The sequence below is a fragment of the Rhodococcus sp. UFZ-B548 genome (assembly GCF_903819475.1).
GTDB lineage: Bacteria > Actinomycetota > Actinomycetes > Mycobacteriales > Mycobacteriaceae > Rhodococcus_F > Rhodococcus_F erythropolis.
The window spans coordinates 115,344-165,461 of sequence record NZ_CAIJDS010000008.1; the positions used below are offsets into that span (position 1 = coordinate 115,344).

Genomic DNA, 50,118 nt, shown 5'->3' on the forward strand with positions numbered 1-50,118 from the left:
GCCCGCGAGATGCCGTACTTTTCGGCAATCATCTGGGCGCCCATACCCTGGTTGAAACGAATACCGTTGTAGCGCTCCCAGACAAGCGGCCCGTGCGGCTCACCGAAACGTGCGTCGGCACGTGCGGAGCCCATCGGTACGGCGCTCATCATCTCGACGCCGCCCGCGATTGCGACATCGTACTGGCCGGAGATCACGCCGGCGGCCGCCTGGTGAACTGCCTGTTGGGACGATCCGCACTGGCGATCGACGGTTACCCCTGGCACATGTTCGGGCCAACCGGCCGCCAGGACCGAAGACCGGGCGATGCACCCGGACTGCATCCCGAGCGTGCCGACGCAACCCCAGATCACGTCGTCCACGAGCGCCGGATCGAGATCGACTCGATCGGCCAAGGCCTCGAGAACATGTGCAGACAGCGAGACTGCATGCATTCGGGAAAGTGCACCGTTTCGTTTACCGACTGCGGTTCGGACGGCGTCGACGACGACTGCGTCACGCATGGGAACTCCTTCGATCGTTCGTGTGACTGGGAAGATCTGGATCCGGTCTCTACAGACCCATGTCCTTGGCGATGATCGTCTTCATGACTTCACTTGTACCGCCGTAGATACGGCTCACCCGAGTGTCTGCGTACAAACGCGCGATCGGGTACTCGAGCATGTAGCCGTATCCGCCGTGTAATTGCAGGCACTTGTCGATGACGCGCGCGGCGACCTCGGTACCGAACAGCTTGATGCGCGCTGCGTCGGCGGCGGTGAGTTCGCCTGAATCGTCGAGTTCGATGCCTCGATCGGCGAGTGCCTGCGCGGCCTCGACCTCGGCAGAGCACTCCGCGAGAACGAACTTGGTGTTCTGGAACGCCGCGACGGGCTTGCCGAACACTTGGCGTTCCTGGACGTAGGCCTTCGCGAATTCGATTGCAGCCCGGGCAGATGCCACACCACGACTGCCGATCGAGAGGCGCTCTCGCGGCAGGTTCTGCCCCAGGTACGAGAAGCCCTTGTCCTGCTCTCCGAGGAGATCGGCAACCGGAACCTTGACGTCGGTGAACGAAAGTTCGCTGGTGTCACTGGCGCGCAGGCCGAGCTTCTCGAGTTTGCGACCGTATTCGAAGCCGGGTGCGTCGGTGGGAACCACCATCAGGCTCAGTCCGAAGCGGCGATCGTCCTCTGCGGGCGCGGACGTGCGTGCAACCACCACGCACAGTTCGGAATTCACCGCACCGGTGATGAAGGTCTTCGCTCCGTTGAGGATGTAGTGAGTGCCGTCGTCGGAGAGCTTGGCAGTGGTGCGGATGCCGGCCAGATCGGATCCGGTACCGGGCTCGGTCATGGCGATGCACAGCGTCTTCTCACCCGTGGCGATCGAGGGGAGCCAACGCTGCTTCTGCTCTTCGTTCGCCAGACGCAGGAGGTACGGCAGGACGATTCCGGTACTGACCGTGTAGTGGCCGAAGCTGACTGCAGCGCGCGAGGTTTCCTCGTCCATCACGGCCTGGAACTTGTAGCTGATCGTGCCGGTTCCGCCGTATTCCTCGGGGATGTCGAAACCCATGACACCGAGATCGCCGAGTTTGTGGAACAACTCGCGTGGGACGCGGTTGTCGCGTTCCCAGTCTGCGTAGAACGGAGTGACTTCCTTCGCGATGAACGTGCGGATCGTCTCGCGGAAATCCTCGTGCTCCTGGGTGAAGAGGTTGCGCTTCATCTCGTCCTGCTTTCTCGTGGAGGGTTAGTTGACCGCGACGACTGCGGAACCGCGCAGTGTCACGGTGCCGTCGGGCAGCGTCATGGTGAGGTCGAGGTGACCGAGGCCGTCTTCGACCTTGACGACCGTCCCGGTGCACCGTGGCGTCGAGTTCACCGGGGTGATCGCTGAGAACCTGACCGAGAAGGAACGGATGCGCTCCTGCTCGTAGTGATCGGTGAGTAGTCGTCCGAGGTACGCCATGGACAACATGCCGTGGGCGAAGACGTCTGGGATACCAACTGCTGCACAGGCATCCATGTCGATGTGGACGGGATTGTGGTCTCCCGAAGCGCCGGCGTACAGAGCGAGTGCGGTGCGTGTGATCTTCGGGACCGTCAGGTCCAGGATGTCTCCGGTATTCAACTCAGCTCACCTTTTCGTAGAGGGTGACGACTCCGGCACCGCCGAGGCCGAGGTTGTGCTGCAGCGCGAGGGTTGCACCGTCCACCTGACGTGGACCGGCGTCGCCACGAAGCTGCCATACCAACTCTGCGCATTGGGCGAGGCCGGTGGCGCCGAGTGGGTGGCCCTTGGACAGAAGGCCGCCGGACGGGTTGACCACCACTCGTCCGCCGTAGGTGTTGTCGCCGCTGAGGATGAACTGCTCGGCGCCGCCCTCTTCCACGAGTCCGAGAGCTTCGTAGCAGAGCACCTCGTTCACCGTGAAGCAGTCGTGAAGTTCGACGACCTTGATATCGCGGGGGTCGACGCCCGAGGCCTCGTAAACGTTACGAGCGGCCGAGGCGGTGACGTCGTAGCCGACGGCCTTGATCATGCTTCCTTCGTCGAAGGTGCTGGGTAGATCGGAAGTCATCGACTGCGCCTTGATCGCGACGTCTGTACGAAGTCCGTTGGCGCGGGCGAACTCTTCGGTGCAGATGATCGCTGCCGCGGCGCCACACGTGGGTGGGCAGGCCTGATACCGCGTGACGGGTCCGAAGAGCGTCGGCGCTGCCAGCACTTCTTCTTCGGTGAGTTGTGTGCGGAACACCGCGTACGGGTTGTCGGCCGAGTGCTTGCGTGCCTTCACCTGAATCTTGGCGAACGTTTCGGCCTTCATACCGAACTTCTCCATGTATTCCATACCCGCCACACCGAAGTACTGCGCAGCCCGCGGAACTGATGCGTCGATCCCGGCGGCGGCCTCTAGTACCTCGTCGAAGCGACCGAGGGGGCGTGGGCGGTCCGTCCAGGCACCCTTGAGGGCGCCGGGTTGCATCTGTTCGAAGCCGAGCGCCAGAGCACATTCCACCGCGCCGCTCTCGACTGCCTGGCGGGCCAGCCAGAGCGCAGTCGAACCGGTGGCGCAGTTGTTGTTGACATTGATCACCGGGATGCCGGTCTCGCCGAGGTTGTACAGCGCGCGCTGGCCACTGGTGGAATCGCCGTACACATACCCGACGTAGGCCTGCTGAACCTTCGAGTACTCGAGGCCTGCGTCCTCGAGTGCCGCGGTGGCCGCGCCTGCTCCCATGACGTCGTAGTCGTCGCTCTTACCTGGCTTGGTGAAAGGGATCATGCCGACCCCGGCTACAAATGCTTTACGGCTCATCGTTTCTCCGAATGATCGAGGGGAGCGGTGTCAGACTCGTCCGCCGTCGACAACCAGGCACTGGCTGTTGACGTAGTCGGATTCCGGTGTGCAGAGCAGGTATACGGCACCCGCGGCTTCCACCGGAGTCGCACCTCGACCGAAGGGGATGGTGGTTGCCATGGCTGCCATGCGGTCGGGATTGACTCCGACACGAATGTCGCGACCGTCGATCGTGATCTTGGTGTCGGAATCGGCTGTCACCTCGGTCATTCGGGTGACGACGAAGCCGAATGCAACCGCGTTGACATTGACCTTGTAGCGGCCCCACTCCTTGGCCAGCGTTTTGGTGAGACCGACGATGCCGGCTTTCGCGCTGCCGTAATTGGATTGTCCTGCATTGCCGAAGACACCCGAAGTGGAGGAGATGTTGACGACCTTGCGGTGGTAGTCGGTGGGATTGGCCTTGATGTACGGCTGGGCGGCACGCAGGATCCGGAACGGCGCCTTGAGGTTGACGTCGAGGATGGTGTCCCACTGCTCGTCGGTCATTTTCTGGATCACGCTGTCCCAGGTGTATCCCGCGTTGTTGACGATGACGTCGAGTCCGCCGAATGATTCGACGGCAGTGTTCACGAAGCGTTCGGCGAACCCGTCCTCGGCAACGGAGCCGACGCACGAGACAGCCTGTCCACCTGTGGCTTTGATATCGCGCTCGGTCTGAGCGGCAGGTTCGGGATCGAGGTCGTTGACCACTACCGAGGCGCCTTCGGAAGCGAGCTTGAGAGCGATTTCACGGCCGATCCCGCGTCCCGAGCCAGAGACGATGGCAACTTTGCCGTCGAGTGTTCCCATGATGCGATCCTTTTCGTTTTCAGCTTGCGGCAGTGACTACGCCGATTTCGGCGAGCACTTCGTCGGTGTGTCGGCCGATGACGGGTGCGGGACGCGGGTCGTCGGCCGGTGTATCGGAGTAACGCGGAGCGGGATTCGGTTGGATGTGACCGTCGCCGAGTTTTCCGAATGTCGCTCGGAAGGCATTGTGCGGGTGTACCGCTGCTTCGTCGAAGTTCAATACCGGGGAGACGCAGGCGCCCTGCATGTCGAATGCAGCGTCCCATTCGTCGCGGGTACGGGTCGCGAAGAGATGGGCAAGCCGGTCCGCCATTGCCGTCCATGCTTCTCTGTTGTGCTGCTGTGCGAACAGTGGATCTTCGGTCAGTCCGAGCACTCTCATGGTTGCGGCATAGAACTGTGGCTCCACGCAACCCACCGCCATGAATCCACCGTCGGCGCAACGATAGTTCCGGTAGAAGGGAGCGCCGCCGTCGAACATGTTGGATGCGCGCTCGTCCACCCAGCGATCTCGCGCGAGTAGTCCGTGGATCAATGCCAGCTGCACGGCGGTGCCGTCGGTCATCGCCGCGTCGACCACTTGTCCGCGGCCGTCGATTCGTGCGCGCAACATTGCGGTTGTGATGCCGAGTGCCAGCAGCATTCCGCCACCGCCCATGTCTCCGACCAGATTCAGCGGAACCGGAGGGACCTCCCCGGGGGCTCCCATGGCCCCGAGTGCGCCGGTCAGGGCAATGTAGTTGAGATCGTGGCCCGGTTCCTGTGCCAACGGCCCATTCTGGCCCCACCCGGTCATCCGGCCGTACACGAGCTTCGGGTTCCTGGCGAGGCAGGTGTCCGGGCCGAGCCCCAAACGCTCGGTGACTCCCGGCCGGAAGCCCTCGATTACCGCGTCGGCGGTGTCGATGATCTTCAAGACGGTGTCGACGTCGTGAGGATCCTTGAGATCAAGAGCTACCGAACGCCGGTTGCGATGCAGCACAGGATGTCCGGACTGCTTTCCGGCCTCGGTGCTTCGGTCGATCCGAATCACGTCAGCGCCTTGATCGGCAAGTAGCATGCCGCAGAACGGGCCTGGCCCGATACCGCCGAGTTCGACGATACGAAGGCCGGCGAGCGGACCGCTGGGACTGGCGTCAGTCATCATGGAAATAGACATCTTTCGCTGGTAGGGAGACTAACGCGAGCCGGCATCGACGGTCAGACACTGCCCACTGACGTAGTCGGTGTCCTGCGTGCAGAGCACGTACACGGCGCCGGCAGCCTCTGCGGGAGTACCCGGGCGACCGAGTGGGTTGGACGTCTTGACTCGTTCCATGACGGCCGCGCTGACACCGGCCTTGATCTTGCGGCCGCCGATCTCGACAAACGAATCGTCGCCGGCAACTGCTTCGGTCATGCGGGTGAGGATGAACCCGTAGGCAACCGCATTGACATTGACCTTGTAGCGTCCCCATTCCTTGGCGAGAGTCTTTGTCAGTCCGACGATTCCGGCCTTAGCGGCTGCGTAGTTGGACTGTCCGGGGTTTCCGTAGAGGCCGGCCACCGAGGAGACGTTGACGACCTTGCGGTGGTAGTCGGTGGGGTTGGCCTTGATGTACGGCTGGGCGGCCCGAAGAATACGGAAAGGTGCCTTGAGGTGGACGTCGAGAATGGTGTCCCACTGCTCGTCGGTCATCTTCTGGATGACGGTGTCCCAGGTGAATCCCGCGTTGTTGACGATGATGTCGAGTCCGTCGAACGCATCGATCGCGGTGCCGACGAAACACTCGGCGAAATCGGCGTCCGTCACGGATCCGACGCAGGCGATTGCGTGTCCGCCTGCAGCCTTGATGTCTTCGACCGTTTCGTGGGCCGGTTCGGGATCGAGGTCGTTGACCACTACGGATGCGCCTTCGGAAGCGAGGCGGAGTGCGATGTCGCGACCGATTCCGCGGCCGGAACCGGAGACGATGGCGACCTTGCCGTCGAGAGTGCCCATGTTCGATGTCCTTGCAGTCTAGGTGGAATGAGTGTCGTCAAGCTCGAGGATCACGGATGACCGTGGTGGAGCGGAGGGTCGCAATCGGTTGCCCCTCGCGTGTCACCTCGGTGGTGCGGACCAGAAACTGCAGTGCACCAGCCTTTTTCGCGTAGCAATCCGTGACCGAAGTGGAGAAATGGAGAGTGTCACCTGCATACGCGGTCTTCAGGTAGGTGAACTCCTGCTCGCCGTGCAGGATCGTCCGGATGTCGATTCCGAGATCCGCGTAGAAGGTGGAGGGATTCGGTCGCTCCATGTCGAGGCAGAACAAGAACGTCGGTGGGACAGGGATGTCGCGGTGTCCGGCCTGTTCGGCGGCGCTCCGGTCGGTGTAGATCGGGTCGTCCTGTCCGGTGGCGCGGGCAAAGAAGGCGAGTCGCCCGCGCTCGACCTCCACCGAGTGCTCGGGAATTCGGGTGCCGATGACCCCGGCGTCGAGGCTGGTCATGACAAACTCCTCGGAATCTGGGCGAAAGTGTCCGCCATCTGATGAATGAGTTTCGAATCGCGGTTAGCGCATATTCACTTTGACCCAGATATGTGCAGTTGTCAAGGAGTCTGAGAACCTAATCCGAGTGATGGGTGATTCCCGAGCCTGGTGGAGAGGACAGACTAGTCCGACGTGGCGGCCAGGGCACGCAGATCGCGTTTGAGTACCTTGCCGGCACCGTTGACCGGCAACGCATCGACGAACTGGAAGGAGCGAGGAACCTTGTACCCGGCGATGAGTGTCTTCACATGCGCGCGCAATGCGTCGACGTCGACGTTCGAATCCGCTCGAAGGACGACCACGGCATGTACGCGTTCGCCCCACTGGGAATCGGGTAGGCCGATGACAGAGCACGCTGCCACGGATTCATGTCGAGCCAAGGCGTTTTCGACCTCGGTGGAGTAGACGTTCTCGCCTCCGGTGACGATCATGTCCTTGATGCGATCGACGATGAACAGGTAACCGCGCTCGTCGAGGTATCCCGCATCGCCCGTGTGCATCCAGCCGTCGCGTAGTACCTCGGCGGTCTCGATCGGTTTGTTCCAGTATCCGAGCATGATGTGGCTGCCGAACGTGACGATTTCGCCTACCTCACCCGGAGGCAGTTCCGTGCCTGCCGGATCGACGATCCGGACCTCGCAGTGCGGGAGAATGCGACCGGCGCTACGGAGCAACTCGCCGCCTTCCAGATGATCAGCGGGGCTGAGAACACTGATGTGGGCGGTCTCCGTCATCCCGTAGCCCTGCGCGAAGGCGCTGTTGGGGAACATCTGCATGACTTGCCCCAGAAGCGTCGGAGAAATGGGGGAGGCGCCGTACCTCAGGACTCGAACACTGGTCAGATCGTAGGAAGCCGTGTCCTCGTGCGAGATCAACATCTGAAGCATCGTCGGGACCAGGCCGACGGTCGTCGGCCGATGGCGGTCAACTGCTTCGAGGAATATGCCCGGACTGAATCTCGACAGGAAGACCTGAGTGCCACCCATCAGCGACTGGGCCAGCCACCCGACGATCCCAGCGATGTGGAACAGAGGGTTGACCGCTAGGTTCACTCCACCACTGACAGCGACATTTCCTGCGGCGAGTGTGCCCAAGGCAGAGGTGATCAGCGATCGATGGCTGACCATCACACCTTTCGGTACGCCCGTCGTACCACCTGTGTACAGGAGGAGTGCCAGGGTGTCGCCGCCGACGCGTAGATCGGCGACAGGTACCGATTCCGAGATCACCCGTTCGTAGTCGAGCATTCCCTCGGTGGCCTGTCCTTCGCCGCAGTAGATCACAGTCGCCAGACTTGGGCACGATTCGCGGAGGGCGCTCGCGGCGGGAGCGAAGTTGTCGTCGACCAGCAGGAAGGTCGAGCCGGAATCCTCGAGTGCGTAAGTGATTTCCGCTGGGCTCCAACGGGTGTTGACGGGACTCGCCACCGCTCCCGACCACCAACAGGCGACGAGCGCCTCGTGGTACCAGTCCGAATTCAATGCCAGAATCGCGACGCGATCGCCGGGTTGCAGGCCCATCGCCTGCAACCCGCCCGCCAGCTTCGTGATTCGTTCGACCGATTGTCGGCAGCTTCGGACTCGATCTCCGAACACTGTCATCGGGGTTTCCGGGGCTGCTCGCATGGATCGGTGAACGAATTGAGTCAGTTGCATGTGCTTCCTCCAAGGAGTCCGGGGCGCGTGGCCTGATTCAGATCAGTTCCAGGATCATGGCATTGGCCTGACCGCCAGCCTCGCACATCGACTGCAATCCGTACCGAATGCCGTTGTCGCGCATGTGGTGTACGAGGGTCGTCGTCAGACGTGCGCCCGAACCGCCGAGAGGATGACCGAGTGCCATCGCGCCGCCGAGAGGGTTGAGCTTGGCATAGTCGGCGCCGGTCGCCTGCAGCCAAGCCAGAGTGACCGAAGCGAAAGCCTCGTTGATCTCGAATGCCCCGATGTCGGACAGTGACAGCCCCGAACGCTCGAGGACCTTGGCGGTGGCCGGAATGGGACCGGTAGCCATGGTGATCGGGTCGACGCCTGCCAATGCCACGGTGTGGACCCGGGCGATGGGCTTCCACCCTCTGCGAGCCGCCAATTCGCTGCTGGTGACCAGAAGCGCAGCGGCGCCGTCGGAGATCTGTGACGAGTTGGCAGCGGTGATACGTCCGTCGTCCTTGAACGGGGTAGGGAGCGCAGCCAATCGCTCGAGAGTCGATCCGCGCCGGACCCCCTCGTCGGTGTCGACCATGGACACGGTGCCGTCTTCGGCCGTGGTCTTCACCGGGCTGATCTGACTCTCGAATGCGCCCGAGTCGATTGCCGCGCCAGCTCGCTCGTGGGAATCGAGAGCGTGCTGATCCAGCTGCGTTCGGGTCAGCCCGAAGTTCTCGGCGATCATTTCTGCGCCCACACCCTGGTTGAATTCCACTCCGTTGTATCGCTTGCGGACCAGCGGGCCGAACGGCTTGCCGAATTGGGTGGCGCTGCGTGCCGAGCCGATGGGGACGCGGCTCATGCTCTCGACGCCTCCGGCGACGGCGATGTCGTAGTGGCCACTGATGATTCCGGCCGCGGCGAAATGCAAGGACTGCTGCGAGGATCCGCAAGCCCGGTCCACGGTCACACCGGTGACCGATTCGGGCCAACCTGCGGCGAGTACGGCGTATCGGCCGACGCCGCCGGCTTGTTCACCAACCTGGCTGACGCAACCCCACAAGACGTCGTCGACTGTGCTCGGATCCAGGTCGTTGCGTTCGGTGAGGGCGCGAAGGACATGTGCGGACAGGTCGACGGGGTGAATCCCGGACAGCCCTCCGTTCCGCTTTCCGATCGGTGTGCGAACTGCGTCGACGATGACGGCGTCGTTCATGGCGTGCTCCTTCGTTGCCGACTTCGAGGTCGGCGTCTTTGCGGTTGGACAGATAAGTGAATTACCAATAACTTTTGTTTGGATGGCGATCCATTTCGATCATTGACTCTGCATCTAGTTATGGCAAATTCACATTATTCATTGAACTGCTTGCTAGGAAGCTGTTTTAGTGATTGAATCCTGCGCAGCAGGCTATGTGACGCCCATCACCGAATCGGGCATGTCGGGCGCCAACGGCGAAGTCGTGGCGAATCTTCCCTTACCAGTTCAAGGAGATTTAGTGGTACTCGAACAGCAGGTGAACCGGCCTCGGGCCAAGCTCGGAGAAGCAGGCGAATCCAGGACAGTGGCCTGGGGGATGACCAGCGTGCTGGTCGCCATGTATGTCATCAACTTCGCCGACAAAGCAGTTCTCGGCATCATCGCTCAGCCCTTGGCCAAGGAGTTGGGACTCTCCGCTTCGGATATCGGTCTGACCGGTAGTGCCTTTTTTCTGATGCTCTCGCTCGGTGGCTTGTTCTCGGGCGCTCTCGACAAGTGGCTCGGACTGCGCTGGGCGCTCGTCCTGCTGGTCGTCCTGTGGTCCATGGCGATGTTGCCGCTCATTCTCTCGGCCAGCTTCGTGACCCTGCTGGTGAGTCGGATGATTCTCGGCTTCGCCGAAGGACCCAACTCGCCCCTGCTGTTCTCCGCCGCATACTCCTGGCATGCGCCGGCGCGGCGCGGACTGCCGGGAGCCGTCCTGACCTGCTCGGCGTCGATCGCGAAGATTGCGATCGCACCCATCCTCGCGTACGTGGCCGTCACCTGGGGTTGGCGTTCTGCGCTGGTCGCATTGGCGATCGCGGGTCTGTTGTGGGCTGTGCTGTGGCTGGCAATGTGGAAGGAAGGTCCGTACGGCCGCAGTGACAACTCGGGTAAGGCCGATAGCGTCGACTCGGGCCCTGAAGACTCGGATCCGGCATCGGCATCGGCAACGGCAACGGCGCCCACGACCGACGCTGAGCCGGCTGTGCCCTGGCTGCACATCTTCCGTACCCGCACCTTCATCGGCGGAGTTCTGCTTATTGCAGCCGCCTATGCACTCGCAGCAGTGGTCCTCACCTGGTTGCCGTCGTATTTCGAACTGGGCCTTGGCTATTCACGGCTTCAGGCCGGTTCCATGTTCTCCATCCCCAGCCTCATCGGCCTTGTGATCATGTTGAGCAGCACGTGGCTCAGTGACAGGCTCATCACCAAAGGCGTCAGCATGCGGGCTGCTCGGGTGGTCTTTCCTGCGGTCGGCATGCTGATCGGCGGCACGATGTTGGTCTTCCTGCCGTTCGTCAATACGCCTGTCATGGCTGTGTTCATGGTGTCCTTGGGCTATGCGATATGCACTCCGGTGCTGCCGCTTCTCAATGCCTGTGTGAGCGAATTGTGCCCGCCGAAGCAAATTTCCGGGGTACTCGGGGTGTTCCTGTCGCTCATGGCGTTCGGTGGTTTCATCGCGCCGTACATGATGGGACGCATCGTCGATGCGGCCGGCGACGGTGGTGACGGCTACGCGACCGCCTTCCAGATCCTCGGTGGGGTTGCACTCGTCGTGGCCGTTGTCGGCGTCGTCATCATCGACCCTGCCCGTGACAAGAACTTGGTGCGCCCCAACGCTCCCGTTGTTGCTGCCCGATAGGCCGATCTCGATGACCTTCGTACTCGATCATCATGTTTCGCCTGACTTCGAGAGCCTACTCACTTTGGAAGAGTTGAGCAGCAACGATTTTCGCGGCTACTGCCATGCCGGGCATCCGATGAGGGCGTTCGGCGGGCAGGTGGCGGCTCAGGCTCTGACCGCCGCCGGCTGTACCGTTCCACCGGAAAATCTTGCGCATTCGCTGCACGGTTATTTCCTCAGCGCGGGCGATCCCACCAAACCGATCGTCTACGAGGTGGAACGACTCCGAGACGGGCGGTCGTATCGCTCCCGTCGAGTCACTGCGAGACAAGATGGCGAACCGATCTTCACGTTGTCGGCCTCCTTCAAACTGCCCGAAGGCGGCGCGGATCGGCAGTTCGCGATGCCCGAAGTGCCGCCACCCGAGGAACTTCCGGATCCGTACGAGCACTGGGCGCAAGAGCGGCCTGAGGAGTACCAGGCCGCGACAACAGTGCGAGTGATGTCCCTGCGCTTCGTTCCGCAGGATCGGGTATCGGACCACCGTGCAGTACCGGGACTTTCAGAGCAGACGGTGTGGCTCAAACCCGCTCGAGCCTTGCCCGACAATCCGTTGCTTCACGTCTGCGCCCTCACGTACGGCTCCGACATGACATTGGCGTCGACAGCGTCACTGGACATCCAACCGCATCGTTCGATGCTCAAGGGTCAATCCAGGGCGATCGTGACTTCCCTCGATCACGCTGTGTGGTTCCATCGACCCTTCCGCGCTGACGACTGGATGCTCTTCTCGCAGAGCAGCCCATCGTCCTGCGACGGCCGCGGACTGTCGAGTGGGCACTTCTGGAGTAGGGAAGGAGATTTGGTAGCCACTGTTGTCCAAGAGTCGCTGGTTCGCCGACTCGACTAGAAGATTCATTCCATCCATTCCGAACAGCTGGAGGTTCTACTCATGACGCTCGCCTGGCCGACCGATATGCCTCGGTGCCTCGACTATCCGACGACGGGAATCGACGCAGTTCTCGCGGGAGCTGCGCGCGCCTACCCTGATCGAATCGCGTTGCAAGACGGCGACCTTGCACTCACCTTCGCCGAGTTGCATGATCGTGCACAACGATCGGCCGGGGGATTGCGTGCACTCGGAGTGCAACCGGGGCACGTCGTGGCGCTCCATATGGTGAACAACCTGTGGTACGTCGTGGCGTACTACGGTGCGTTGTGTGCGGGTGCTGCTGTGGCGCCGGTCAATCCGACTCTCCCGCCCGCCGGTCTCCGCGATCAGTTGGACGATGTGAAGGCCCGGGTGGTCATCTCGCACCCCGAAACCGTCGGCATCGTTCTGGCAGCGGACGCGCAGTGCGTCGACGCAGTGGTGTGCGTATCCGCGACACCCTCGGCGCCGGCGACCGAAACGGTTCTGCCAGAGGGCGTTCGTGCATTCGGCGATCTACTGCAAGCGCAGCCGTTGGTGTCGTACCGCGTCGATCCGGAGCTCGTCGCCCATCTGCAGCTGACCGGTGGTACGACCGGACGCTCCAAAGCTGTTCGCGTACTTAACCGTAACCTGGTTTCGAATGTCATCCAGATGGCGTCCTGGCGATCGGGACTTCTCACCGAACTCGACGAATTCGGTGGGCTTCGCATGCAGTCGACCGTCGATCGCGGTCCTCACGCGCTGGTGCCTGGCGAAGGCGTCAACATCGCAGTGGCGCCCCTCTTCCACGGTCTGGGCTTGGTCGGACAGAACGTCAGTACGCTGCTCGGTTCGACCGTTGTCTTCACCGGCCGCTTCGATCCGGACCGGATGTTGGCAGACATCGAGCGCCTCGGCGTCACGCACATCACCGGTTCGCCTGCGATGTACTACGCATTGTTGGCGAGCAGCAGGATCGGAGCGCACGACTTGTCCTCCGTGCGTGCGATCAACTCCGGCGCAGCCCCGTTCGACACGACATCGCTGCGGAGCCTTCAAACGATCTTCGGCAACGCCTGGGTCACGGAGGGATACGGCCTGAGCGAAGCGACGATGGGCCTGACCGGTGCGCCTTTGAACAGTGATGTCGCGACGCCGCCGGACAGTGTCGGTGTCGCAATCTTCGACACCGAACTCGAGATCCGAGACGAGAATTCGGCAGTCCTCGGGCCCGGCGAGGTGGGTGAGGTCTGGGCCCGCGGGCCCCAGATCACCGACGGATACCAGAGCCAGCCGGAGCTGACCGCGGTTCAGTTTCGCGATGGTTGGCTCGCGACCGGCGACATGGGGCGGCTGGACGATGCGAGGCACCTGTTTCTGGTCGGGCGATCGAAGGACATGATCATCTACAAGGGCTACAACGTGTATCCGCAGCCGCTCGAAGAGATTCTGTGTTCGCATGCTGCCGTTGCGCAGGCAGCCGTCGTCGGCGAAACGGTGCCGGTGGTCGGCGAGCGTGTGACGGCCTTCGTTCAATTGAACCGCGACTTCGCGTCCGAATCTGCATCGGACCTGCAATTGCTGGAACGGGAATTGACGGACTACGTGGCCGCGAAGGTGGCTCCGTATCAGAAGGTTCGTTCGATCAGGTTCGTCGACCGCCTGCCTGTCACCGCAACGGGAAAAATACAGAAGAACATATTGCGGAACAGTCTTACCGTCGACACAGCCTAGGACGTTCGTCCAGTTGTCTCTTCCGATTCCGTCCTGCAGCGGCGTGATTTCTGCGAGAGTGTCGAACATGCGTGGAATTCTGGTAGCCGGTGTGAGTGCATTCGCGGCGGTCGTCTCGGTCGTCTCGGCTTCCACCGTCGGTGCCGAGACGACTGCGGACCGAGCTCGCTCGTTCTCCGAGACCACGTCCGTCGGCGTCCACAACTCCTACGAGAAGGCGACGTTTCCGTACTTCGCCGACGCTTTGGACTCCGGGGCCTCGCTGCTCGAATTGGATCTGTGGACCAACGGCGGTGGTCCGGACTGGCGTGTCTCGCACATGAATCCGGTGGCGAGCGACAGCAACTGCGTCGGCGCGCAGGACGCATCCGGGTTGCGAAGTGGTCAGCGAGATCAGGGACTGCGCGGATGCCTGGCAGATATGCGGGCGTGGCACGAAGCCGACCCCGAGCATCCTCCGGTGATGATCAAGTTGGAACTCAAGGACGGTTTCACCACCGGCTACGGACGCGGACCTGCCGATCTCGACGCCTTGATCCTCGGGACTCTCGGCGACGCGGTCTTCACTCCATCCGATCTGATGGGTGAGTCCTACTCGACCCCGGATGCCGCCGTCACCGACCGTGGATGGCCGACCATGTCCGAGATGAGCGGCAAATTTCTGTTCGAGCTGATTCCGGGAACGATCGAGGAGGGAAACCCGCTCGACACGGAGTGGACCGACCGGCAGTACGCGACGCACTTGCGAGATCTGTCCGCTGCCGGACTCGTCCAACTCGGCGCCGCCTTTCCCGCTGTTCACCGGGCGTCACCGGGAGACCCACGAATCGACCGTTACGCCGACCCGGGCGTCCGCCCGTGGTTCGTGATCTTCGACGGCGACGCCCTCGATTACACCTCGGGCGTTGTGGATCCGCAGTGGTACCACGATCGTGGCTACCTGCTCGTCATGACCGACGCGCACAAGGTCGCTCCACAGATCGACGGTGCGCATGCCACCGAGGTGGAGGCGAGCGAGCGTCTCGACCGGTTGGCGGGTGATCACGCAAGTTACATCACCGCGGACTGGTCGAGGTTGCCGAACGTACTGTCCACCGTGGTGCCGCGTCGGTGATCTAGAGGGCGGCAATTCTCAGGAACAGGGTGCAGGATGGGTTCATGCGCACTGTCACGTGGAATCCCGAAGTCTACGGCCGCTATTCGGGTGAGCGGTCACGCCCGTTCGTGGACCTGGTGTCACGGGTGGCGACCGAAGACCCGACGCGGGTAGCCGACCTCGGCTGCGGATCAGGTAGCTTGACCGCGATGCTGGGGGAACGATGGCCGGACGCCTCGGTATCCGGATTCGACTCGTCTCCCGAAATGGTGGCGCAGGCCCCGACAGACCTACCGGGAAACGTCACCGTCGAGTTGGGGGACATCATGTCCTTCGATGCCACGGGTTACGACGTGGTCGTCAGTAACGCTGCATTGCAGTGGGTTCCGAGCCACCGCGAGCTGATCGACCAGTGGGCGGACACCCTGGCATCCGGGTCGTGGCTGGCGTGGCAGGTTCCAGGAAACTTCGATGCACCGTCACATGCGCTCATGCGAAGCCTCGCGGAGTCCGCGGAATGGAGCGAGCGACTGGGTGGCGTCCTACGCGGCCCGGAAGGCGTCGACAGTCCGGTTGCGTACGCGCAGCGTCTGCAGGAGCACGGATTCGACGTCGACGCCTGGGAGACGACGTACGTACACGTGCTGGCCGGTGCCGATCCGGTGCTCGGATGGGTTCGGGGGACTGGACTTCGGCCGGTGCTGGACGTTCTCGGCGAGGCCGACGCTCCGGAGTTCGAGCGCCAGTATTCGGATCTGCTGCGGGAGGCGTATCCCGCAACAGCCGCCGGAACGCTGTTTCCGTTCCGGCGGGTGTTCTGCGTGGGACGCAAGCGGTAACTACTCGGCTGTGCTGCGGTCCGCCGATCACTCAGCGGTGACAAAACCTTCCGAGACCAGCCAGTCGCGAGCCACGTCCGCCGGCTCCTTGCCGTCGACGTCGACCTGCCGGTTGAGCTCGGTCATCACCTCGTTGGTCAGTTTCTCCGAGATCGGCGCCATGACTTCGGCAACCTCCGGATGTGCTTCCGCGAAGTCCTTTTTCATGACCAACGCCGGATTGTATTTCGGGAAGAACTGCAGATCGTCTTCGAGCAGAACGAGATCGAGTGCGATGATGCGACCGTCGGTGGTGAACACCTCGCCGAACTTGCACTGATCGCTGTCGGCTGTCGCCTGGTAGATGATGCCGGTCTGCAGGATCTGGCGCTGGGCACGCGAGGCGTCGAAACCGTATTTCGCTGCCAGGCCGGGGTATCCGTCCTGGCGGACGTTGAACTCGGTCTCGACGCACGTCACCGCGGCGCCGGGATCGGATTCGACCAACTTCGCGTAGTCGGAAACCGTCTTGACGCCGGTCTTCTCAGCGGTCTCCTTGCTCATCGCCAATGCATACGTATTGTTCATCGGCGCCGGATCGGTCCACACCATGTCGTTCGCAGCAAGGTCCGCATCACGGACGGCCTCGAACTGCGCCTGCGAATCGGGAAGCGGAGTCTCGTTGCCGAGGTAGTTGATCCAGCCGGTCCCGGTGTACTCGTACGCAAGGTCGATCTGCCCGTTCAACTGTGCGTCACGGGTGCTGTTCGAGCCCTGGATGTTCGTGAGATCTCGAACATCTGCGCCCGCAGCGGCCATCGCGAATTCGATGACGTATCCGAGCACGATCTGCTCGGTGAAGTCCTTGGAGCCGACGGTCATCTTCACACCCTCGAGCTCAGGAACCGGCTCGATGCTGCCGGGGCCGACAGCCAGGGGCAGTGCGCCACCGGACTCGAGGCCACACGAAGCGACAAGTGTGAGGCCGATCGTGGCAACCGCGACTTTCCAGCCCCACGTTCTGGTGATCGAAGTCTTGGTCATCGTAATCCCTTGGGCCCGAGATAAGTTTCGGCGAGCGCGCCGAGCCAGTCGATCAGCAAGGCCAACGACACCGCCAGTACGGCACCGACCACGAGGGTGACGTTGTCGCGGAGCTTGTATCCGGTGTCGATCAGAATGCCGAGTCCGCCGGCACTGACCAGGAAGCACAGCGTCGCGGTGCCGACTGCCAGAACGAGCGAAGTGCGCAGTCCTGCAAGGATGTACGGGACGGCCATCGGGAATTCGAGTTGACGCAGGACCGTGAGCGAAGACATTCCCTGCCCGCGCCCGGCATCGATCAAGGTCTTGTCCACTTGCTGGTAGCCGAGGATGGTGTTGCGCAGCACCGGGAGCAGCGAATAGAACGCGATGGGAAACACGCCTATCCAGAAGCCCGTCGTTCTTGTTGCGAGATAGAACAGCACGAGCAGGCCGATGGCAGGCGCTGCGGCTCCGATGTTGGCTATTCCCACGAAGAACGGTGCCAATCGGGTGAATTTCGGCCTGGTCAGCAGGGTTCCGAGTGGAACCGCGATGGCGACGACGATGATGACCACGGCGGCCGTGATCAGTACGTGCTGCCAGGTCAGTGTGACGATGTTGTCGAGATTGATGCTCGCCTTCTGCGTCGCGTTGAGATCTCGGCTGAATGCCCAGATCAACACGCCCGCAACCAGGATCAGGACGATGACCGGTTGCACATACAGTCGCATCCGTTCCGCACGGCGCGTGGCGGCGTTCTCGGCCGCACCCAGATCGGGGGCATCCGGTTCCATCTCAGGCGCGGAGACGCGCTCCTCTGTCGTGGCAGTCATGTTCAACCCTCGACGTTCTCGGTGTCTGGCTCTTCGTCGTGGTCGTGCGCATGCTCCTCGCGCATCTCGGAGAGATGGCTGACCAGTGTGTCGATGGTGATGAGACCGACATACTCGCCACGCCGTCCGGTGACGACGGTGGACGCATTGCTTTCGGCGAGAAGAGCCTCCAAGGCATCCTGCAGGGTGGACTGGATGGACACGGCTTCGCCGATCTCGTTACCGACACCTCGAAGCGTCGACGCATGGGCGAGGTGGCCGGGCGAGACCCAGCGAAGCGGCCGTCCACGCTGATCGAGAATCAAGGCCCACTTCCACTTACGCGCTGCGAGTGCGGTTCTCAAATCATCGACCGAATCGGTTTCGCGGGCGGTGAGGCACTGCTTGAGTTTGATCTGGCGCACGCGTGTCAGGGTCAGCTGCTTGAGCGAGGCGTCCGCCCCGACAAATCCCGCGACCATGTCGTTTGCGGGATTGGCGAGAATCGCCTCCGGAGTGTCGTACTGCATGATGCTGGACTGATTGCCCAGCACGGCAATACGGTCACCGAGTTTGACTGCCTCGTTGAAATCGTGGGTGACGAAGACGATGGTCTTACCCAACTCCGACTGCAGACGCATCAGTTCGTCCTGCAGCAGGCCGCGGGTGATCGGGTCGACGGCACCGAAAGGCTCGTCCATCAACAAGACAGGGGGATCGGCAGCCAGCGCCCGCGCCACGCCCACACGCTGTTGCTGGCCACCGGACAACTGGCGAGGGTAGCGGTCGCGATAGGTATCGGGATCGAGGCCGACGAGGTCGAGCATCTCGTCGGTGCGAGCTGCGATACGTTTCTTGTCCCAACCGATGAGGCCGGGCACCGTCGCGACGTTCTTCGCAATGGTGAAGTGCGGGAACAATCCTGCCTGCTGGATCGAGTAGCCGATGCCGCGGCGAAGCTTGTCCGGGTCGATGGACAGCGCGTCCTTGCCGTCGATGGTGATCTTGCCCGAGGTGGGTTCGATCAGACGGTTGATCATGCGCATCGTCGTCGTCTTGCCGCAACCCGAAGGTCCGACGAAGACGACGATCTCACCGGCCGGAACAGTCAGTGAAACATTGTCCACCGCTGCAGCTTTCTGGCCCGGGTAACGCTTGGTCACGGATTCGAGAACAATCTCGACCCCGGATACCTTCTGATCTGCAGATACGTCAGACGGAATGGTTTCAGTCATTGCAGCCCCTTCGAAGTAGTGAGACGACCGATGACGACGTAGATTCCGTCGAGAATCAGAGCGAGAATGACGATCAGTACGGTGCCGACCAGCGCTTGAGGAACAGCGTTCGGGCTACCGACACGCGAGAGTCCGGAGAAGATCAGGTTTCCCAGACCAGGACCCTTGGCGTACGCCGCGATGGCGAGGATGCCCATGAGCATCTGTGTGCTGACCCGCATGCCGGTGAGGATCGACGGCCACGCGATCGGCAGCTCGATTCGACTCAGAACATGCATGCGATTCATTCCGACACCGCGGGCTGCATCCGTGATCGCCGGGTTGACCGCATCCAGACCGATGATCGTGTTCCGAATGATCGGGAGCAGGGCATACAAGATCAACGCGGTGATCGTGGGAGCGACGCCGAGACCGAGAATCGGAATGAGCAGTCCGAGGAGGGCGAATGAAGGAACCGTCAGGATCGTGCTGGCCAACGCCGTAGCGATGGAGGATCCCGCCGGGCTCCGGTAGACGAGAATGCCGATGATCACGGCGGCAATCGTCGCGATGATCACGGACTGGATAACTGCTGAAACATGTAGGTACGAGTCGGTCATCAATTGTTGTCGTCGTGCAACGACAAAATCCCATAGGGCGCCCATATTTCCGAACCCACTTTCTTCGGACTTCTGCTCGCTCGAACGTCTTCCCTCGACACCGACCGGCGCACAAGGGCTTTCCCCGCAGCCTCCGTAGGCCGAGGGGTTTCCCTCGACTGTCGTCCAAAAACTGAGATACTGCAACTAATTCCGATTGCAGCGTGTCGGATGTTGTTCTGGACGTGAGATTTTGCGGGACGCGGGCAGGTACCCACTGCGTGCGGAGTTGAAACGTGCTGGAGACAGCAAACGCTCGAGACAGCAATGCGGGAGGGCTCCGGAGAACCCTCCCGCATTGTGGGAACTGTACGAATCGGCCTCAGGCCCAGCTGAGCGCATCCTCATTGGACAGCCGCGGCAGACGGTCGAACCACGGGTTCTCGCCGGGATGGCCGATGTTGACCACCAGGGTGGTCTTGAAGCGTCCGTCCGCGAAGAACTCGCCGTCGATGCCGTCGGCGTCGAAGCCGGCCATCGGGCCGGCGACCAGGCCCTGCGCCCGAATCGCGAGGATCACGTAACCAGCCTGCAGTGCGGCGTTGAACTTGCTGCTCGATGTGGCGGCAGCGTCGTCGGACTCGAAGTAGTCCTTCATCTCCGGACGGATGGGGAACAGTGCCGGAATGTGCTCGTAGAACTTGGTGTCAACGGCAAGAACCGCGACAGCAGGCGCCGATGCGGTCTTGGCCTTGTTGCCGTCGGACATGTGCTCGACGAGGCGCGCTTTGCCCTCCTCCGTACGCACGAACAGCACGCGCAGTGGATTGGTGTTGGCCGCGGTCGGTGCCCACTTCGCGAGCTCCCAGATCGCAGTCAGTTCGTCGTCGGTGACCGGTTCGTTGGAGAAGGAGTTTGCCGTGCGGGCTGCTGTGAAGAGCAGTTCACGGCCGGCTGCGTCGAGCTGATGTGCGGTAAATGGGGTGGCTGCGTCGAGTGACATCGGTGGTTCCGTTTCCGTTGTAGCTCATCCGAGCGTTACCCGGTAAAGCTAGTTGCTAGTAAAAAGAAAGTACTTGGATACGGTAGCACCAGTCGTAGGGTTCAGCGCTGGGGAGTGACGAGTCAGACCGTCTGGGTGGCGAGAATCCTCACCGCCAGATCCTCGATCGCGCACTGTCGTGATTCGAGTCGGACGCGCGTGAGGTCGTTGATCATGCTGATGGTTGCCAACACCGTCGCCCGTGCATCCGCGGTTTCGTTGCCGAGCAGGTGTACCCACTCGTCGATGTACTCGCGTTGTGCAATGTGCGTCGAGGCCTGCGCTTCTTCGGGCAAGTTCGCTGTTTCTTCGATGAGAATGGCAATCGCGCTGTCAGGTGAGATCACCGAATTGGTGTACGAATGTACGACGCGGGCAATCGCGTCTTCGCGTGAGTCTGCGTTCCTCAAAGCCTGGACCAGGCCGAGCCGGAGTGTTTCGTTCCCGCGGGCCAGAATTGCTTGCAGCACTTCGGCTTTACTTCCGAAATGGGTGTAGATGCTCGAACTCGGAACACCGGCGGCGCTGCCGATGTCGTCCATCGTGACGGATCGGTAGCCGCGTTGATCGAACAGCGTGATTGCGGCGCCCATCAAACTTTCGCGACGCGAAGTGTGGCTGAAGTTCGAAGTCGGCTGCGGCTGTGCCGCCGGCTCCTCGGGAAGGGCCGGAGCGGTACGAACGACATCGAACAACCTGGCCAACAAAGCCTCGAAGCGCTTTCGAGGAAGCGTCGTGCGGTGTCGAGCGGGGCTGAACGCGATACTGGTGAGTGCCCACCCCAGAACGACGGAATCGGGAACCGACAGGTCGGGACGCTCGTGTCGAAGGGCGGCTGCGACCCGGCTCGTGACTTCCCGAACTCCGGCACGCGCCTCCGTTCTGCGCTCAGGGGTCAGGTTACGGGCCTCCTGATCGAAGAGAAGACTACGGAAGTTGTTGTCGAGTCCGTAACGAACCAGTGCCGTGAAGACCACCTTGGAATCGGTTCGATCGACCTCGTCGAGGATCGCGAGGATCGAAGACGAGCCGTCGAGCATTGCCTGCGCGAGGAGTTCCTGCTTGTTCGGGAAGTGGCGGTACAGCGCGCCTGCGGTGATGCCCACCGCAGACGCGATGCCTTCCATGCTGACGTTGTGGTACCCCGAGCGGCCGAACTGTTCACGAGCCTCGGTGATGATCTGCGCCTTGCGGTTGCGTGGGCGCAGCGTCTTCTTCGGGGTCGTTTTCGGCGCGGCCGGCCGGTCCGGCGAGGCCGCAGGTGTGCCGTCCGATGTATCGATCGTCATGGGGCCCTCGAGGTCGGTGGCGTGGTCAGGTGATGGTGCTGGTTGCCAAGTCGGAGAACTGCCTGCGGAGTTCTCTCTTGAGTATCTTGCCAGCCGGGGACACGGGCATTTGCTCGACGATGGTGATACTTCGCGGAGACTTGTAGCCGGCAATCAGCGTCTTCGAGTGTGCGCGGACTTCTTCGCACGTCAGAGACACCCCGGGACGCACGACCAGGACTGCGTGGACTCGTTCGCCGTACTGATCGTCGGGTACGCCGATCACAGCGCAGCTGATCACGTCCGGATGTGTGGCCAGAGCGTTTTCGACCTCCGTCGAATAGACGTTCTCACCACCCGAGATGATCATGTCCTTGAGCCGATCCACGACGAAGAGATACCCGGCTTCGTCCATGTAGCCTCCGTCGCCGGTGTACAGCCAACCGTCGCGCAATGCCGATCGTGTTTCTTCCGGCCGATTCCAGTAGCCGCACATGATGTTGCCGCCGCGGGCGATGATTTCGCCGACCTCACCGCGAGGAAGCTCGTTTCCGTTCTCGTCGACCACCTGAATCTCGACGTGTCCCATCGGCCGACCGGCAGATTTCAGGCGGGTCGCGTCGACGTGATCTTCTGCGCTCAGGCTGGTGAGTCCGGGTCCGGCCTCGGTCATGCCGTACCCCTGCATGAAGGCTGCCTGCGGAAAAGCCTGTTGCGCTTGCCGAAGCAAGGTTTCGGAGATCGGGGAAGCACCGTACTGCACGGCGAGGATGCTGGACAGGTCCCGGTTCGTCCGGTCCGGATGACGAATCAGCATTTGAATCATCTTGGGTACCAACAGCATCGACGTAACTTTGTGCTGCTCGATCAAGCGCAGTGCGGTGGCCGGTTCGAAACTTGGCTGAATCACCAACGTCGCCTCGACAGTGTTACGGCCGATCCAATTTGCCAGCGACGCAAGATGAAACATCGGGGCGGTGATCAGAGCCAGGCCGTCGGTACCAGGCGTTCTGTTACTGGCCACTGCGCCGAGGCTCGACGTCACGAGGTTGGCGTGGGTGAGCATGACCCCCTTGGGGTGACCGCTGGTTCCGCCGGTATAGAAGATTCCGGCCAGGGTGTCACCGCCGAGTCGCAGGTCCGGTGTGGGTTCGCTCGAGGCGATCAGATTCTCGTAGTCGAGAGCACCCGCCGGCGTCGGCAGTTCGCCGGCATGTATCACTACGGCGAGCTGTGGGAACAACACCCGTACCTCGTCGAGTAGCGGCAGAAAGGTGTCGTCGACGACCAGCACTCGTGTATCGGAATCGTCCAGCGCAAAAGCGATCTCGGCAGCGCTCCATCTGGTGTTGAGCGGATTGACAGCGCCTCCCATCCACCAGGTGGCAAAAAAGTACTCGTGATAGCGATCGGAGTTGAGCGACAGTATCGCGACGCGATCGCCTACCTGCACACCGAGGTCACGGAAAGCGCCCGCAAGACGGGTTACTCTCCCGCCGACCTCGGCGCAGGTGCGGATACGGTCCCCACACACGGTCATGGGTTGGTCAGGGCGTTGCTGCATTGATCGTTGCAGAGACTGAGTCAAGTACATGGGGACCGCTCCTTTCGGGAAACGTGAGGTCAGCGACTGCCGCCGTCGCACACCAGGCACTGGCCGCTGACGTAGTCGGTTTCGGGCAGGCAGAGCGCAAATACCGCGCCGGCCGCTTCGTCCGGACGTCCGGCGCGGCCCAGTGGGATGGTCCGCTCGGCTGCCGCCAGGAGCTGCGGGTTGACGCCGACTTTGATCTCGCGACCCTCGACGTCGATGGTCGAGTTACCGTCTGCCGACGCTTCCGTCAGGCGGGTGTTGATCAGACCGTACGCAACGGCATTGACGTTGACCTTGTAACGACCCCACTCACGCGCAAGGGTCTTGCTCAAGCCGATGATCCCGGCCTTGGCGGCTGCGTAGTTGGACTGTCCGGCATTGCCCACCACTCCGGCATTGGAGGAGATGTTGACAACCTTGCGGTGGTAGTCGGTGGGATTGGCCTTGATGTAGGGCTGAGCGGCGCGCAGGATCTGGAACGGTGCCTTCAGATGCAGATCGAGAATCGTGTCCCACTGCTCGTCGGTCATCTTCTGGATGACGTTGTCCCAGGTGAACCCGGCATTGTTGACGATGATGTCGAGGCCGCCGAAGGTATCGATTGCGGTGTTGACGAATCGATCCGCAAAACCTTCTTCGGTGACCGAACCGACGCACGCCACTGCCTTGCCACCGGCCGCGATGATCTCCTCGACCGTCTCCTTGGCCGGGCCCGGATCAAGATCGTTGACTACGACGCTCGCGCCTTCCGCGGCGAACTTCATGGCGATGGCGCGGCCGATACCGCGGCCGGATCCGGTGACGAGTGCTGTCCTGTTGTCGAGCTTGCCCATGTCGGGGTTCCTTTCGGTAGAGAGAGTTTTCAAGCGGCTACGACGGCGTCGCCGCGCAGGGTGACGGTGCCGTCGGAGAGAGTGACGGCAATATCGAGATGGGCCAGGCCGTCCTCGACCTTGGTGACGGTCCCGGTGCACGTCGGCTTGGCGTGCAGCGGTGTGATGGAGGCAAAGCGAACACTGTAGGTGCGGATGCGTTCCTGCAGAACGTAATTGGTCAGCAATCGACCGAGGTAGGCCATCGAGAGCATGCCGTGTGCGAACACGTCGTCCATTCCGCCGGAGCGAGCGACGTCGAGATCGATGTGCATCGGATTGTGGTCACCCGAAGCGCCGGCGTAGAGCGCGAGAGTGGTGCGACTGATCTCGGGCAATTCCAGGGAGGGAAGAACGTCTCCTGTTTTCATTTCTGCGCCTTAGGGTTTCGAACGACCAGGGTGTTGGTGAGGCGGGCGATCAACTCGCCGTCGCGGGTGACCTCGGCGGTCCGGACAAGGAAGTCCAAGGCGCCGTTCTTCTTCGAGTACACGTCCGTGACCTTGCCGTTGTAGGCAAGTGTGTCGCCGGCATAGGCGAGTGCGTGATATTCGAAGGACTGCTCGCCGTGCAGGACGTACCTCATGTCGATTTTCAGCGATCGGACCAGGGCAAACGGGTCCGGTTTTTCCATGTCGAGGCAAAACAGGAATGTCGGCGGTACGACCAGGTCACGATGCCCCGCAGCCTTGGCGGCCTCGACGTCTCCGTAGATCGGGTTGGTCTCACCGATGGCCTGGGCGAAGAAGCGCAGGCGTCCGCGCTCGACCAGTGCCTCGTGGCCCGGGATGATCGTTCCGACGACGGACGGATCGAGCGCCATGTCAGCCCACCTTCTTGAAGATGCTGACCACACACGCACCGCCGAGTCCGAGGTTGTGCTGCAGTCCGATTCGTGCTCCTTCGACCTGCCGCTTGCCGGCCTGACCGCGCAGTTGCCAGACCAGTTCGGCGCACTGGGCAAGACCGGTGGCGCCGAGGGGGTGGCCCTTTGACAGCAGGCCTCCCGACGGGTTGGTGACTACTCGTCCGCCGTAGGTGTTGTCGCCGTCCAGGATGAACTTCTCGGCAGTACCTTCGGGCGTGAGGCCAAGACCTTCGTACGTGATGAGTTCGTTGGCGGAGAAGCAGTCGTGCAGTTCCACGACCTGAACGTCCTCAGGTCCGATGCCTGCGGCTTCGTAAACCTGCGCAGCTGCGGCAGCCGTCATGTCGTAGCCGACGACCTTCATCATGTCGCGGTCCTCGAAAGTGCTTGGTGTATCGGTGGTCAGGGCCTGTGCCTCGATCACTACGTCAGCCGCCAGTCCGTGCTTGCGGGCGAACTCTTCGCTGCAGACGACAGCGGCAGCGGCGCCACAGGTGGGTGGGCAGCACTGGTAACGAGTGAGCGGGCCGAAGATGTGCGGTGACTCCAGCACCTGCTCTTCGGTGAGAAGATCACGGAAGACCGCGTTGGGATTGTTGGCCGCGTGCTTACGGGCCTTGACCGAGATCTTTGCGAAGGTCTCGGGCTTGGTGCCGTACTTCTCCATGTGCGAAAGTCCTGCGCCACCGAACATCTGGGCTGCGCGCGGTGCGTCGTGGACGCCTTGGATCTCGGTCATCAGATCGTCGAAACGGAACATCGGGGCTGGGCGGTCGTCCCAGACCCGCTTGAGCGCACCGGGTTTCATCTGCTCGAAGCCGACAGCCAATGCGCATTCGACGGCGCCACTCGCGACGGCTTGGCGTGCGAGGAAAAGGGCCGACGAGCCTGTGGCGCAGTTGTTGTTGACGTTGATGACCGGGATTCCGGTGAGCCCGAGACCGTAGACGGCGGCCTGTCCGGCAGTGGAATCGCCGTAAACGTAGCCGGCATAGGCCTGCTGGACCAGCGAGTAGTCGATACCGGCGTCGTCGAGGGCGGCACGGGCGGCGGTCTCTCCCATGACGTTGTAGTTCTCGCTCTTGCCCGGCTTGGTGAACGGGATCATTCCCACTCCGGCAACATGGACTTTTCTGGTCACGATTGTCTCCTAAATGATCGGATGGAAATTTACTTAACACCACGATTCGAGTTTTGTCTACTGGATCACAGTGCGTCTTTACGTGGGACTTTCGTTGCAATTTTCGATGGTTCGCCGAGGTGTGTGGATGATTTTGCGAGACTATTGCGTCAGCATGCCGATTGATGATTTACTTTCTGGGCGGCAAGGTGGCGTGCGTCACAGAGTAGGTGCCTGACGGTCGAAGCGGCCACGTCAGGTTCGCACCGGACCGGTCTCCGAGTCCCGCATCCAGTACTTCGGTGCTGAGATCAGTTCACCCAGCTTCTGTTTCGCATTGCGCTCACTCCGTGGCGCAGTTGTCGCACTTGCCTGAGAGGATCGATGAGAATGACGTTGAGCAAGCCGGCTCTTCCCACCGCCGCACCACCGCGAGAAGTAGGGGAATCCCGAGTGCGGGCATGGGGGCTCACCGGAGTTCTCGTTCTCCTTGTCGTCGTCAACTGGGCTGACAAGGCAGTCTTCGGCCTGGTTGCACAGCCGCTGGCCAAGGAATTCGGGCTGACCTCTGCACAGATCGGACTGGTCGGCAGTGCATTCTTCCTGGCCTTCACCGTCGGTGGCTTCTTTGCCGGGGTACTGCACAAGTGGATGTCGCTGCGGTGGTTGCTGGTTCTGCTCTCACTGGGGTGGGCAGCGTCGATGATCCCGCTCGTCGTGGTTGCCGGTTTCGGCATGCTTCTGTTCACGCGCATGATGCTCGGATTCTTCGAGGGACCAGCGGGTGCGCTGGTTCACACGGGTGTCTACTCGTGGCATCCTGCGGAAAAGCGTGGTCTGCCAGGAGCTTTCCTGGCTTCCGGTGCCTCTATCGCGAAGATTGCGATCGCGCCGCTGATGGCCTTGGCTGTAGCCAGTTGGGGGTGGCGAGCAACGTTCATCATCCTTGCCGGGGTCGGCGTGGTCTGGTGCGTCCTGTGGTTGTTCACCTGGAAAGAGGGGCCGTACATGCAGCGGCCGGTCAGGAAGTCCGAGCGGGAGACCACAACGGCCACAGACTCGGTGGTTGTCGCCAAGGTGCCGCTGACGAAGATCTTCTTCACGCCGACATTCCTCGGTGCGCTTGCCGCGGTGTTCACCATGTACGCTCTCATCACGGTGGTGCTCACGTGGCTGCCGTCGTACTTCGAAGTGGGACTTGGATACTCGCGGGTTCAGGCGGGAACCATGTTCGGCATTCCCAGCATCGCGGGACTGTTCTTCATGTTCCTGTGCACGTCGATCAGTGACAGGCTGATGGCGCGGGGTGCCAGCTCTCGGATCCTGCGCGGCATCGTTCCCGGAATTGCTCTGCTGATCTGTGGGCTTGCCCTCGTCAGCATGCCGTTCATCAAGACTCCGATCGTTGCGGTGCTCGTGGTATCAGTGGGTTACGGCATCGGGACGGTCATCATTCCGCAGTTCAACGCAGCGATCTCCGAAATCTGCCCACCACAGCAAATGGCCTCGGTACTGGGTGTTTTCATGGCTCTGATGGCCACCGGCGGTCTGATCGCTCCCTACCTCACCGGCGTCATCGTCGACAGCGCCGCAACCCCGGCCGAGGGATACGCCACCGCATTCCAGATCTTCGGAATCGCGACTGTCATCGGTGCCGTCATCGCGCTCTGCGCCGTCAACGCCACCCGCGATCGGGTGCGAATCCTCGGCTGAGCACTACTCACTTTCATTTCACAATATCCAGGAGAAACAATGCAGCGCACAGTATTCAACGAAGAGCACGAGGATTTCCGCAAGGTCATCCGTAGCTTCATCGAAGCCGAGGTAGTGCCCAACTTCTCCGATTGGGAGCGCGAGGGCATGGTGCCCCGCGACTTCTATCGCCAGCTCGGCAAGCTCGGCGTTCTCGGAATGACGGTTCCCGTGCAGTACGGCGGAGCGGGTGAAACAAGCTTCAAGTTCCAGGCTGCCCTGACCGAAGAGACGGCTCGTGCGGCAGTCAGCTTTGGCGCATTCGGTGTACACACCGGCCTGGTCCTGCCATACATCCTGACCTACGGAACTGAAGAGCAGAAGCAGCGTTGGCTGCCCGATTTCATCAGTGGCGACATGATGACTGCCATCGCGATGACCGAACCGGGCACCGGCTCGGACCTGGCGGGCATCAAGACCACGGCCAAACGGTCCGAGGACGGCACTCACTATGTTCTCAACGGCGCAAAGACATTCATCACCGGCGGCGTTCAGGCTGATCGGGTTCTCGTGATCTGCCGTACGTCACCGCCGACGGCAGAGAACCGTCGCGCCGGGTTGAGCATCCTCGCAGTGGACACGTCGAGCGAAGGCTACGAGGTCGGTCGCAAGCTCGAGAAGATCGGCATGCGCACTTCGGACACGGCAGAGCTTTCCTTCACCGACGTGCGGGTGCCGGCCGAGGATCTACTCGGTGAGGAAGGCGCAGCGTTCGGTTACCTGGCCAACAACCTTCCGCAGGAGCGACTGATGATCGCGGTCACCCAGACCGCCGCGGCCGTCGGAGCTATCGAGTTCGCTTCTGCCTACGTGCGTGACCGCAAGGTGTTCGGCCAGGCGGTGGCGGAGTTCCAGAACACCAAGTTCGTCATCGCCGAGTGCATCGCCAAGGTGGAGGCTGCTCAGTGCATGGTCGACCGGGCTCTGGAATTACACGAGACCGGCGACCTCAGTGTTGCCGACGCCGCCAAGGCAAAGCTGTTCTGCACCGAGACGGCAGCCGAGGTCATCGACAAGTGCTTGCAGCTTCACGGGGGCTACGGCTACATGCTGGAATACCCCATCGCGCGTCTGTACGCGGACACCCGTGTGTCGCGCATCTACGGCGGAACCAACGAAGTGATGAAGACGATCATCGCCAAAGCGGCCGGATTCTGAACGAATCGAGGGAAACCATGGCAGAGCTTCTCTACGACGTCGATGACGGTGTCGCCACGATGACTCTGAACCGACCGGATCGACGCAACGCGATTACGTACACGCTGCTCACCGAGCTGCAGAACGCGCTTACGTCGGCCGCCGGTGACGAGGCCGTGAGAGTCGTCGTGCTCACGGGCGCCGGAGGGAACTTTTCGGTCGGTCGCGATCAGTCCGGTGATCGGTCGAGCCGTGTAGTGCGGGGTGATTCACAGCAAGAGGATCGCACTCGCTTGCTTGATGTTTCACGGGTGATCCCAACTTTGGTGCAGCTTCCCAAGCCTACGGTGGCGGTGATTCGCGGTGGCTGTGCGGGCGCCGGCTTGAGTCTCGCTCTGGCGTGCGATCTTCGCTATGCCGGAGCCGATGCGATGTTCAACACGGCCTTCCTGGGGGCTGGAATGTCCGGTGACATGGGAATGGCGTGGTTGCTGACCCGTGCAGCGGGCACATCGAAGGCGCGGGAATTGATGCTGCTGTCCGAACGAATCAAAGCTGATCGCGCTGCCTCATTCGGAATGATTCACGAGGCTTTCGCCGAAGAATCGCTGGAAGCGAGGACTACGGAAATTGTTCAGCGGCTCTCTGTTTCGGCACCGTTGGCAGTGCGTGGTGCAAAGCTGAACCTCGATTCGGCGATGTCGCGGCCGCTGTCCGAATTCTTGATGGACGAAGCCGACCGGCTGATCACGTGCGCGTATTCCGAAGACGTGGAGGAAGCGCGCTCGGCATTCCTCGAGAAACGAGTACCGCACTTCACGGGCCGCTGAAAAGAACTGGAACACATTGTTATCGGGATCAGGAGAGTGAACGAGAATGTACTTGACTCAGGGTTTACATCGGTCGGTCCAGCGTGAACCCGACGCGATCGCCGTCGTTGACGGGCAGCGCCAGTTGACGTTCGCTCAACTGGAGAGTCGCGTTGCGCGATTGGCCGGTATGTTCACGTCGTACGGGCTCGAACGAGGTGACCGGGTAGGAATACTGGCCACGAACTGTCTCGAGTATATCGAGTACTCCTTCGCCTGTGCCTGGGCGTCGATGGTCGCGTCCCCGGTGAACAACCGCTGGAGTCCCGACGAGATGGCATTTCACATCGAAGATGCCGGAATCACAGTGCTTCTCGTGGACGGACCGCGTCTGCCCGCTGCGCTGGAACTGCGTGATCGGTGCGCTGTACTGGAGACCGTGATCGTATTCGGTGCGGCGGATCTGCCCGGCGATACGGTCGACTACGACTCTGCTTTGGCGCTGCACGGTCCGATTCCCGATACTCACGCAGATCCCGATGCCTTGGCGTTGCTCATGTACACCGGCGGAACTACAGGCCGCCCCAAAGGTGTCATGCTGAGCGCAGGCCAGATCCTGACATCGGTGCTCGGAGTCCTTGCCGGTAGTGGTGAGCCGAATCTGCCAGGCCGCTCCCTGCACGTGGCGCCCCTGTTCCACCTCGCAGCCTTCGCCGGTTTGGTCCAGGCCTCGGTTACCGGATCCGTGCACGTTTTGATGGGGGACTTCACCGTCGAGAAACTCGTCGAAACCATTGCAGAGAAGGAAGTTACACAATCTCTGCTCGTGCCGACAATGGTGCAAGCGATGCTCGAATACGCTGATCGGACAGGTCTGCCGATCGACAGTCTCACCTCGATCACCTACGGCGCATCGCCGATGCCCGAACCACTGGTTCGGCGCTTGATCGAACGATCACCTGATCTTCGACTGCGCCAGGGCTACGGAATGACCGAGTTGGCCCCGGCAGCAACACTTCTCCGCGACGACGACCACCGCAATCCTGATCACCCGGAACGACTTCGATCAGTGGGACGTGCTGCGCCACACACCGAGGTGCGGATTGTCGACGCAACCGGCACAGAGCTTCCGCGCGGCGATATCGGTGAGGTCGTCGTGCGGGGCTCGAACGTCATGATGGGTTACTGGAACAACGAGGCGGAGACGGCGCACGCGGTGCGCAGTGGATGGATGTATACCGGTGACCTCGGCTTCATGGACGAGCATGGCTACGTGTTTCTCGTAGACCGACTCAAGGACATGATCATCTCGGGCGGCGAGAACGTCTACAGTGCCGAAGTCGAAGCCGCCCTGTCCCAGCATTCCGGTGTGAGCAGTTGCGCGGTCATCGGAGTACCCGACGACAAATGGGGAGAACGCGTCCATGCAGTGGTGGTGCGCACACCTGAAAATAATTCGAGCGGTGATGAACTCCGAGATTTTGTCGGCGAGCGTATAGCTCGGTACAAGGCGCCGCGGTCGGTCGATTTTGTCGACGCACTCCCGCTGTCGCCGGTAGGGAAGATCCTCAAGCGCACTCTGCGTGAGACCTACCGGTGACACAGCCATCTTCCCAACATGCTTCCAGGAGTAGAACCGTGATCGACCCACAGATTCGCGACCTCGATTTCGACGCCTACCGGCAGGTGATCCGCGACTTCACCGACAATGAGCTCATTCCTCGTGAGAACGAAATGGTCGCTGCTGGTGAGGTTCCCGCCGACCTCGTGACAAGGATGGCCGAGGTCGGACTATTCGGCATCACGCTTCCGAGGAGCGTCGGCGGATTGGGGTGGACCGTCGAACAGCAGGTGCTGCTGACTTTCGAGTTCACCCGGTCATCGGCGGTGTACCGTTCCCGATTCTCGACCAGTATCGGACTGGCTTCGCAGATCCTCCTCGAATACGGCACCGACGCTCAGCGTGAACAGTATCTACCGGCGATGGCGGCGGGGGAGTGCGTCATGGCGTTTGCTCTCACCGAGGAGCAGGCGGGTAGTGACGCCTCCGCCGTGCGCGCCACCGCTACCAACACCCCGGACGGCTACGTCATCAACGGTGAGAAGCGCTTCATCACCAACGGAGCGTGGGCTGATGTTCTGGTGGTGTTCGCCCGCACCGCGGACGGCGAGATTTCATCCTTCCTCGTAGATCGGGAATCGCCGGGGGTAGAGACCCGGGTGCCTGAATTGATGAACGGTCATGCCGAAGGCCCAGTCGCCGAGATCAGCCTGCGTGACGTTGTGGTCAGCGCCGACCGGTTGATCGGCGGTGCAACAGGTTTGGGGATGATTCACGCGATGCGCGGAATCAACCAGGCTCGCACCCACGTTGCCGCGACCGCAGTCGGTCAGGCGACTCGGATGCTCGCGGAGGCAATGAAATACGCGGGTTCTCGTGAGCAGTTCGACCAACCTTTGGCCGAGTTCGGTGCCGTGCAGGCGATGCTCGGACGCAGCTATGCGGAACTCGAGGCAGGACGAGCGATGATCCTCGACTGCGCCCGTGAGTTCGACCGCGGAACGCCGCCGCGTCATCGGATTGCCGCGGCAAAGCTGTACTGCACCGAGATGGCGTCGGTGGTCGGGGACCGGGCGGTGCAGGTGCTCGGCGGGGTCGGCATCGTCGGCAATCACCCGGTACCGCGTATGTGGCGGGATGTGCGTGCCTTGCGAATCTACGAGGGCGCCTCCCAGATTCACGAACGCAACCTCGCCCGGGCGCTGCCGTCATTGCTCGGCTGAAACCCGTACTTACACAAATATTTCGAGACGAGAGAAAACCGAGGGACAATCATGGGTACCACCACAGGCCGCGGACCGCTCGCCGGACTTCGCGTCGTAGAGCTTGCCGGAATCGGTCCAGGTCCCCACGCAGCGACGTTGCTCGCTGATCTCGGCGCTGACGTCGTCCGTGTTCAGCGCGCCGGTCGGATCCCCGGTCCCGGTCAGCCACGGGATCAGACCCAGCGTGGGCGTCGTATCTGCGAGGTGGACCTCAAGGACCCTGCCGGCGTCGACATCGTTCTGGGATTGATCGAGCGTGCGGACGTGCTCATCGAGGGTTTCCGTCCCGGGGTCACCGAGCGGCTCGGTCTCGGCCCGGATGTTGCGCTGGAACGGAATCCGGCCCTGGTGTACGGCCGGATGACAGGATGGGGTCAGGAGGGGCCGCTTTCGCAGGCTGCCGGACACGACATCAACTACATCTCGCTGACCGGCGTCCTGCACGCGATAGGTCGTGCCGGTGAGCGTCCGGTTCCGCCGCTCAACATGGTGGGAGACTTCGGTGGTGGCTCGATGTTTCTGTTGTTCGGAATACTTGCAGCGCTCTTCGAGCGACAGAAGTCCGGGCAGGGTCAGGTTGTCGATGCCGCCATGGTCGACGGGACGCTGGCGCTGTCACACATGATGTGGAGTTTCCGCGGTCTCGGACGCTGGTCTGACGAACGCGGTGTGAACATGCTCGACACCGGCGCCCCGTACTACGACACTTACGAGACATCCGACGGCAGATACATGGCAGTCGGTGCCGTCGAACCACAGTTCTATGCACTACTTCTGGCCGGTTTGGGACTTGATCCCGCGACGTTGCCGAGCCAGAACGACAAGAGTGCATGGCCGCACACGAAGAAAGTGTTTGCCGATGTGTTCGCGTCCAAGACACGCGACGAGTGGGCGGCGATCTTCGACGGCACCGATGCATGCACGACACCGGTTCTGACGTTTGCGGAAGCCTCATCCAATCCCCATGTTGCCCAGCGTGGTTCGCTCGTGGAACTGGACGGGGTCACTCAGCATCGTCCGGCGCCGCGATTTTCCCGCTCCGATCCGGGTCTGCCGTCGGCCCCTGCCGCTGAAGCCGTTGACGCAGGGACGTTGTGGACGTGACGCTCACCGAATCTCGAGAACTCGAGTCCTTCGATCTACACACGTTGCTGAGCCTGGACGACGTCGGACCCGACAGATTCCATGGGTACTGCCACGCTGGCTCTCCCGGGCGCATCTTCGGCGGGCATCTCGCGGCACAGGGCTTGACCGCCGCTGGTCGGACAGTGCCTGCGACTGCGGTGGTGCATTCCCTTCACGGATACTTCCTCAGCTCAGGCGATCCGCGGCAGCCCATCACCTACGAAGTCGGTCGTCTTCGTGACGGACGTACGTACTGGTCCCGTCAGGTCACTGCCCTGCAACTGGGCACGCCGATCTTCACACTGTCCGTGTCCTTCAAACTTCCGGAGGACAGCACCGATCGACAGGGGGAGATGCCCGTCGTACCTGCTCCGGAGGACCTTCCCGATCCATACGAGCGCTGGGCGAGTGCGCGCGCCGACGAGTTCCGCGACAACAAGACACATCGTGCGATGGACATGAGATTCGTTGCCGACGAGGGTGAGCGCGAGCGGGGGTCGGTCGCACAGTCGGTGTGGTTCAAACCGAATCACGCTTTTCCTGACGAACCGTTGTTCCACGCTGGTGTGCTCACCTACGCGTCGGACTTGTCCTTGGCATCGACGGCCTCACTCGACATCCAGCCCCACCGGTCGTTGATGGTCGGACCTTCGCGAGTGCTGATGGCGTCACTCGATCACGCGATCTGGTTTCACCGACCTTTCCGGGCCGACGAATGGATGCTCTTCGCCCAGGAAAGCAACTCCGCCACTGACGGTCGGGGATTCTCGACGGGCCACTTCTGGACACGCGACGGCGTCTTGGCTGCAACCGTCGCCCAGGAGTCGCTCTTGCGGCGAGTTGACGGGCCACAGTCGCCTCGGGCCTAGGATGAAGCAATGTCTGGGAAGAGCGAAGCCGAGCACCAACCACGCGTCTGTGACGCGGCGTTGGCTCGCGCTTTCAGCTTTCTCGGCAAACGCTGGAACGGGGTGATCCTGGCGACGCTCCTCGGTGGTCCGGCGGGATTTGCGGAACTCAAGCGTGCAGTGGGCAAGATCAGCGACTCCGTGCTCTCGGACCGATTGACCGAACTGACTGGTGCGGGCCTGGTCACGCGGACCGTCGACGCCGGCCCGCCCATCGCTGTGGAGTACGAACTCACGGCGTCGGGGCAGGCGCTGCTCCCCGCTCTCAGTGAACTGACAACGTGGGCAGCCGAAAACCTGCCACCCGAGAGTTGCCCGAACTGACCTATTGCGTGTGAACAGTCTTGTGAGATTCGTACCAGGTCTCACCCGCCGGTTCTCCCGCCAAGTTCCAACTCCACGAGACTGTCGGAGTGATGCGTGAATAGATTCCGGGACCGACCATTCCTACCCTTTCGATCGGCCGCTCAGCGACTCCGTAGATCCTGATCCCGCGCGCGACAAACGGCTCGAATGACGGCATGTCGTCGATGACGAGGGCTACTTCGAGTTGTCCTGACCCGATATTGCGGAACTTCTTGGTTTTCAGGACACTCGGGCCGCCCCCGCCGATCCAGAAGTGGGCCCCGTCGTATTCGAAGGCCAATGGCACGACGTCTGGTTGCCCGTGCGGTGAGAGCGTCGCTACGCGCGCCAGTGGCTGCGACTGCATGTATGCGATTTCTTCTTCCGTGAATGCCATCTGTTCTCCTTCGGGGACGAAACACGTACGCAACGTAGATGCAACGTAATCAAAACTAGTGTTCTGGATCACACAGTGTTCGTGTGGTCGAGAGGCCTTTGGTCACGAATCTGTGGGCAGAACGGGTCCTGGTTCGCTACCGGTGGTGGATGAGGACAAGGTTCCGCGGGTTGAGCACACAGCTCGCGGAACCGCCCCACCACACGCCCCGACGAGGGCACCGGCCGACAGGAGTTCAGGTGTCCGTAGTTGCGGAAGTCTCGGCGATCGATTTCGCGGAGACCGAATTCGATTGGGCGCAGCGATCGACGCTGATTCGTGAAGTCGACCCACTCGTTCCGGGGCCACCATCCTTGGCGATGTGTCTGAGCGAGCCGACGCGCGGACTGGTCGACATCGCTTCACTGCTTCTCGCGGCTCCTTGGTTGCTTCGATCGCCGCGTGGGGACGGGCATCCGGTCCTCGTTCTCCCCGGATTGCTGACTTCGGACGTGTCGACTCTCGCCTTGAGGACGTACCTGAGCTTTCTCGGATACCGGGTTCACGGTTGGAATCTGGGTCTGAACACCGGTCCGACGGCGACGGTGGTCGACGGATTGCCTGCCGCATTGGCCGAGGTAGCTGATCGATACGAGCAGAAGGTGTCGGTGATCGGCTGGAGTTTGGGCGGTATCTACGCTCGAAAGCTGGCGAGGGATCTGCCGGATTCCGTACGTCAGGTAGTGACACTCGGAAGTCCTTTCGCTCTCACCAGTCTGGAGCAGACGAGAGTCGGATCTCTCTACGCTCGTTTGTCCGGTAATCACGCGATACTGCCTCCGGTCGACGGCATCGAATCCGAACAGGGATCGCCTATTTCCGTTCCTGCCACGTCGGTCTACTCCAGGCACGACGGTATCGTTCCATGGCAAGCGTGCTGTGAAACCTCGGCAGGCCTGTCGGAAAGCATTGCGGTGCAAGGCAGTCATATGGGGTTGACCCACAACCCGTCGGCGTTGTGGACGGTTGCCGATCGTCTGGCGCAGGACGTGGACAACTGGCAACCTTTTGCGGCTCCGAAACGGCTTCGACGCATGTTTCCCTGCTGAGGTACGAGGCTGGGGTTCGAGGCTGGGGTGTGGGGGAGAACCCTGAGTCCGACGCGGGGATGGACTCGTACCTGAGGACACACCGCGTCGGAAAAGATGGGTCCATGGCCTGATGCGCACAGGTGGATCGGCAGCGGATAGTGGAGGTCGACGCGGATGAACCGCGAGTTCCGTTGAAAGGAAACAACACATGACCTCCCCGATGAAGACCCGCAAGCTCACCCGCGCCCGCTCGGGAGCAATGTTCGGTGGGGTGTGCGCCGGAATCGCTCGATACTTCGGTTGGAAGTCGTCGACTGTCCGCTTGCTGTTCGTGCTCTCGTGCCTGCTGCCCGGCCCGCAGTTTCTGATCTACATCGTGATGTGGATTTTCATTCCTCGTGAGCAGATCTGACCGAACCGCTCAACGGCGGCGGTCTTTCAGGCATTGCTTGGCCTCGTGCAATTCCTCCGAACTCAGCGGAGGAAGGGGGAGTGCGTCACGGTGCAAGCCCTCCGTGCGTAGACCGTCGAGCATCACCGAGAGGTATCGACGCCACACGGTCGGGTTGACGGGCTGAGCAAATTCGGTGACTGCGCCCACCATGAAGATGAGGCCGAACAGGTCCGTCGGTACGGCGTCGGGGCGCAGCATCCCGGCCTCCTGGGCCCGGTAGAAGATCCTCTCGACCGACGGTTCGATGATGGATCGTTGGCATGCGACTTGCTCGCATCCCTCGTCGGTTCCGTTCAGGACGTCTTTGAGCCCGCGGTTGACCGACATACGGCTGCAGGCGAATTCGGCAAAGGTGACCAGGCCGTCCCACGGATCCGGATTGGCGAGTGACGCGTCCGCGGCCGCCGCCATGTCGGCGAAGTTCTGTTGGAAGACTCCGTCGATCAATTCTTCTTTGCTGGCGAACCGCCGATAGACCGTTCCGACGCCGACACCCGCGCGCCGGGCGACGTCGTCGAGTGTGACGTCGATCCCTTCTTCGGCGAACAATTCACGTGCGGCGTCGATGATCAACTGCCGATTACGTGCAGCATCGGCGCGAAGGGGGCGCTCCATTGCGGTACTCATGTCCCCACTCTACCCGCCAAGTGGAGACAGCCTCTCCGTTTTCGTGTAGCGTTTTTGCTAACCGGAGAAGCCATCTCCGCATAGGTTGGGCGAGGGACTATGTCAGACATTGCTGAACGGACTGAATTCGAGCAGTCCTCAGCGCCTTCAGGGGACAACCACGCAAAGCGGTGGCTGGTTCTCGCGGTTCTGGGAATTGCGCAGCTGATGGTGGTCTTGGATGCCACCATCGTCAACATCGCGCTGCCTGCTGCGCAGCGCTCACTGGAGTTCGGTGATTCGGACCGCCAGTGGATCATCACGGCATACGCATTGGCGTTCGGCAGCTTGCTGCTACTCGGCGGTCGATTGAGCGACTTGTTCGGGCGCAGGCGAACTTTCATCGTCGGCCTGATCGGCTTCGCCGTGGCTTCCGCCATCGGTGGCGCAGCCGTCAATTTCGAAATGCTTGTTGCCGCTCGTGCCGGCCAGGGCGTATTCGGTGCGCTCCTTGCCCCGGCAGCCCTGTCGCTGCTGTCCGTGACATTCACGGATCCAGGTGAGCGTGCCAAGGCTTTCGGTATCTTCGGTGCCGTTGCCGGCGGCGGTGGCGCCATCGGACTGCTGCTCGGCGGAGCGCTCACCGAGTGGGTCGACTGGCGTTGGTGCCTCTTCGTGAATCTCTTCTTCGCGGCGATCGCCCTGGTCGGAGCAGTCCTGTTGCTCGCGCCGCACACCAGTGACTCGCGACCCAAACTCGACATCCCGGGAACGATCCTGGTGTCGATCAGCTTGTTCAGCATCGTCTTCGGATTCTCGAAGGCCGAATCGGACGGGTGGAGTGCAACTCCCACCATCTCGTGGCTCGTTGCCGGCGTCGTGTTCATGGCGGCGTTCATCTACTGGCAGACAAAGTCCGAGCACCCGCTCCTGCCGCTGAGGGTGGTCCTCGACCGAATCCGGGCTGGCTCGTACCTGGCGATCTTCCTTTCCGGCGCAGGCATGTTCGCAGTCTTCCTGTTCCTGACGTACTACATGCAGCTGATCCTCGGGTACAGCCCGATCATGACCGGCCTCGCATTCATGCCGATGGTGTTCGGAATCGTGACAGCGGCAACGCTTTCGACAGCGGTTTTGCTACCGCGCGTCGGTCCGCGAGTGCTGATCGTGAGCGGAATGGTCATCGCGGCGATCGGAATGACGCTGCTGGCCCAGATTTCCGTGGACAGCACCTATGCAGTCCACATTCTGCCGGGGCTCGTCGTCACCGGACTCGGCATGGGCAGCATTTTCGCCCCGTCGATGCAGGGAGCAACTTCAGGCGTGCATCACGAAGATGCCGGCGTCGCATCTGCCACGGTCAACACGATGCAGCAGGTCGGCGGCTCGATCGGCACCGCGCTGCTCAGCACGATTGCAGCCTCGGCTTCCACCAACTACCTGGTGGGACGCGAAATGAATCCGCTGACCCAGGCACAGGCTGCCGTCGAGAGTTACACCACGACGTTCTATTGGGCCGCAGGCATATTCGCGGTCGGTGCGGTCTTGACCGGACTGGTTCTTCGGAGTGGACTGCTTCCGGATTCGCCGGAAGGTGAACCGGTAATCGCCCACTGACAGCAAATTTCGGGGTCGACGCCATTGCGGCGTCGACCCCGAAATCGAGTCAGCAGTTCTTATCGGGCGATGCCTGAAACCGATGAAGGACGTGATCGAGTTGTTCGGAGGAAAGCGCCGGGACGGGCAACTCGCGATGGCCGGTGCGGGACGCGCAGAGTCCGTCGATCATGAACCCGAGTGCGCGGCGGTAAGCCTGAGGGGCCTCGTCGCCGCCGAACTTCTGGGCCATCTTGACGACCTGCATGAGAAGCGGAATGTCGTTAACTTCGAAGTCGCTCCGCAGGGTGCCCTGTTCCTTGGCGCGATTGACAAGTGCCGCGGTGTGCTGAGCGATCCCGGCGCGCGCGCGAGCGAAAGTGTCGGACGCGAAGCGCCCGTCCATCAGGAGATCGCCGAATCCGCGGTTGTCTGCCATGCGCAGGGAGATCACGTCGAGAAAGTAGACAAGACCTTCCCAGGCGTCTGGCATCTCCCGGGCGGTGGCGGCAATCGTTTCGATCTCGGAGCACCGTGTGTCGAACAGGGCCTGGATCAGCTCGTCCTTGCTGGCGAACCGGCGATAGACGGTGCCGACGCCGACGCCGGCGTGCTTGGCGACGTCCGCCAGCGTGGCGTCGAGTCCTTGGGCGGCGAACACCTCGCGAGCGGAGTTGAGGATGCGCTCGAGGTTGGCCTTGGCGTCGGACCGAAGGCGCGGCTGTGAGCAGTCGGCCGAGGTCCCCGCATGAGAAGCGTCGGGGTGTGTTGTCGGCATCCTCACAGTCTACGGCACTAAGCGGAATGATCGATTCCGTTAGTGCTATATTACTAAGCGGAACGTGTGGTTCCGATTGTCCGTATGAGAGAAGCCGATATGAGCACGTCTGACATCTGGGTCGGGAGCAATCCGATCTCGATGGTGGGTACGCGGAGTGCAGGTTTCGCGGCAACGAGGCTTCGCGCTCTTGCCGGCGACGGCGCCTTTGCTCAGCTCGTTCGTTTTGCCCTCGTCGGCGGAGCCAGCAATATCTTGTACTTTGCCGCTTTTCTGGCGCTGCGCGGTGACGGAGCGCTGGTCGCCAACGCCGTTGGTGCAGTCTTGAGCACCATTCTGGCCAACGAGCTGCATCGCCGGCTCACCTTCCATGCCGCGGATCGCGTCAACTGGTTCACCGCGCAGTGGGAAGGCGGTGGACTCGCTCTGGTCGGGTTGATCGCCAGTTCGGCCGCCATCAGTGCGCTCGGCTTCCTTCTCCCCGGAGCCGACGGACTTCTTCAAGCCGGGCTTGTGATCGCAGTGAGTGGAATTGTCGGTGGCCTGCGATTCGTCGCTCTTCGCGGTTGGGTTTTCTGAGCGGTTCTCGAATTCGAATCGGACTCGGCTCGTAGGGAACACTGTGACCTATGAGCCTTTCGATAGCCGACTCCGGCATCCGTCTGGTTGTCCTCTGCATCGTCATGGCTCTTGTCGCCACGCTCGTCTACCGATTCACCTCTCTCGGTAGCGTTCGGGTAGTCCCCGGCGCACTCGCTCGTGGCGCTCTTCAGTTGGCTGCGATTTCGTTGATCCTCGCCGCAGCCTTGGCTCACATCTGGTCAGCGCTCCTCGTGCTCGTCGGCATGTTCGCTGCGGCGTCGTTCACCGCGGCACGACGCTGCGGCGCAGGAACGTCCGGAGCGTGGCTGACCATCGCCTTGGCGTCGGGAATCGGTGTGGTTCTGCCACTGATGCTGCTGTCCGGAGTGGTTCCGCTGGAAGGCATCGCTCTGGTGCCGATCGGCGGAATTGTTCTGGGCGGCGCTATGACTGCAACATCGATGGCAGCCAAACGCGGACTCGACGCCGTCGATGATCGATACGGGGAAGTCGAAGCCGCACTGAGCCTTGGATTTTCCCAGCGCGATGCACGGTGGGAAGTAGCCCGCACCGCAGCCTCCGACGCCCTGCTACCGGGAGTCGACCAGACGCGCACCGTCGGCCTCGTGACATTGCCCGGCGCTTTTGTCGGCGTTTTGCTCGCGACGGGTTCGGCCGTTCAAGCCGGTGCCGTGCAAATTCTTGTGCTGGCAGGGCTGCTGTTGGCGCAAACCTGCTCGGTCGCCGTGGCGTTGGAACTCGTCGCCCGCGGCTTCGTCTTTCGAGGTAAGACTGTCAGGCCTGCGCGAGTTCGTTGATCTTGTCGCTGCGAAGGACGCGGTCGGGAAGATCTGGCGTGTTTGCCGCGAGGGTGATCATTGCCCTGCCGATGTTTTCGCTGGTGGTCACGCTGCTGGGCCAGACCTTGCGCAAGAGTGGGTAGAGAGGCACGGAGATTTGATAGAAGGCCTTGTACCACCACGTCTTCGACGGCGATCCCGGGCGCGGACGGATGAATCCGGGCCGGAGGATGTAGGTCGTGAGAGGGAGGGCGAGTAGCGCATTTTCGGTCGCGCCACGTACTCGCTTCCACATGGTCTTGCTGGTTTCGGTGGAGTCGGCGCTTTCGCCGGACACGTAGACGAACACCATCTGAGGGTTCACACCCGACAGTGTCGTGGCGGCGGCAAGCGTGATGTCATGCGTGATGCGGGTGTAGTCGGCTTCGTTCATGCCGGCAGAGGAGACACCGAGGCAGAAGAAGCAGGCATCCGCGCCGGTCAGATCGGCTTCGATCGCCGAGAAGTCGAGCATGTCGCGGTGAACGATGTCGACGATCTTCGGGGCGGTTGTACCGGACGGATTGCGGCCGACGGTCACGACTTCGTCGATTCGCGGGTCGTCGAGGCATTCCCTCAGGACGCTGCTGCCGACCATTCCTGTTGCCCCGAAAACGACGACCTTCATGATGTTCCCCCCGGCGTTGGTTCCACTTTCTGTGATGCGCACACTACGGAACGGTCTGCAGTTCATCCGACCGGAGTGGCCAACTGAACGCTTGACCTGCAATTATGAGTCCATTTTGACCCGACTCGTGACTAAAGTCCCTACAAACCGGCTGGACGGTTGGCTGAAAATAGTTTTATGAACGAAGGAGTTGATGAAATACACGTTCTGGGATCGGAGTCAGCCGGTCGAATGGTAGAGGCGTCGACGATCATCGTTCTCGGTGCGCTCTGTGCCGTGGTCGCAGGTTCTGGCGTGTTCTTTGTCGTCGGATCGATTGGTGGCTTCGCCAGACTGCTCTACCTGGTTGTTCGTGGTCCGCTCAACTCTTGCTCGGTACCGGCGTCGAATGTCGAGCTGGTGCCTTCGAGAACGTCATGTGGTCGTTGATGCTCCCGAACGTGGAGTGAAGACGGTCAAGGATGTAGTTCTGACGCATGTTCCACGGTGACTTCGATCCCTGCTTCGGGAACTGTTCCACGGCACGCATGACGTACCCCGACGCCAGATCCAGGATCGGCCGCTGGTCCATTTCTTCGGTCGCGTGCGGCACGCACTTCGAATAGTCGCGCTTGTCCATCTCCGTCAGCAGTCGGCACACGTACATCGACGTGAGATCTGCTCGCAGAGTCCACGAGGCGTTGGTGTAGCCGACGCACATCGCGAAGTTCGGTACGTCGCTGATCATCATGCCCTTGTAGACGTAACGATCACCGAGGGTGACGGGTTCGCCGTCCACTTCGATGGACATCCCGCCGCACGCCTCCATCTTCAATCCTGTTGCAGTGACGATGATGTCAGCTTCGAGTTCGCGACCTGACGCGAGAAGGATCCCGGTCTCGGTGAAGGTGTCGATGTGATCGGTCTCGATCGAGGCCTTGCCGGATCGGAGGGCTTTGAACAAATCGCCGTCGGGTACGACGCACAAGCGCTGGTCCCAGGGATCGTAGGAGGGTGTGAAGTGAGGATCGAGGGGGATGTCTTTCGGGAGTTGACGACTGATCGCGAGGTTCAGCATCCTCTTTGCACGCGCCGGACTGCGTCGGCACAGTTGGTAGAAACTCAGGTTCACTACGACGCTCTTCCATCGAGCGATGCTGTGCGCGAGTTGATTCGGCAGTACCGCGCGAATGGTGTCCGATAATTTGTCGCTGGACGGCAGCGCCAGAATGTACGTCGGTGATCGCTGGAGCATCGTGACGTGGCTTGCGTCCCGTGACATCGTGGGGACCAAAGTGACTGCGGTGGCGCCGCTTCCGATCACAACGACCTTCTTGTCGGAGTAATCGAGTTCTTCGGGCCAGAACTGAGGATGCACTACCTCACCGGCAAACGATTCACGTCCGGGGAAGTTGGGGGTGTATCCGCCCTCGTAGCTGTAGTACCCGCTGCAGAGATAGAGGAAGTTACAGGTCAATGTTTCGTCTTCGTCGCCGGTCGTGACCGTGACTGTCCAGGTCGAGTCCGCCGACGACCATGATGCGGCCGTCACCTTCCGGTTGTACCGAATCTTCTTGTCGATCCCGTTCTCTCGCGCGGTGTCGCGCACGTACCGCAGGATCGAATCACCGTCGGCGATTGCTTTGGCATCTGTCCACGGGCGAAACGGGTAGCCGAGCGTGAACATGTCGGAATCCGATCGGATGCCGGGATACTTGAAGAGGTCCCAGGTTCCGCCGCTGTTCGCTCGGGCCTCGAGGATTGCGTACGACTTTCCTGGGAGCTCGGTCTGGAGTCGATAAGCAGCACCGATGCCGGACAAGCCGGCGCCGACGATCAGGACATCGAGGTGTTCGGTGCTCATCAGTTCGGACTCCGTATCGACTATGTGGGGCCACCGGCAGAGTTAGTGCTCGATCACCACACTACTGAACGATGCTCAGTAAGGCGAGGAGGACCATGTGATCGTTGGTGGTCGGATTGCCGCGCACAGTGGTTTACCTGCGGTGTCGGTGAGCCCGAGGTCTCCGTGGAGCACGCCGGAAGCGTCGGCCTGCTCGACGATGTGCTGGGGGATCGCGTCGAGCATCAGCTTTGCGCGCCGAAACATCTCGAACGTCTGGTCATCGAATACCGTCACCCAGGACAGGTAGATGAAGCGTCCGCGAGGTGGACCCTGGATGTGTGAACCGAGAATGTCCCAGGCACCGGACTTTCGCTCCAGACTCGCTGTCAGTTCCCATCGCACTGTCTCGGTATCTCCTGGTACGAGGTCGAGGATTTCGTGTGGCTGGCCTCGGCGCTGAACGCCGACGTGGATGTTGCTGCGCCCTTCGAAGGTTGCGGTTTCGGAACACTCACGTCCGGGCAGGCTGTGACCGGTGATGATGATCTGCATATCGACATCATGCTCTGCACAGGTCGGGAGGGGTTGGCGTGGTGAGTCGTTCGGGTAGAACCTTTGTTGCGGCCGTGGTGGCGAGCATTCTGTTGTCGAGTCTCGGCTGGGGGCCAGGTGCTGCCGCGGCGACGACGGACGAACCGGAAGTCGCGGGCGCGCTGGAGTCCTATGGCGAACTCTCGGCCGCAGTGTTTCCGGTCGGCGCCGGTGAGACGCAGCGGGTCGTGTATCGAACTCTGCGTACCGCTGACAGATGGGGGGAGTCGTCAGGGTCCGTGTTTCTGCCGGAAGGTGCCCCACCGGCGGGCGGTTGGCCCGTCATCTCCTATGCCCACGGAACTTTGGGCAGTGCGGATCAGTGTGCACCCTCGTCGACCGGATTCGGTCCGGGCGAGATCGAACCGATCGAACGCTGGTTGGAGCAGGGATACGCGGTAGTCGCTACCGACTACTCGGGACTTGGTACCGACGGGGTGCTGGCCTATCTCGACGGACATGCCGCCGGCGCGAATGCGGTCGACATCGTGCGGGCTGCGCACGAGTTGTACGGCAGTGTGCTGAGTCCGCGGTGGATGGTCGCGGGTTTGTCCGAAGGCGGTCATGCGGCGTACTTCGCGGGACACGAGGCCACCACTCGTGCACCGGAATTGGATTTCCGCGGCTCGGTCGTTGTTGCCGGCCCCACCCATATGGAAGGTTTGTTTCCGTTGGGCGGACCGCTGTTTCCCGACATCGGCATCACCGGGTTGGTGGGATACGCGCTGTACGTTCTGGCCGGGATCGACGATCAACGACCCGAAGAGAACATTCGGGAGGTTCTCTCGCCGCAGGGGATCGAGTGGATGGAAAAGGCTCGGACATTGTGCGCCGGAGATCTCGGCCGCCACATTCGCGCCGAACGAATCCAGTTGAGCTCGTTGTTTTCTCGGTCGGTGTGGACGCCACGCTTCCACGATCTGTTTCGCGAGATGATGCAGGTGCCGGTCGACGGCTACGACCGGTCACTGCGTGTGGTGCAGAGCGTGTCGGACACAACGGTTCCTGTCGCCCTTACCTGGGCGCAACTGGTCGACATGCGTTCGCGAGGAACGCAGTTCGAGTATCAAGAACTCAGCGGAATCAGCCACGGCCAAACGACGGTCGCTTCGATGGACCAGACCATGGAATTCATCGATCGATTGATGAGGTGATGTTCGGCGGTGTTGTTGTTGCGGTGTTGTTGTTGCAGTTTGTTGTTTCAGGGTGGTTGTTCAGCGCATACGTCGCGGCCCGTAATCGTGGCCACCGTTGGCGAACCACACGATTGCCGCAATCGCGTACAGGATGCAGACCAGGAGTAGTAGCCCGCCTGCGATCCACAGCGAGATCTGACCGAGTCGTTTCACTCGATCGGACGCGTACCGCGACCCGGCCACATCGCCGTCGGCCCACAGCGGATACACGTTGAAGGCGTGCGTGAAAGCGGAGAAGGAGAGCGGCCAGAAGAACAGCAGCGAGACCACTGCCCAACCCGCATTGACGGGCGGTCGAATCGGGTGCTGAGGAACGGATTGCTGGACGGTGGGTTGATCCGGGTTGGTCATTGGGGCTCCTGACATGAGGTGGCCCCTTCGACGCTACTGCGATGGAGCTGAAGAATCACTGAGCGTGCGCGATCAGCCGTAATGCCAGTCGCGATCCATCCGTCGGAAGTACGGAAAGAGTGTGGCCTCCTCGAAATCGAGGTGCGACTGCATATGATCCGCCAATTCGGAGATTGCGGCGTATGCCCGATTGACCGTGGAGGATTCGGTGCTCAGTGCGAGTGACGCACGCTTGGCTTCCGACACGATCTCCCCGACAAGCTTGTGTTCTGCCTGCAGTCGTTCGACCGCAGGGGCCAACTCGGGAAAGTTCCTGGTCATTACCGGGAACATACGTTGATCTTCGATGGTGTGGTGCAGAGTCAGCGTGTTGCAGTAGAAGTCGCAGTTGACCCGTAGTTGCCAGACGAAATCCGCGATCGTCAGATTGTCGATCATTTCGGGTATCCGAGTCAGATCGGCGGTTTCGTCCGACAACTGTTGCAGGGCGTTCTCGAGTACCTCGATATCGGCTCGTAGAGGTTCGTGAACCTGACGTAGCTGTTCGATCATCCTCAGACCGGCAACTGTTGCCGTGTTGTGCGAATGAGGGGCGTTCACGTCAGCGCAACTCGATCCCGCTCCGCGAGCATCCTCGCTACCGGCAGGACGTCCTTTGCTGCCATCTCGATACGCTCGAATACCTCGGGGTTGAGGATAGTCGTTCCGTCGAAATCACCTGAGCTGAGATAGATCCCGACCGGAGCGGTCAGCGCTTGGAAGAAAGCGAACAGTGGACGCAGGGCATGGTCCAACACGAGAGCGTGGCGGTCGCTGCCACCTGTCGCAGCAAGAATCACCGGAGTGTTGGCAAGCGCGTACTGGTCCACGAGATCGAAGAAATGCTTGAACATTCCCGTGTACGAGCCGCGGAACACCGGTGACGCCGCGATGACGATATCGGCGGACTCGACTGCCGCCAGCGCTTCGGCGGTCACTGAGTCGACGTGATCGCGATCCAGAGCAGATGCAAGACCTGGAATCAGATCCACGATCTCGAAAACTCGTGTGTCGATCTGCTCGAAGTCTCCCAAGGTTTCGACGATCAGGTCGACGAGGGCACGAGTCTTGGAGGGTTTTTGAAGGTTGCCGACAACGGCAACAATTTTGAGCGGTGTGCTCATCGAAACTCCTATTTTTGGGACGACTTCAGTGATTCGATTTCCTTACGCACAACGGGGGCTACTTCGGTGCCGAGGATCTCGATCGCACGCAGCATGTCCTTCTGTGGCACGTTGCCGAACCCCATCTGGATCATGATGCGGTCATGATGGAACAGTTCGTACTGCGCCATCGTCTTGTCGATGATTTCCTGCGGGCCGCCGAGGAAGAACGCACCCGCGGTGGTTGCCTGCGCTTCGTATGCCCTGCGCGGCATGGGAACTCCGTTTCCCCGCTGATGATGATTCTGCATCCACCCGGCCTGGAAGTACGGGTACGACGTGTCGAGTGCTGTTTGCTTCGAGGTATCGACAAATCCTGGCGAAGCAATCGAGACAGCCAGCTTCTTCGGATCGTGTCCGAACTCCGCTGCAGCCCTGCGGTACAGATCGACGAACGGTTCGAACTGTTGGTAGCTTCCGCCGATGATGGCAAGCGAGAGGGGCAGGCCCAGTTTCGCGGCACGGACGACAGAGGCCGGAGTACCTCCGACTGCGATCCACACCGGAATCTGACGGTCCGGGCGGGGCGTCACGTCACCGTCGATCAGTGGTGCGCGAAGTTGTCCTTCCCAGTTGATCGGGTTCTCGTCGCGCAGTTTCAGTAGTAGATCGAGCTTTTCGGCGAAGAGCTCGTTGTACTGGGACAGGTCGTACCCGAAAAGCGGAAATGACTCCGTGTACGAACCTCGGCCGGCAATGATCTCGGCACGGCCTTCGGAAAGCAGGTCAACTGTCGCGAACTGTTGGAACACACGGACGGGATCGTCGGAACTGAGTACAGTTACGGCGCTGGACAGCTTGATGTTGTCGGTAGCCTGAGCCATTGCCGCGAGCACAACTGCAGGGGCTGAGACTGCGAAGTCGGTGCGATGGTGCTCGCCGACGCCGAAGACATCGAGTCCAACCTGATCGGCAACGGTTGCCTGCTCGACCAAATGGCGAAGGTGGACACCGGGATTCATCATCGCGCCGGTAGTGGGATCTGGGGTGAGTTCACCGAAATGGTAGACGCCCAATTCGAAAGCCATGTTGTTTCTCGCTATCTGTTCGTGGGGGTGATGGAAAGTTGTTCTGCGTGCGCATCGCATGCGCCGCCTTGATTCGTGTGATGTGCGGCAAGTCGGGAGAAGAAGCGTTCGAGTACCGGAAGCTCCTCGGTTTCAATGAGATCGGAGAAGTATTCGGCGATCCCTCGCGTGTGTATGGCGGACGCTTTTCGAAGCGTCTTCTTGCCCGCAGGCGTCATCGATACCGTCACGACGCGTCGATCGTTGTCCGGGCGAACGCGCTCTGCCAGTCCTGCCTCGACCAATCGATCGACGACGCGCGTCACGCCACTGGTGGTGACCAGGACCAGTTCGGCCAGATCGCCCATTCGGATCGTGTTTCCCGGCGCTTCGTGCAGTCGGAGCAGAACGTCGTACTGGCCAAGGGTGAGCCCGGTGGTGGTTCGAAGGTCCGCCTCCATCTTGCCGAGGATGACGCTGTGGCTGACCACTAGGTCACGCCAGACGGAACCGCGTCGACGTTCGTCGGTAGTCATCGGTGACAGCCTCCATTTATTTGCGCTCGCAAGTATTGCTTACTCAAATAATACGCCTGGATCGATCGAACTATTCCCCGCTCTCATTTGTGCTGGTAGCAAGGTATTGACTCGAACACGTGTTCGAGTATTGATGGGGGTGGGGATCGGGGGATTCAATGAGTGTTCTGTTGTCGGATGTGGTGTCTGGTTCTGCGGTGGGGTTGCGCGGACGCCTGTGGCAGTTGGCGGCTGCGGAGTTGCGTGCTGCTGCCATCGAGGCGAGTGCGGAGATTCTTCGTCTCGAGGCTGTTCGTGTGGCGGTGGTGGACGAACTCTCGGTGCGTCCTGATGATCAGGTGATTGCGAGCCGCGGGGTCGGTTCGTGGTTGGCGGCGAACACGATGCTGCAGGTTCGGGACGGGAAGAAGATCGCCGCCCTCGGTGCAGCGCTACGGCCTTTTCCGGCGGTGGCGGCCCGGTTCGATGTCGGGGACTGCTCGTTCGATCATGCCGTGTTGATCGTGGCGTTCTGCGAATCACCACCAAAGGGCATGCCGGACGAAGCGCTCCCTCGCTGTATCGATTTGTTGTTGGCTGCTGCGTCGGGCGTGGAGGCCACGACCACGAAGGTACGGAACGTGATCGCGACCTTGGAGCGAGTGTTCGAATCCGATGAGATTCCGCCCGCCGAAGATACCGATCGGAACGAGTTGCGGATCGCGTCGACGTTGAATGGTCGGGTGGTGGTGCGCGGGGATTTCGATGCTCTCACCGGGGAAATGTTGTTGTCGGCGTTGTCGAATCTGACGATGCCCACCCCGGCACCGGATGGAACTCCGGATTCTCGGTCGGCGGCGAAGCGGACGGCGGACGGGTTCACCGAACTGATTCGCCGTTACCTCGATTGCGCGAAGACCGGTACCGATGGTGGTCAGCGTCCGCACGTGAACGTGCACATCAACGCCCGTGATCTTGCGGAGCACCGGGACTGCGCCGCCGCGCCCGCGCCCGATGGTGGTGGAGTGGCTATGTCGGATCTTGATGTCGGGCACATGCCGTGGCTCGGGCCACTGTCCGTGTCGCAGACCAGACTCCTCGGCTGCGACTGCTTCCTGTCCACCGTACTGCTCGACGACCACGGCGCTCCGCTCGATGCGAAACCCGGAAAGCGATTAGTGTCCGCCGAACAGCGAGTGGCGTTGATCGCCCGGGACAAGGGTTGCGCGTTCCCGGGGTGTGCGTGTGTTCCCGCGTGGACGGATGCGCACCATATTCGGCACTGGGCCAACGGTGGCCCGACGGTGATGAACAACCTTGTCCTGCTGTGCCGTTCGCATCATCGATTGATGCACCGAAAAACCGGATTCGTCGGGAAATGGGAAATCCGCATCGGCGTCGACAACAAACCCTGGTTCATCCCACCACCCTCGATCGAC

The 50,118-nt window shown here is 61.5% G+C and carries 52 protein-coding genes (1 of these 52 cut by a window edge); 20 read left to right on the forward strand and 32 right to left on the reverse strand.

Annotated features, from left to right (window positions below):
- The 10 genes from H7C86_RS10395 to H7C86_RS10440 all read right to left on the reverse strand — a co-directional run.
- Positions 1 to 503: the 5' end (the start) of a thiolase family protein gene (locus tag H7C86_RS10395; RefSeq protein ID WP_020909010.1), read on the reverse strand. 664 nt of this gene lie to the left of the window's left edge; the window shows 503 of its 1,167 coding nt (coding positions 1-503); its start codon is at positions 501 to 503; its stop codon lies beyond the left edge, outside the window.
- Positions 504 to 552: 49 nt separating this feature from the next.
- On the reverse strand, positions 553 to 1,710 hold the full coding sequence (locus tag H7C86_RS10400) for an acyl-CoA dehydrogenase family protein (protein ID WP_020909009.1): 1,158 nt from the start codon (positions 1,708 to 1,710) through the stop codon (positions 553 to 555).
- A gap of 24 nt (positions 1,711 to 1,734) precedes the next feature.
- Positions 1,735 to 2,115: a MaoC/PaaZ C-terminal domain-containing protein gene (locus H7C86_RS10405; protein ID WP_042952859.1), complete on the reverse strand. Its 381-nt coding sequence runs from the start codon at positions 2,113 to 2,115 to the stop codon at positions 1,735 to 1,737.
- A 1-nt stretch (position 2,116) separates the two neighbouring features.
- Positions 2,117 to 3,304, reverse strand: a complete 1,188-nt coding sequence (locus H7C86_RS10410; RefSeq protein WP_019745174.1) for a lipid-transfer protein — start codon at positions 3,302 to 3,304, stop codon at positions 2,117 to 2,119.
- Between the two features lie 30 nt (positions 3,305 to 3,334).
- A complete protein-coding gene (locus H7C86_RS10415; RefSeq protein ID WP_020970686.1) occupies positions 3,335 to 4,138 on the reverse strand; it encodes an SDR family NAD(P)-dependent oxidoreductase in 804 nt (267 codons plus the stop codon).
- A gap of 19 nt (positions 4,139 to 4,157) precedes the next feature.
- Complete coding sequence (locus H7C86_RS10420; protein WP_259349083.1) at positions 4,158 to 5,297, reverse strand: CaiB/BaiF CoA-transferase family protein; 1,140 nt, start codon at positions 5,295 to 5,297, stop codon at positions 4,158 to 4,160.
- A gap of 18 nt (positions 5,298 to 5,315) precedes the next feature.
- Complete coding sequence (locus tag H7C86_RS10425) at positions 5,316 to 6,119, reverse strand: SDR family NAD(P)-dependent oxidoreductase (RefSeq protein WP_182261521.1); 804 nt, start codon at positions 6,117 to 6,119, stop codon at positions 5,316 to 5,318.
- A gap of 37 nt (positions 6,120 to 6,156) precedes the next feature.
- Positions 6,157 to 6,609: a MaoC family dehydratase N-terminal domain-containing protein gene (locus H7C86_RS10430; protein ID WP_019745170.1), complete on the reverse strand. Its 453-nt coding sequence runs from the start codon at positions 6,607 to 6,609 to the stop codon at positions 6,157 to 6,159.
- Positions 6,610 to 6,773: 164 nt separating this feature from the next.
- Complete coding sequence (locus H7C86_RS10435; RefSeq protein ID WP_019745169.1) at positions 6,774 to 8,306, reverse strand: long-chain fatty acid--CoA ligase; 1,533 nt, start codon at positions 8,304 to 8,306, stop codon at positions 6,774 to 6,776.
- 37 nt (positions 8,307 to 8,343) lie between these two features.
- On the reverse strand, positions 8,344 to 9,510 hold the full coding sequence (locus tag H7C86_RS10440; protein WP_019745168.1) for a thiolase family protein: 1,167 nt from the start codon (positions 9,508 to 9,510) through the stop codon (positions 8,344 to 8,346).
- 298 nt (positions 9,511 to 9,808) lie between these two features.
- On the opposite strand from H7C86_RS10440, the gene H7C86_RS10445 reads away from it, so the two are divergent.
- The 5 genes from H7C86_RS10445 to H7C86_RS10465 all read left to right on the forward strand — a co-directional run bounded on the left by H7C86_RS10445 (position 9,809) and on the right by H7C86_RS10465 (position 15,746).
- Entirely contained in the window at positions 9,809 to 11,182 is a 1,374-nt protein-coding gene (locus H7C86_RS10445) for an MFS transporter (RefSeq protein WP_371326913.1), read from the forward strand.
- Positions 11,183 to 11,192: 10 nt separating this feature from the next.
- Positions 11,193 to 12,074, forward strand: coding sequence for an acyl-CoA thioesterase II (locus H7C86_RS10450; protein ID WP_019745165.1), 882 nt, complete (start codon positions 11,193 to 11,195; stop codon positions 12,072 to 12,074).
- A gap of 42 nt (positions 12,075 to 12,116) precedes the next feature.
- Positions 12,117 to 13,811, forward strand: a complete 1,695-nt coding sequence (locus H7C86_RS10455) for a class I adenylate-forming enzyme family protein (RefSeq protein WP_182261522.1) — start codon at positions 12,117 to 12,119, stop codon at positions 13,809 to 13,811.
- Between the two features lie 67 nt (positions 13,812 to 13,878).
- Positions 13,879 to 14,925: a phosphatidylinositol-specific phospholipase C domain-containing protein gene (locus H7C86_RS10460; protein WP_259349084.1), complete on the forward strand. Its 1,047-nt coding sequence runs from the start codon at positions 13,879 to 13,881 to the stop codon at positions 14,923 to 14,925.
- Positions 14,926 to 14,969: 44 nt separating this feature from the next.
- Complete coding sequence (locus H7C86_RS10465; protein WP_020908998.1) at positions 14,970 to 15,746, forward strand: trans-aconitate 2-methyltransferase; 777 nt, start codon at positions 14,970 to 14,972, stop codon at positions 15,744 to 15,746.
- A 27-nt stretch (positions 15,747 to 15,773) separates the two neighbouring features.
- On the opposite strand, the gene H7C86_RS10470 is transcribed toward H7C86_RS10465, so the two are convergent.
- The 11 genes from H7C86_RS10470 to H7C86_RS10520 form a co-directional block, all read right to left on the reverse strand.
- Positions 15,774 to 16,769, reverse strand: coding sequence for a glycine betaine ABC transporter substrate-binding protein (locus tag H7C86_RS10470; RefSeq protein WP_019745161.1), 996 nt, complete (start codon positions 16,767 to 16,769; stop codon positions 15,774 to 15,776).
- Positions 16,766 to 17,584: an ABC transporter permease gene (locus H7C86_RS10475; protein ID WP_003939758.1), complete on the reverse strand. Its 819-nt coding sequence runs from the start codon at positions 17,582 to 17,584 to the stop codon at positions 16,766 to 16,768. The genes H7C86_RS10470 and H7C86_RS10475 overlap by 4 nt, the downstream gene beginning before the upstream one ends.
- A 2-nt stretch (positions 17,585 to 17,586) precedes the next feature.
- Positions 17,587 to 18,798, reverse strand: a complete 1,212-nt coding sequence (locus H7C86_RS10480) for an ATP-binding cassette domain-containing protein (protein ID WP_020908997.1) — start codon at positions 18,796 to 18,798, stop codon at positions 17,587 to 17,589.
- Entirely contained in the window at positions 18,795 to 19,442 is a 648-nt protein-coding gene (locus tag H7C86_RS10485) for an ABC transporter permease (protein WP_019745160.1), read from the reverse strand. Before H7C86_RS10485 ends, H7C86_RS10480 begins: the two co-directional genes overlap by 4 nt.
- Positions 19,443 to 19,758: 316 nt before the next feature.
- On the reverse strand, positions 19,759 to 20,379 hold the full coding sequence (locus H7C86_RS10490; RefSeq protein WP_046379221.1) for a malonic semialdehyde reductase: 621 nt from the start codon (positions 20,377 to 20,379) through the stop codon (positions 19,759 to 19,761).
- Positions 20,380 to 20,501: 122 nt separating this feature from the next.
- Positions 20,502 to 21,707, reverse strand: a complete 1,206-nt coding sequence (locus H7C86_RS10495; RefSeq protein WP_029256170.1) for a TetR/AcrR family transcriptional regulator — start codon at positions 21,705 to 21,707, stop codon at positions 20,502 to 20,504.
- 25 nt (positions 21,708 to 21,732) lie between these two features.
- The gene (locus H7C86_RS10500) at positions 21,733 to 23,280 is read right to left on the reverse strand and encodes a long-chain-fatty-acid--CoA ligase (protein WP_182261523.1); all 1,548 of its coding nucleotides are present in this window, start codon (positions 23,278 to 23,280) and stop codon (positions 21,733 to 21,735) included.
- Between the two features lie 29 nt (positions 23,281 to 23,309).
- The gene (locus tag H7C86_RS10505; RefSeq protein WP_020908993.1) at positions 23,310 to 24,113 is read right to left on the reverse strand and encodes an SDR family NAD(P)-dependent oxidoreductase; all 804 of its coding nucleotides are present in this window, start codon (positions 24,111 to 24,113) and stop codon (positions 23,310 to 23,312) included.
- A gap of 29 nt (positions 24,114 to 24,142) precedes the next feature.
- On the reverse strand, positions 24,143 to 24,523 hold the full coding sequence (locus tag H7C86_RS10510) for a MaoC/PaaZ C-terminal domain-containing protein (RefSeq protein ID WP_070795733.1): 381 nt from the start codon (positions 24,521 to 24,523) through the stop codon (positions 24,143 to 24,145).
- Positions 24,520 to 24,975, reverse strand: a complete 456-nt coding sequence (locus H7C86_RS10515; protein ID WP_020970674.1) for a MaoC family dehydratase N-terminal domain-containing protein — start codon at positions 24,973 to 24,975, stop codon at positions 24,520 to 24,522. Before H7C86_RS10515 ends, H7C86_RS10510 begins: the two co-directional genes overlap by 4 nt.
- Before the next feature lies 1 nt (position 24,976).
- Entirely contained in the window at positions 24,977 to 26,161 is a 1,185-nt protein-coding gene (locus tag H7C86_RS10520) for a lipid-transfer protein (RefSeq protein WP_020908990.1), read from the reverse strand.
- Positions 26,162 to 26,593: 432 nt separating this feature from the next.
- Between H7C86_RS10520 and H7C86_RS10525 the strand changes: the two genes are divergently transcribed.
- The 8 genes from H7C86_RS10525 to H7C86_RS10560 are packed head-to-tail and all read left to right on the forward strand — an operon-like array spanning position 26,594 to position 35,021.
- Entirely contained in the window at positions 26,594 to 27,853 is a 1,260-nt protein-coding gene (locus H7C86_RS10525; protein ID WP_081098313.1) for an MFS transporter, read from the forward strand.
- A gap of 39 nt (positions 27,854 to 27,892) precedes the next feature.
- Positions 27,893 to 29,050 carry an acyl-CoA dehydrogenase family protein gene (locus H7C86_RS10530; protein ID WP_020908988.1) on the forward strand — a complete coding sequence of 386 codons (1,158 nt, stop codon included), beginning with the start codon at positions 27,893 to 27,895 and terminating at the stop codon, positions 29,048 to 29,050.
- 17 nt (positions 29,051 to 29,067) lie between these two features.
- Positions 29,068 to 29,859, forward strand: a complete 792-nt coding sequence (locus tag H7C86_RS10535; RefSeq protein WP_133727042.1) for an enoyl-CoA hydratase/isomerase family protein — start codon at positions 29,068 to 29,070, stop codon at positions 29,857 to 29,859.
- A gap of 46 nt (positions 29,860 to 29,905) precedes the next feature.
- Positions 29,906 to 31,438 carry a long-chain fatty acid--CoA ligase gene (locus H7C86_RS10540; RefSeq protein WP_182261524.1) on the forward strand — a complete coding sequence of 511 codons (1,533 nt, stop codon included), beginning with the start codon at positions 29,906 to 29,908 and terminating at the stop codon, positions 31,436 to 31,438.
- A 38-nt stretch (positions 31,439 to 31,476) separates the two neighbouring features.
- The gene (locus tag H7C86_RS10545; RefSeq protein ID WP_020970668.1) at positions 31,477 to 32,622 is read left to right on the forward strand and encodes an acyl-CoA dehydrogenase family protein; all 1,146 of its coding nucleotides are present in this window, start codon (positions 31,477 to 31,479) and stop codon (positions 32,620 to 32,622) included.
- 51 nt (positions 32,623 to 32,673) lie between these two features.
- A complete protein-coding gene (locus H7C86_RS10550) occupies positions 32,674 to 33,768 on the forward strand; it encodes a CaiB/BaiF CoA-transferase family protein (RefSeq protein ID WP_060938062.1) in 1,095 nt (364 codons plus the stop codon).
- Positions 33,765 to 34,658, forward strand: coding sequence for an acyl-CoA thioesterase II (locus H7C86_RS10555; protein WP_182261525.1), 894 nt, complete (start codon positions 33,765 to 33,767; stop codon positions 34,656 to 34,658). The genes H7C86_RS10550 and H7C86_RS10555 overlap by 4 nt, the downstream gene beginning before the upstream one ends.
- Positions 34,659 to 34,667: 9 nt before the next feature.
- A complete protein-coding gene (locus H7C86_RS10560; RefSeq protein ID WP_182261526.1) occupies positions 34,668 to 35,021 on the forward strand; it encodes a helix-turn-helix domain-containing protein in 354 nt (117 codons plus the stop codon).
- Between the two features lies 1 nt (position 35,022).
- On the opposite strand, the gene H7C86_RS10565 is transcribed toward H7C86_RS10560, so the two are convergent.
- Positions 35,023 to 35,439: a PPOX class F420-dependent oxidoreductase gene (locus H7C86_RS10565; RefSeq protein ID WP_182261527.1), complete on the reverse strand. Its 417-nt coding sequence runs from the start codon at positions 35,437 to 35,439 to the stop codon at positions 35,023 to 35,025.
- Between the two features lie 239 nt (positions 35,440 to 35,678).
- Here H7C86_RS10565 and H7C86_RS10570 point away from each other — a divergent pair, with 239 nt between their 5' ends.
- Together H7C86_RS10570 and H7C86_RS10575 are read left to right on the forward strand one after the other, a co-directional pair.
- Positions 35,679 to 36,527, forward strand: a complete 849-nt coding sequence (locus tag H7C86_RS10570; protein WP_041815226.1) for an alpha/beta fold hydrolase — start codon at positions 35,679 to 35,681, stop codon at positions 36,525 to 36,527.
- Positions 36,528 to 36,717: 190 nt separating this feature from the next.
- Positions 36,718 to 36,921 carry a PspC domain-containing protein gene (locus tag H7C86_RS10575; protein ID WP_019745155.1) on the forward strand — a complete coding sequence of 68 codons (204 nt, stop codon included), beginning with the start codon at positions 36,718 to 36,720 and terminating at the stop codon, positions 36,919 to 36,921.
- Between the two features lie 9 nt (positions 36,922 to 36,930).
- Here H7C86_RS10575 and H7C86_RS10580 read toward each other — a convergent pair whose 3' ends face one another.
- A complete protein-coding gene (locus H7C86_RS10580; RefSeq protein ID WP_019745154.1) occupies positions 36,931 to 37,590 on the reverse strand; it encodes a TetR/AcrR family transcriptional regulator in 660 nt (219 codons plus the stop codon).
- Between the two features lie 99 nt (positions 37,591 to 37,689).
- Between H7C86_RS10580 and H7C86_RS10585 the strand changes: the two genes are divergently transcribed.
- On the forward strand, positions 37,690 to 39,186 hold the full coding sequence (locus H7C86_RS10585) for an MFS transporter (RefSeq protein WP_003940566.1): 1,497 nt from the start codon (positions 37,690 to 37,692) through the stop codon (positions 39,184 to 39,186).
- Positions 39,187 to 39,235: 49 nt separating this feature from the next.
- Here the strand turns inward: H7C86_RS10585 and H7C86_RS10590 are convergent, their stop codons facing one another.
- Positions 39,236 to 39,943, reverse strand: a complete 708-nt coding sequence (locus H7C86_RS10590; RefSeq protein ID WP_020970663.1) for a TetR/AcrR family transcriptional regulator — start codon at positions 39,941 to 39,943, stop codon at positions 39,236 to 39,238.
- Between the two features lie 141 nt (positions 39,944 to 40,084).
- On the opposite strand from H7C86_RS10590, the gene H7C86_RS10595 reads away from it, so the two are divergent.
- Positions 40,085 to 40,522, forward strand: a complete 438-nt coding sequence (locus H7C86_RS10595) for a GtrA family protein (RefSeq protein ID WP_020908979.1) — start codon at positions 40,085 to 40,087, stop codon at positions 40,520 to 40,522.
- A 50-nt stretch (positions 40,523 to 40,572) separates the two neighbouring features.
- Positions 40,573 to 41,343: an ABC transporter permease gene (locus tag H7C86_RS10600; protein ID WP_182261528.1), complete on the forward strand. Its 771-nt coding sequence runs from the start codon at positions 40,573 to 40,575 to the stop codon at positions 41,341 to 41,343.
- Here H7C86_RS10600 and H7C86_RS10605 read toward each other — a convergent pair.
- The 3 genes from H7C86_RS10605 to H7C86_RS10615 form a co-directional block, all read right to left on the reverse strand.
- Positions 41,321 to 42,034, reverse strand: coding sequence for an NAD(P)H-binding protein (locus tag H7C86_RS10605; RefSeq protein ID WP_020908977.1), 714 nt, complete (start codon positions 42,032 to 42,034; stop codon positions 41,321 to 41,323). The genes H7C86_RS10600 and H7C86_RS10605 overlap by 23 nt on opposite strands.
- 319 nt (positions 42,035 to 42,353) lie before the next feature.
- Positions 42,354 to 43,835, reverse strand: a complete 1,482-nt coding sequence (locus H7C86_RS10610; RefSeq protein ID WP_182261529.1) for an NAD(P)/FAD-dependent oxidoreductase — start codon at positions 43,833 to 43,835, stop codon at positions 42,354 to 42,356.
- A 75-nt stretch (positions 43,836 to 43,910) separates the two neighbouring features.
- Complete coding sequence (locus tag H7C86_RS10615) at positions 43,911 to 44,369, reverse strand: DUF5990 family protein (RefSeq protein ID WP_182261530.1); 459 nt, start codon at positions 44,367 to 44,369, stop codon at positions 43,911 to 43,913.
- 38 nt (positions 44,370 to 44,407) lie between these two features.
- On the opposite strand from H7C86_RS10615, the gene H7C86_RS10620 reads away from it, so the two are divergent.
- Positions 44,408 to 45,562: a lipase family protein gene (locus H7C86_RS10620; protein ID WP_182261531.1), complete on the forward strand. Its 1,155-nt coding sequence runs from the start codon at positions 44,408 to 44,410 to the stop codon at positions 45,560 to 45,562.
- A gap of 60 nt (positions 45,563 to 45,622) precedes the next feature.
- Here the strand turns inward: H7C86_RS10620 and H7C86_RS10625 are convergent, their stop codons facing one another.
- The 5 genes from H7C86_RS10625 to H7C86_RS10645 form a co-directional block, all read right to left on the reverse strand.
- Complete coding sequence (locus H7C86_RS10625; RefSeq protein ID WP_003940071.1) at positions 45,623 to 45,955, reverse strand: CD225/dispanin family protein; 333 nt, start codon at positions 45,953 to 45,955, stop codon at positions 45,623 to 45,625.
- Positions 45,956 to 46,027: 72 nt separating this feature from the next.
- Positions 46,028 to 46,555 (reverse strand): hemerythrin domain-containing protein, encoded by a 528-nt coding sequence (locus H7C86_RS10630; RefSeq protein ID WP_046379205.1) that lies wholly within the window; start codon positions 46,553 to 46,555, stop codon positions 46,028 to 46,030.
- Positions 46,552 to 47,118 (reverse strand): FMN reductase, encoded by a 567-nt coding sequence (msuE, locus tag H7C86_RS10635; RefSeq protein WP_019745144.1) that lies wholly within the window; start codon positions 47,116 to 47,118, stop codon positions 46,552 to 46,554. Before msuE ends, H7C86_RS10630 begins: the two co-directional genes overlap by 4 nt.
- 8 nt (positions 47,119 to 47,126) lie before the next feature.
- Positions 47,127 to 48,185 carry an LLM class flavin-dependent oxidoreductase gene (locus H7C86_RS10640; protein ID WP_021332078.1) on the reverse strand — a complete coding sequence of 353 codons (1,059 nt, stop codon included), beginning with the start codon at positions 48,183 to 48,185 and terminating at the stop codon, positions 47,127 to 47,129.
- 11 nt (positions 48,186 to 48,196) lie between these two features.
- On the reverse strand, positions 48,197 to 48,700 hold the full coding sequence (locus H7C86_RS10645; RefSeq protein WP_060938066.1) for a MarR family winged helix-turn-helix transcriptional regulator: 504 nt from the start codon (positions 48,698 to 48,700) through the stop codon (positions 48,197 to 48,199).
- A gap of 158 nt (positions 48,701 to 48,858) precedes the next feature.
- Between H7C86_RS10645 and H7C86_RS10650 the strand changes: the two genes are divergently transcribed.
- Positions 48,859 to 50,118 (forward strand): HNH endonuclease signature motif containing protein (locus tag H7C86_RS10650; protein ID WP_182261532.1); only part of this gene is annotated, 1,260 nt, incomplete at its 3' end.

What these genes read in the sequence shown, in the direction of transcription:
- msuE (WP_019745144.1), bottom strand. Translation starts at nt 47,118, where the DNA reads ATGAGCACACCGCTCAAAATTGTTGCCGTTGTCGGCAACCTTCAAAAA.
- H7C86_RS10600 (WP_182261528.1), top strand. Translation starts at nt 40,573, where the DNA reads ATGAGCCTTTCGATAGCCGACTCCGGCATCCGTCTGGTTGTCCTCTGC.
- H7C86_RS10530 (WP_020908988.1), top strand. Translation starts at nt 27,893, where the DNA reads ATGCAGCGCACAGTATTCAACGAAGAGCACGAGGATTTCCGCAAGGTC.
- H7C86_RS10585 (WP_003940566.1), top strand. Translation starts at nt 37,690, where the DNA reads ATGTCAGACATTGCTGAACGGACTGAATTCGAGCAGTCCTCAGCGCCT.
- H7C86_RS10500 (WP_182261523.1), bottom strand. Translation starts at nt 23,280, where the DNA reads ATGTACTTGACTCAGTCTCTGCAACGATCAATGCAGCAACGCCCTGAC.
- H7C86_RS10575 (WP_019745155.1), top strand. Translation starts at nt 36,718, where the DNA reads ATGACCTCCCCGATGAAGACCCGCAAGCTCACCCGCGCCCGCTCGGGA.
- H7C86_RS10455 (WP_182261522.1), top strand. Translation starts at nt 12,117, where the DNA reads ATGACGCTCGCCTGGCCGACCGATATGCCTCGGTGCCTCGACTATCCG.
- H7C86_RS10490 (WP_046379221.1), bottom strand. Translation starts at nt 20,379, where the DNA reads ATGTCACTCGACGCAGCCACCCCATTTACCGCACATCAGCTCGACGCA.
- H7C86_RS10450 (WP_019745165.1), top strand. Translation starts at nt 11,193, where the DNA reads ATGACCTTCGTACTCGATCATCATGTTTCGCCTGACTTCGAGAGCCTA.
- H7C86_RS10645 (WP_060938066.1), bottom strand. Translation starts at nt 48,700, where the DNA reads ATGACTACCGACGAACGTCGACGCGGTTCCGTCTGGCGTGACCTAGTG.
- H7C86_RS10435 (WP_019745169.1), bottom strand. Translation starts at nt 8,306, where the DNA reads ATGCAACTGACTCAATTCGTTCACCGATCCATGCGAGCAGCCCCGGAA.
- H7C86_RS10615 (WP_182261530.1), bottom strand. Translation starts at nt 44,369, where the DNA reads ATGCAGATCATCATCACCGGTCACAGCCTGCCCGGACGTGAGTGTTCC.
- H7C86_RS10430 (WP_019745170.1), bottom strand. Translation starts at nt 6,609, where the DNA reads ATGACCAGCCTCGACGCCGGGGTCATCGGCACCCGAATTCCCGAGCAC.
- H7C86_RS10540 (WP_182261524.1), top strand. Translation starts at nt 29,906, where the DNA reads ATGTACTTGACTCAGGGTTTACATCGGTCGGTCCAGCGTGAACCCGAC.
- H7C86_RS10475 (WP_003939758.1), bottom strand. Translation starts at nt 17,584, where the DNA reads ATGACTGCCACGACAGAGGAGCGCGTCTCCGCGCCTGAGATGGAACCG.
- H7C86_RS10510 (WP_070795733.1), bottom strand. Translation starts at nt 24,523, where the DNA reads ATGAAAACAGGAGACGTTCTTCCCTCCCTGGAATTGCCCGAGATCAGT.
- H7C86_RS10610 (WP_182261529.1), bottom strand. Translation starts at nt 43,835, where the DNA reads ATGAGCACCGAACACCTCGATGTCCTGATCGTCGGCGCCGGCTTGTCC.
- H7C86_RS10625 (WP_003940071.1), bottom strand. Translation starts at nt 45,955, where the DNA reads ATGACCAACCCGGATCAACCCACCGTCCAGCAATCCGTTCCTCAGCAC.
- H7C86_RS10470 (WP_019745161.1), bottom strand. Translation starts at nt 16,769, where the DNA reads ATGACCAAGACTTCGATCACCAGAACGTGGGGCTGGAAAGTCGCGGTT.
- H7C86_RS10590 (WP_020970663.1), bottom strand. Translation starts at nt 39,943, where the DNA reads ATGCCGACAACACACCCCGACGCTTCTCATGCGGGGACCTCGGCCGAC.
- H7C86_RS10465 (WP_020908998.1), top strand. Translation starts at nt 14,970, where the DNA reads ATGCGCACTGTCACGTGGAATCCCGAAGTCTACGGCCGCTATTCGGGT.
- H7C86_RS10415 (WP_020970686.1), bottom strand. Translation starts at nt 4,138, where the DNA reads ATGGGAACACTCGACGGCAAAGTTGCCATCGTCTCTGGCTCGGGACGC.
- H7C86_RS10535 (WP_133727042.1), top strand. Translation starts at nt 29,068, where the DNA reads ATGGCAGAGCTTCTCTACGACGTCGATGACGGTGTCGCCACGATGACT.
- H7C86_RS10440 (WP_019745168.1), bottom strand. Translation starts at nt 9,510, where the DNA reads ATGAACGACGCCGTCATCGTCGACGCAGTTCGCACACCGATCGGAAAG.
- H7C86_RS10565 (WP_182261527.1), bottom strand. Translation starts at nt 35,439, where the DNA reads ATGGCATTCACGGAAGAAGAAATCGCATACATGCAGTCGCAGCCACTG.
- H7C86_RS10485 (WP_019745160.1), bottom strand. Translation starts at nt 19,442, where the DNA reads ATGGGCGCCCTATGGGATTTTGTCGTTGCACGACGACAACAATTGATG.
- H7C86_RS10640 (WP_021332078.1), bottom strand. Translation starts at nt 48,185, where the DNA reads ATGGCTTTCGAATTGGGCGTCTACCATTTCGGTGAACTCACCCCAGAT.
- H7C86_RS10505 (WP_020908993.1), bottom strand. Translation starts at nt 24,113, where the DNA reads ATGGGCAAGCTCGACAACAGGACAGCACTCGTCACCGGATCCGGCCGC.
- H7C86_RS10580 (WP_019745154.1), bottom strand. Translation starts at nt 37,590, where the DNA reads ATGAGTACCGCAATGGAGCGCCCCCTTCGCGCCGATGCTGCACGTAAT.
- H7C86_RS10410 (WP_019745174.1), bottom strand. Translation starts at nt 3,304, where the DNA reads ATGAGCCGTAAAGCATTTGTAGCCGGGGTCGGCATGATCCCTTTCACC.
- H7C86_RS10495 (WP_029256170.1), bottom strand. Translation starts at nt 21,707, where the DNA reads ATGACGATCGATACATCGGACGGCACACCTGCGGCCTCGCCGGACCGG.
- H7C86_RS10425 (WP_182261521.1), bottom strand. Translation starts at nt 6,119, where the DNA reads ATGGGCACTCTCGACGGCAAGGTCGCCATCGTCTCCGGTTCCGGCCGC.
- H7C86_RS10595 (WP_020908979.1), top strand. Translation starts at nt 40,085, where the DNA reads ATGGTGGGTACGCGGAGTGCAGGTTTCGCGGCAACGAGGCTTCGCGCT.
- H7C86_RS10550 (WP_060938062.1), top strand. Translation starts at nt 32,674, where the DNA reads ATGGGTACCACCACAGGCCGCGGACCGCTCGCCGGACTTCGCGTCGTA.
- H7C86_RS10400 (WP_020909009.1), bottom strand. Translation starts at nt 1,710, where the DNA reads ATGAAGCGCAACCTCTTCACCCAGGAGCACGAGGATTTCCGCGAGACG.
- H7C86_RS10420 (WP_259349083.1), bottom strand. Translation starts at nt 5,297, where the DNA reads ATGTCTATTTCCATGATGACTGACGCCAGTCCCAGCGGTCCGCTCGCC.
- H7C86_RS10515 (WP_020970674.1), bottom strand. Translation starts at nt 24,975, where the DNA reads ATGGCGCTCGATCCGTCCGTCGTCGGAACGATCATCCCGGGCCACGAG.
- H7C86_RS10480 (WP_020908997.1), bottom strand. Translation starts at nt 18,798, where the DNA reads ATGACTGAAACCATTCCGTCTGACGTATCTGCAGATCAGAAGGTATCC.
- H7C86_RS10560 (WP_182261526.1), top strand. Translation starts at nt 34,668, where the DNA reads ATGTCTGGGAAGAGCGAAGCCGAGCACCAACCACGCGTCTGTGACGCG.
- H7C86_RS10460 (WP_259349084.1), top strand. Translation starts at nt 13,879, where the DNA reads ATGCGTGGAATTCTGGTAGCCGGTGTGAGTGCATTCGCGGCGGTCGTC.